Consider the following 57,070-nt stretch of genomic DNA (forward strand, 5'->3'; position numbering starts at 1 on the left):
ATTAAGATAGATCAGATCCGAACTATCGTTCAGGCTGCCGCACAATTGCGGAAAATAGGCGGCCTAGAGCCGGAAGAGAAAGAAACTAAACAAGAAGACGAGAGCGGCCAAGGTGCATTAAGAGATGTAACGCTCAAACCTATCGGGCGCTCAATTCTCTTGTCCGGTATGGATATGGATGTCGACGTTGACCTTCGGCACATCGAAGGAGCCCAGGGCATCAGCAGTTTGCAGAGCGAACTGACGCTCAACGAAAATGAGCTTAAGGCCGGGCCTTTGAAGTTTGAATATGGAGGTGCTCATTTCGACGTCAGCGGGCAGTTGGATCTTTCGAACGACGCGCATCTACTCACGTTGACCGGCAACGCGGGCGGTTGGCAGCTGGATGATATTCTTCACAACCTGAACTTCAAAAAGGGTGCGAGCGGTACGATCTATGCAGATTTTTCGGTGACCGGCGGAACCGATTCACCGAAGCATTTTGCAAACAGCATGAACGGCAATGCTACTGTTTCAATGCGTGATGGCTCGATCGAGACGCAGCTTTTGGATCTGGCAGGGCTAGGGGTGCTACCTTGGGTGTTTACCAAAGAGAAGCAAAAGGTTGCTCCAATCGTATGTTTGCGTGCGCCGATTAGTATCTCAAATGGAAGTATTTCGACGAAACAAACCACATTGGAGACAGACCATGTCCAAGTTGTCGTCTTTGGCGGTGTTGATGTGGCGGGCAAGGTTTTGGACCTAAATCTGCAGCCCCGTAAGATTGGCGAACCTCTCTCGAAGAGCCCCTGGCCCGTGACCTTGAAGGGCCCACTAGCAAAGCCGAAGATCAAGGTTAAAGACGGTCCAAAACGACTGAAACGATCGGATGGTGCGGACAAAATGCCAGCAAAAAGAAAACTTTGCGTTCCGGACATTTTACAACTGCAATAGTGGCAGAGGCAGTCGAAAAAAGAACAGTATTAATGTTCAAAAAGAATGACATCGCTTTGTGGAAGCGATTTTTGCCTTGGATTTTCTCTCGATACATTCCGCACTTTAGACGAATGGCAACTCTCGTGGAGTTCAGCCGACACGATGGAAGACCTGTGTGACCCAAATGGAAAAACGTGTGCATTATTGAAATGGCAGTTAAAGCGAAATCAATGGCTTAGTTATGCGTGGGTGGCAAAATCATTTATCGCCCAACATTCCTGTTGAACGTCACACGAACCTGACCAACCGTCATAGTTGGACCATATAGCGAAGCCGCCTGTTCCTGGGGATCTGCCACATGGCGAATGCGGAAGGGGGGCAAGGCAATGGTATTCGACAGGGGGGTGGCGCGCAGGCACAGCCGAGGACACGGCCCTGTCCAATAAGGTTGTCCGAGGGGGAAGGCAGCGCCTTCGCCCTGACGGCCAGTGGTGATTGGCTTTTCCAACTGCCGCCGGCTCACAAATGGGTCGATGGCCGATAGCCTCACCACATCCAGTAAGTACAGCCCAAAACCGCCATTCTGTCACGCCGCCGCTCACAGCCGCATCGAGATCTTAGTGACGAATGCTGCAAGACTTACAAACGGCAGGTTCGATTTGACATGCAACAATATTGTTGCATAAAGAAGCATGAGCGTCCAATTCGACCCCCAACTAAGTATTCTCTTCAGCGCCCTTGGTGACACAACGCGATTGTTAATCCTCGATGAGCTGAGAAAGCGTGACGACCAGACGCTTTTCGAGCTCTGCGCAAGGTTATTCGAAGAGCATTCAATCACAATATCCCGACAAGGCATCACTAGGCATCTGATTACGCTAGAGCAGGCCGGTTTAATCACCACTGCTTGGCGGGGCCGCACCAAGATCCACTCCCTGGCGGCAGCGCCAATTGTGAATGCGATCAATCCCTGGGTGGAACTATTTTCTCAAGGAGACATGAAATGAAAATGTACATGAAGAGCATAGCAGTTGACGATCAGTCTAAGGCTCTCGATTTTTATACCAGTAAACTCGGGTTCGTTGTGAAGCACGATATCCCTTTGGGCGAACATCGTTGGCTGACCTTGGTTTCGAAGGAGGAAACCGAAGGCGTGGAATTGGGGTTAGAGCCCAACGCACATCCAGCAACGCGCGCCTATCAGGAAGCACTCATGGCCGATGGTATTCCTGTTTCGGCATTCAGAGTCGATGATATTGAGACTGAGGTTGCCAAACTTGAAGCAGTAGGCGTTGAATTCACACAACCTCCTGTTAAAGCCGGTGGCGCGACGATGGCCGTTTTTGACGACACCTGTGGAAATCTCATTCAGCTGGTCCAGTTGCATGTTTGATCGCCGAAACAGAAGTTTTGCCAAATTCATAAGGCCTGGATTCATAGAGACGAATAATTGGCTGCTAACTTCGCAAGGCCGCAATTGCTAAGTCTAGGTGTGAATGGCTGGTTCGGGCTGCGGCCCGCCGCTGACGCGATTTGTAATGAATGCCGCCACCGAACCCCAATTCAGACACGCGAACTCGAGCTAACTTTCGGGCAAATAGCGAAGTAAGGGACACCAAGGATTCGTTGAGAGTTGACCGGATTACCTATGTGCGCCTGCGCTTCTAAGTCTCAAGCAAGCCGCGGACAACATTGGCGATTTCTTTGGCTATAGGCTTTAGCGCCTCGGGGTCGAAATGTATGCCATCAATCGCTCCTGGACCGACTACCTGATTGATGTCAAAGCACTCCGCACCGAACGCGTTAGCAACTGTCGGATAGGTCTCGCGAATTCGTTTAAGGGCAGCTCGGCTGTGAACCGGGTCAAACATAGGTTCCAACCACGTGCCACCAGCCTCGCCCATTTCTGGCGGTATGAGGACAAGAGTAGATGGGGCTTTGCCATTGGGGCTAAAACTCGATTTAGAAACAACTTCCAAAAGGCGGCTCAGACCACGTGCGATCTCGTCGCCATTGACGTTAAAGCGGGTCTTGGCGTCATTCGATCCCAGGAGGATTATGACAAGATCAAGCGGCATGTTTGATTTGAGCGCTACAGGCAGTTGAGCCAGGCCACTCATGTCGCCTAAAACAGGGTCGTCGAATACTGTTGTTCGCCCATTCAATCCGTTTTCGACAACGTGGTACGATGAACCAAGCTCAGCTTGCAGTTGCCGGGTCCATCGCTCTGCGAATCCGTAACGGATCAGGTTTGCACCGCCACGCGGATCGAACCCCCAGGTCAAAGAGTCCCCGAAACACAAAACCGTCTTCGGGTCGGTTGTAGGCTGACCCTGCGTCTCCTTTAATACCATCATTCGCCCCAGATTGGATTGAACAACTATAGCCGATAGGACGATGAGGCCTCAATCATTGCAAAAAGCGTAGGTGGGCACGGAGCACTTTCGCTTCGGGGCACATTTCGGACCCACCCTTCAAAATCACACAATACTTTGTGTCCTCTACTCTGGGTATCTGAAATCCATGCGTGAACGTCCGCTTCGGGCAATGCGGCCAGCATTGCCAGTTAGGGTACGGCAGAATCTTGAACGCAAAACAACCCATTTGCAGGCTGACGAATTTTTAGCACGTTCGTTAGCTAGGAACGTGTGCTGGCGCCGAGATCGTCATTCCTACTCGACCCGCTACTGCCATGATCGCCGGAATATCGGGCGTGCCGTCAGGCATCGCTTGAGGATGGAACCGTAAAAATGCGTGGCGCAAGAAGAGTGGCGGCTTTTTTGGAAGCACTTGCACCAGTTCATCCATTGATGGAGCCGCAGGAAATAGACGACCTGGCGAAGCGGTTGTCCATGACGACCGGCATGGAGCAACTTATTATACTTGAAAATATTTTGCGCGTGAACGAAGCGGCTGGCTACCAACTTCAGGAAGGGTTGGTCGATGCTCTGTTGGATCGGTACTTGCCAAAAAACTGAAGCAGAATTCAGATGCCGGCCTTTTCCTTAAACTGCTGGCAAAAAGGATCCAGCTTAACGTCCGCTTTGGGCTGCGATCAGCTATTTGTGTAAGACGCAACCAGCAGAGTCACGGCGTGCAAAACTACATTCTACCACTGAGTAAATCCGACACCGACTGACTGTCATTGGTCATCCATAAATCTGACAACCATCCTGTTGCTCTTTTCGTTGTGCATTTCCCAATAACTCTTGGTGATCTGGCCGGGCGATCCGGAACCAATTTTTTGGCCATCGATGACTTGGCCACTTCGTCTCCGGGATTAACTCGCTTTCGAAACCTCTAAACCTCCCCCTCTCACAAGCAGATCCACAATTGCGTCGACCCCGCTTCTGTGACGAAGTGACGAGAACAAGAAGGGTCGTCCTTTGCGCATTTTTTTCGCATCACGTTCCATAACCTCCAACGAAGCGCCAACATGCGGCGCAAGGTCGGTCTTGTTGATTACAAGGATGTCCGATTTCGTAATCGCGGGCCCGCCTTTCCTTGGGATTTCTTCGCCTGCGGCGACATCGATCACATAGATGGTCAGATCCGCCAATTCCGGGCTGAATGTGGCCGATAGATTGTCGCCACCGCTTTCAATCAATACCACGTCGAGGTCAGGATGACGTTTTTGCATTTCGGCGACAGCCGCCAAATTGATTGAGGCGTCTTCGCGAATTGCTGTATGCGGGCAACCACCGGTTTCGACGCCAATGATCCTGTCACGCGGCAGGATCTGCATGCGCATGAGCGCCTCGGCATCCTCCTGCGTATAGATGTCATTGGTAATAACACCCACTGAGCAGACATCGCGCAGCGCTTCGGACAAAGCAGCGGTCAAAGTGGTTTTTCCGGCTCCTACAGGGCCTCCGATGCCCACGCGAAGCGGGCCGTTCATACTCGTCATGTGCGGAAAATCCTCGAATATTGAGTTTCGTGCTTCATCGATGCGATGTCCGACAGAAACGCCGTTGAACTTAGCTGATCCAAATCAGCCTCTTGGGCACTTTGTGCAATCCGCTCGCACAGTGGCGTTAGAGTACGGATCAGCCTTTGCGCGTCAGTCTGGCCCAAGGGTACAAGGCGCGTTGCGCAGGCAACAAGATTACTGGCAAACGCCTGCAGAAACATTTTAGTCGTCAACAAAATGGGAAGGTTCTGCAAGCTGGCTGCTTGGCCTATGCTGACAGGGTAGGAGAATTGGCTCAGATCCAATTCCCAGACATCTCCCGTGACGGTTCCAAAGGCCTGACCCAGCAACTTGGTTTCCATGAGCCTTTCGGATGACGCACAAAAAGCCCGAGCGATAACATCGACGTTGGTCAGTTCATCTTTACCCTGCGCACTGTATGCCGCCACAACGAACACAGCATCATTCCATCCGGATCCGTGTTCCAGCACGTCCGAAATCCATGCTTCGGTGTCTTGTGAACTTGTGACAGCTCCCTCGTCAATTGCAGCCTCCAACCCGTGAGAATAGGCGAACCCCCCTACAGGATATGCAGGGGACAACCATTGGGTCAGCGTCAGGATATCGGCGTCAGTGGGTATGGCCATGGGTCCTGCCGTGGCCATAGGCTCCGCCTTCTGGGGTGAACGGTTCGCGCACCTCTCGCACCGTGGCGCCAATCTTGAGCAGCATGTCTCGGATAACGTGATCGACTTGGATCAACAGGCGATCCTTTTCGATCTGACAAGGCGTATGGCGATTGCCGATATGCCATGCAATGCGCGTCAGGTCTGGGGCGGTGACCTCCAGCAACGCCTCGGGTGCAGCTTGTATTTCCACTTCGCGACCATCGTCCAAAACCAAGGCGCCGCCGTGGTTCAACGAAGTCGTTTGCGCCAGATCGATGAGAATCTGTTCGCCACTTTCGCAGGTCAGAACCTTGCGACGCAAAAAACGGTCATCATAGGTTAGCGACAGGCAGTCTGCCGGATCGCTGTGTGTGTGATCCGAGTACTTACGTGCAGTACAGAGCAGGGCGGTCATACCGTCACCTCCTCTGCAGCGGGAATGGTCAGAGCCAGATTGAGTCCGAAAATACCCGATGCACGATCCGTTCGCGTGTCAGGCCGCGCTTTTTCAACTCTTCGTCGCTGAGCGATTGCAGGAATTCGACTTGCCGGACGCGTGATTGAGCTTCGGCCACGCTGATCAGGGCCGAGTAAACTGATGACCCGATTGATGCGATCAAACCGGACAACGAAAAGCGTGCGTGTGTTTGTGCTGTTGAGTGTGCCATTTGGACCCTCGTAAATGTTGGTCCTCCCATTGGATTTAATATTTGTCATAGTGGCCTCACTTAGAAGAGCGTGTTTGGTCATTCCTGCCTTGCACGAGTCGCAACGCAGCACATTTTTTGATCAGAACAAAAAGTATCGTTGCGCCATTGGCAGCGTTTCGGCAGGTTGGCAGCTTAGCAGTTCGCCATCTGCCCGAACCTCGTAGGTTTCCGGGTCAACCTCGACTTGCGGCGTCGCGTTGTTCAGCAGAAGATCCTGCTTGCCGATCTCTCGCGTGTTCTGGACGGCGACGGTCTGTTTTGCCAATCCCAGTGTATCACCGATCCCATCCGCATAGGCGGCCTGCGAGACAAATGTGATCGCCGAGTTTTCCACCGACCGTCCGTAAGCGCCAAACATGGGGCGACTGTAAACGGGTTGCGGTGTAGGGATCGAAGCGTTGGGGTCGCCCATCTGTGCACAAGCAATCGTACCGCCCAGCAACACCATCTCGGGCTTCACTCCGAAAAAGGCTGGGTTCCACAAGACTAAGTCGGCGCGCTTACCTTCTTCGATGCTACCGATTTCATGGCTGAGGCCGTGGGCAATGGCTGGGTTAATGGTGTATTTCGCGATGTAGCGGCGGACGCGGAAGTTGTCGTTCTCACCGGTTTCCTCGGGCAGGCGACCGCGTTGTGTTTTCATTTTGTCAGCGGTTTGCCAGGCGCGGATCAGAACTTCTCCTACGCGCCCCATGGCCTGGCTGTCAGACGCGATGATGCTGAAGGCGCCCATGTCATGCAAGATGTCCTCGGCTGCGATGGTCTCGCGCCGGATGCGGCTTTCGGCAAAGGCCACATCCTCGGGGATGGACTTGTCGAGGTGATGACAGACCATCAGCATGTCCAGATGCTCTTCGACCGTGTTCACAGTGAAAGGCCGCGTCGGGTTGGTCGAGGACGGCAATACATGGTTCTCGCCGCAGATCTTGATGATATCTGGGGCGTGGCCACCACCTGCACCCTCGGTGTGGAAGGCGTGGATTGTACGGCCTTTCATGGCCGCCACAGTGTTTTCGACAAAGCCGGATTCGTTCAGCGTGTCCGTGTGAATCATCACCTGCACATCCATCGCGTCGGCCACCGACAGGCAGCAATCGATGGCGGCAGGAGTTGTGCCCCAATCCTCGTGCAGCTTCAGCGCGCAGGCACCGGCTTTGACCTGCTCTTCGAGCGCGGCAGGCAGCGAAGCGTTGCCCTTACCCGCAAAGGCCAGATTCATCGGGAAAGCATCCGCCGCCTGCAACATCCGCCCGATATGCCACGGACCGGGGGTGCAAGTGGTCGCCAGAGTGCCATGTGCCGGCCCGGTGCCACCGCCAAGCATGGTCGTAAGGCCAGAATGCAGCGCATCTTCAATCTGTTGCGGGCAGATGAAATGAATATGACTGTCGAACCCACCTGCCGTCAGGATACGACCCTCGCCAGCAATGGCCTCGGTTCCGGGTCCGATGATGATGTCGACACCGGGTTGTGTATCGGGGTTTCCCGCCTTGCCGATCTTTGCGATCCGCCCGTCTTTCAGGCCAACGTCAGCCTTGTAGATGCCCGAGTGATCAACGATCAGAGCATTGGTGATGACCGTATCCACAGCGCCTTCGGCACGCGTGGTCTGAGATTGCCCCATCCCGTCGCGGATTACCTTTCCACCACCAAACTTGACCTCTTCGCCATAACTGGTCAGATCACGTTCGACCTCGATCACAAGATCGGTATCGGCCAACCGCAGCTTATCCCCGGTGGTAGGGCCGAACATCGCCGCATAGTCTGAGCGCTTGATTGTTGCTGGCATCAGAGTGACCCCATGACCTTTTGATTGAAGCCGTAGACCCTGCGCGCACCGCTGATCGGGATCAGCGAAACTTCGCGGGCCTGCCCTGGTTCGAACCGCACAGCGGTGCCTGGCGCAATGTCCAGACGCAGGCCATGCGCAGCAGCGCGGTCGAAGTCGAGCGCGGGGTTGGTTTCGGCGAAATGGTAGTGTGAGCCGACCTGAACCGGGCGGTCGCCGGTATTGGCGACCATCAAAGTGATCGCATCAGTGTCGGGGTTCAGGGTAATTTCACCATCAGCCGGGAACAGTTCTCCGGGGATCATCTGTTCAGCTTTGTGATCAGCACGACAGCAGCCAGCGCAACAACTGCCAGCCCAACGCCCATCGCCGCGTAATCGGTACCGTGCGCGTGGATATGCGTTCCGTTGTGGGCGGCTGCCGGGCCAGCGAAAATCAGGGCGGGGAAAAGCATGCGTGTCATATTGGTTTCCTTTTCAGCGAATGGGGTTATGGACAGTCACCAGCTTGGTGCCATCTGGAAAGGTGGCTTCGACCTGAACCTCGTGGATCATTTCGGGCACACCCTCCATACATTGGTCGCGGGTGATCACTTCAGCCCCGGCTTGCATCATGTCAGCTACTGAACGTCCATCGCGCGCACCCTCGACCACGGCGTCGGTGATCAGGGCGATCGCCTCGGGGTGGTTCAGTTTGACGCCGCGCGACAGTCGCTTTCGGGCGACCTCGGCGGCCATGGCGACCAGCAGTTTGTCTTTTTCGCGAGGGGTCAGGTTCATGTCAAAGCATCCAGCATCGAGGTAGCGTGTCTTTGTTCAACCGACGCAAGATCGGCATCAATGTGCGACGGAGTGCAAAGCTATTTTCGGCAAGAACACGAGCAACCAACAGGTTATTGCGGATCATAGTCGCACCTGCGGTGTCGGGCAGCATCTGTCGAATGGCATTCAGATGACCTTCGGCTGACTCCGATACAAAGACGATCAACGCCATCGCACCCGCGCCGTTTGCAATATGCGGTTTGGACAGATGTTTGTGCCAATCACCCGAGAACTGGATCGCGTCAAGGAACACTTTTTTCCCTTGGAACCGTATCTCGATCCGATCGTTTAGGCGGATATCGGTCAGCGTCTCGCCCATCGCAATGCGGCCGAAGACCAGCGGCTCTACCATCAGCATCTCGGCATCTGGCGCCATCTCGATTTTCAGGCGTCGCTCCAGAGCGCTACCATTGAACAGAATGGTCTCTTGCGGCAACCAGTTCAGCCGGGCTTCAGTCTCAACAGTCAGATGATTGGTAACCTGGCCACATTCTTGCGGCTTGGCCTTGTAGGCACGCTCGCAGGCTTGTGTTGTCAAAGTCAGCGCGGTTCCTTTCGCCGCCTTGCCGGAAAATCGAAATGAATCGCCCCCGGTTATGCCGCCGGCCGTGTTTAGGAGAACCGCGTCAAGATCAGGTATATTGGTTCTGGGGAACAGGCACTTAAAAGACCCGGACTGGCGAAACTTGTTCAGCACCGTCCTGGCGCCCAATTGCTTGGTGCTCAAGCTGACGGCACCTGCAGCACGCGGTGGAACAGCACTGTGCGTGTGCAATATGGCTGTAACTTGGGTAATAAGGCACCTTTAGAGCTTGGTTCGGTGGCACCTGTTTCTCTGTTGAAGGGACGGAACACTAATCTACAGTGTCGAAATCTGCTTATTTCAACATCGCGCGTCTAAATTTTAGACAGCGACCCCGGTCTTGGATGAAAAAATAGGCGCATCTCGCCGATTTCCCAAATTGGGTTAAAGGTAAGTTGCCAAGCTTGCTGCGATGCAGAAACCGTATGGGTGCCACCGCGGAAACGACCCGGGGGGTGTGTGACGGCTGCGCGAATTGGACCTCGAACACAACCGCCACACGGAACGCAACAACAGTTGCGGGGATCAGGTAGAAGAAGAGTGTGCCTTTGCGCAAGCCCTCTCTCCCGGCCCCGCCAGGAGGATTACATGAAATCGCTCAATTCCACGCTCGCCGGATCACTTGTATTTGCTGCCATGGCCACCGCCGCACTGTCGGCTGAAGACACGATCAAGGTTGGCGTGCTGCATTCGCTGTCCGGCACGATGGCGATCTCGGAAACCACGCTGAAAGACACGATGCTGATGCTGATCGATCAGCAAAACGCGAAGGGCGGCCTGCTGGGCAAGCAGCTTGAGGCGGTTGTGGTCGACCCCGCATCCGACTGGCCGCTATTTGCTGAAAAAGCGCGCGAGCTGCTGACCGTCCATGAGGTGGATGTGATCTTTGGCAACTGGACTTCGGTCAGCCGCAAATCGGTTCTGCCGGTCATCGAAGAACTGAACGGTCTTCTGTTCTACCCGGTTCAGTATGAGGGTGAGGAAAGTTCGAAGAACGTGTTCTACACCGGCGCCGCTCCGAACCAGCAGGCAATCCCTGCGACAGACTATTTTCTGGAGGAACTGGGGGTCGAGAAATTTGCTCTGCTCGGCACGGACTATGTCTACCCCAGAACCACCAACAACATTCTGGAAAGCTATCTGAAGCAGAACGGCATCGCGGATGACGATATCTTCGTCAATTACACGCCTTTCGGCCACTCCGACTGGTCCAAGATCGTGGCTGACGTAGTCGCGCTGGGCGCGGATGGCAAGAAAGTCGGTGTGATCTCGACCATTAACGGTGACGCCAATATCGGTTTCTACAAGGAACTGGCCGCCGCTGGCGTTTCGGCGGACGATATTCCAGTCGTAGCCTTCTCGGTCGGCGAGGAAGAACTGTCCGGTTTGGATACTACCAACCTCGTTGGTCACCTTGCCGCTTGGAACTACTTCCAGTCGGCGGATACCGAAGCCAACGCGGAATTCGTGGACACCTGGAAAGCCACCATGGGCGACGAGCGCGTGACCAATGACCCGATGGAGGCGCATTACATCGGCTTCAATATGTGGGTGAACGCCGCGACCGAGGCCGGTTCGACCGAAGTCGATGCCGTGCGCGCCGCGATGTACGGGCAGGAGTTCCCGAACCTGACCGGTGGCACCGCTGTCATGCTGCCGAACCACCACTTGGCGAAACCGGTTCTGATCGGTGAGATTCAGGAAGACGGTCAGTTCGACATCATCAGTGAGACTGATGTCGTGCCGGGTGATGCATGGACCGACTTCCTGCCGGAATCGGCGGTGCTGGTCTCGGATTGGAAAGAGCTAGGTTGCGGTATGTACAACACCGAGACCAAGACCTGCGTTCAGACGCTTTCGAACTACTAAACGGCTTGCAAGGCGGGTGTGATCGCCCGCCTTGCTCTCAAGACACCTCGGGTTTCACCATATGTTACGACTTTTCCTTGCGGGCCTCGCAATCCTGTGCGCCTGCCTGACTGCCAACGCTCAAGAGGTCGGTCTGCAACCGATCTTGCAAGAGCATCAGGAGATCATCGCAAAAAGTTCGCGTAAGACGATCAAACCGGCGATTGATGCTATTGCGACAAGCGGTTTGCCTCAGGCGCAAGTAATGCTTGAGACCTGGGCCGCCAAAAACATGTGGATGCGCAAGTCTGACGGTCTGTTCTTCGCTGGTCAGAAAGGTGAGGGGCGGTCGTATGAACTGACCGATTTCGATACAGGTGAGATCGTCGGCACCTTCGAGAAGTCCGAGCTTAAGCAGTTGAAGCCCAACAGCGGTATCCGCGCGATGATTGGGACAGCGTTGGTGCAGTTCCAACTGACCGATACCAACCGCGCGAAGCGGCTGGCGGCCCTGCAATCCATTCAGCGTGATCCCGAAAGTGCACTCTTAGAGCCACTTCGCGCTTCGATAGACGATGAACCGGACACGGAATTGAAAGCGCAAAAACAGCGGCTTGAACGATTGCTGACGATTGGATTTGACGAAGATACCGCAGCCCGCGTGGCCGCGATCGAAGAAATGTCCGGCGATCTAGGCGTAGATGTTCGTGCCGCTTTGAACCCTTTGGTCGTTACCTCTCGGCACGCCGCTATCGAATTGCCCACGGACCTGAACGTCGCAGTTGTTCTTGAAGCGGGCTCAGACGCCTTAACGTCTGACGAAGCATATGACTTGCTCGTTGCGGGAAACCTCGCCCCACCACGTGTTTCATCGGAAGATATCAGAGCGGCACTATCGGCTAATATTGTCGGGGGTCGCGTAAGTGACATTCCAGTCGCTCAACTGAATTCAGACGCAACGCGCGAGCGTGCGTATGCCGCCCTGGCAGAGGCCGGGCTTGTGCCAGCCTTATTCACGGACGAAGACATCAACGCTGCAGTTGGCACGCATATATTCTTCGAAACGTACAGCGAGCCGTCTGCCGAGGTTACCAAAGCAGCCGAGAAAGCCCTGGAACAGATCGAACTGAAGGTCAGCCTGAACCAAACACTCGACCTGACGCTGGACGCGATCTCACTGGCGTCGATCTATTTCCTTGCCGCCATTGGTCTGGCTATCACCTTCGGCGTGATGGGCGTGATCAACATGGCCCATGGCGAGTTCATCATGATGGGCGCCTACACCGGCTACGTGGTGCAACAGTTCATCCCCGACCATACGCTGTCGATCATCGTCGCCATCCCGATGGCTTTTGCGGTCACCTTCGCCATGGGCGTCGCGATGGAGCGGCTAGTGATCCGTTGGCTCTATGCCCGGCCGCTTGAGACGCTGCTTGCGACGTTTGGCATCTCAATTGCCCTGCAGCAACTGGCCAAGAACATTTTTGGTACGCAGGCTCGTCCACTGACCGCTCCAGGTTGGCTGGACGGGGCGTGGGTGCTGAACGACGTGGTCGCGATCAGCTATATCCGCATCGCAATCTTTGTGCTGGCGATGATCTTTCTGGGGCTGTTCCTTTACATCATGAAGCGCACTCGGCTGGGGCTTGAGATGCGCGCGGTGACGCAGAACCCGCGCATGGCGGGGTCGATGGGGATCAATCCGGGGCGGGTGAACATGCTGACCTTCGGGCTGGGCTCGGGCATCGCCGGGATCGCGGGTGTCGCCATCGGCCTCTTTGCCAAGGTCACCTCGGACCTGGGCAACGATTACATCGTACAAAGCTTCATGACAGTGGTGGTCGGCGGTGTCGGCAACATCTGGGGCGCGCTGGCGGGTGCCGGAATGATCGGCTTCCTGCAGAAAGGGATCGAGTGGATGAACCCATCGAACACCCTCGCGGCGCAAACCTACATGATCATCTTCATCATCATTTTCATCCAGTTCCGGCCAAGGGGCATCATCGCCCTCAAGGGCCGCGCGGCAGGGGATTGAGCCATGGAACGCAGCTTTATCTCCAAGAACCCATCCGTGCTGGTCTTTCTTGCCATCCTGTCCCTTTTCACCCTGAGCGTGACCATCCTGTCCGAGGGATTCGGGGTCGGTGTGATCTCGACCAGCTTCGTCAAAACGCTAGGCAAAACCCTGTGCCTGTGCCTGATCGCAGTGGCGATGGATCTGGTCTGGGGCTTCACTGGCATCCTGTCGTTGGGCCACTTCGCCTTCTTCGGGCTAGGGGGCTACATGATCGGCATGTGGCTGATGTACGAACGCACCCGTCTGATCGTGGTCGACTCGCTGGCACAGGCCGAAATTCCACCGACTTCAGCCGAGGTAGTGGACGCCATCGCAACACAAGTCTTTGGCGTTGTCGGATCGTCGGAATTTCCGTTGATCTGGGCGTTTTCCCACAGCCTGACCCTGCAGCTTGTTCTGGTTGTGTTGGTCCCCGGTTTGCTGGCGCTGATCTTCGGATGGTTGGCTTTCCGGAGCCGTGTAACCGGTGTGTATCTGTCGATCCTGACCCAGGCTATGACTCTGGCGCTGGCCCTGTACCTGTTCCAGAACGACAGTGGCTTGCGTGGCAATAACGGGCTGTCCGGCTTGCAGAACCTGCCAGGTGTCACCACCTCACAGGACGTCGTGTCGATCTGGTTCCTATGGGCTTCGGCACTGGCGCTGGGTCTGGGCTATATGCTGGCCGCATGGATTGTTTCAGGCAAGTTCGGCTCGGTCATCCGCGGCATTCGCGATAACGAGGCACGAGTGCGCTTCCTTGGCTACTCGGTCGAGGTCTACAAGCTTGCCGTCTTCACCCTGACTGCTTGCATCGCGGCCATTGCTGGCGCGCTTTACTATCCGCAAGCCGGCATCATCAACCCCGAGGAGATGGCTCCAATCGCTTCGATTTATTTGGCCGTCTGGGTCGCAATCGGTGGACGAGGTCGCTTGTACGGCGCGGTAATTGGCGCAGCTTTTGTCAGCCTTCTGAGCACGTGGTTCACGGGCGGGCAGGCCCCGGATATTTCGCTTGGGTTTTACACGATCAAATGGGTCGACTGGTGGCAGGTGCTACTGGGCGTAACTTTCGTGTTGGTTACGCTGTTCGCCCCGCAGGGCATCGGAGGATTGTTCGACTTGTGGACCGACCGCCGCCACCCGGACAGGCATGGGGCAAATCTGGGACCAGATGACGGCGCCCTGCGAGAGAAGGAGGCCATGGAATGAACACGTTGCTTGAGGTTAGCGGTGTTTCGGTCACTTTCGACGGTTTCCGAGCTATCAACAACTTATCGTTCCAGATCGGCGAGGTCGAACTTCGTGCAGTGATCGGCCCGAACGGGGCAGGGAAAACCACGTTCATGGACATCATCACAGGTAAAACCCGGCCCGATGAAGGGCGTGTCATCTGGGGAGAGAAATCCCTATCTTTGTTGGGACTTTCCGAAGCAAAAATTGCGCAGGCTGGGATCGGGCGGAAGTTTCAGAAACCAACGGTTTTCGAAGACCAGACCGTGCACGAAAATCTGCTGATGGCACTTCAGAACAAACGTGGCTGGCTTCACGTGCTTTTCTATCGAACCTCCACTGACGATTTGCAGAAAGTTGAAGAACTGGCCGTCGAAATCGGTCTGCATCAAGACCTAAGCCGCAAGGCTGGTGAACTGAGCCACGGTCAAAAACAATGGCTGGAAATTGGCATGCTGCTGGCCCAGGAACCACGACTCTTGCTGGTGGACGAACCTGCCGCCGGCATGACACCGCAGGAGCGCGAACACACCACCGACTTGCTGTTACAAGCCGCCAGAACCCGCGCCGTTGTCGTGGTGGAACACGATATGGAATTTGTTCGGCGCCTGAATTGCAAAGTCACGGTTTTACACGAAGGGTCCGTCTTGGCTGAAGGGAGCCTTGATCACGTGACATCTAACCAGGACGTCATCGACGTATACTTAGGGCGCTAAACAATGCTGAAGCTGACTGATCTGACTCTACATTATGGGCATTCGCAAATCCTCAACGGGATTTCCATGGAAGCCAGACAAGGCGAAGTGACTTGCGTCATGGGGACCAATGGTGTCGGGAAAACCAGCCTGATGAAGGCAATATCAGGTACGCATCCGCGTTCGGCTGGCAATCTGGAACTGGACGGGGAATCTTTGGGTGTCTTGCCTGCTCATCAAATGGCGTGGAAAGGCGTGGCTTATGTTCCACAAGGTCGTGAAATATTTCCTTTGCTCACAGTTCGCGAAAACCTTGAAACGGGGAACGCCTGTCTGCCAGCCAGCGAGCATTTCATTCCAAATGAAATTTTTGACATGTTCCCGGTTCTCAAGCAGATGCAAAACCGTCGCGGAGGTGACCTCTCAGGCGGTCAGCAGCAACAGTTGGCGATCGCGCGGGCACTGATAACGCGACCACGCCTTCTTCTGTTGGACGAGCCGACCGAAGGTATTCAGCCCAACATCATCCAACAGATAGGCGAAGTCATCCGGCACCTTAGAGCCACGAGCGGAATGGCAATCATCTTAGTGGAGCAATACTTTGACTTTGCCTATGATCTTGCCGACAGATTTATCGCGTTGCGACGTGGCGAAGTCTTAATCAACGGCACCAGGGAAGACGTGACACGCGATAAGTTATTACAGGCCGTAACAGTCTAGCGCTGATACTTGAAATTGGTTTTGGGATTGAAGAATGAGGCGCAAAATTTGGCTTAATTTAAGCTAGGGCATGGTTTGAACCTCTGAACATGTTCAATTGAAACCGTAATTTTTTCTGAAATCTCATCGTTCGGCGTCCCCTGCCTTGAAGGGCAAGTACTTTTGATCAGGTGAAGGACTTCATTTCGCGCTGAAGTTCGACATGGAAGCCGTCCCAACTTGCACCGCAATTCGAGTAATATCGGCTTTCTAGACGTATGCATGTTGTGGAAGGCTTTTGAGGCACAAATGGCAAAACCTGTGCACCGAAGACTTTCCGCATGATTGAAAATCAATGCTTTAAGTGTCTTTAAATGGTAACTCTATGTAACGCCTGACATTCCTTGAAGGACGACACACAGTTCCGCACCCAGCGACAGAACCTTACCATTTTCGCCTCACTTCCTTCGTCCAGCACCTAGACTGACCTCATTGCCCCCGATGTCATATTGGCAAAATCAGGGCTGATTTGCAGACCAGACGGAGAAGCTGTCTGTTCCTGCGGAACTGTCACGTAGTGAGCGCGGATGGGGTCGAGGCAACGCTATTCGACAGGGGTGGCGCGGCCTGCAGGCGCAGCCGAGGACACGGTATCGTCTAATCGACTCGCCCGAGGGTGAGCGCAGCGTCTTACCCCTGAAGGCCAGGTGCGATTGGCTTGCCCAAATCCCGCTGTCCCCAAAACAAGCGCGGCGGTGCAGGCTACGCGATTACTCTTTGCACCAGAACACGTTGTTTTCCTAGAAAAAGGGCTGAGAGCGGACGTTCGCGGCTGTTTCTAGCGAATATCAGATTCGAAGCTACGGCAGAAGACAATCATACCGCTGCGAAGTCATTGAATGTAGAATGAAAATTTGCGCTGCCTGGAGAAGGTTAAATTTTCGATGCGCCGAAGATGGCAATTGTTGTTCAAGTGTATATGGCGGTAGAGTTCTGCCCATACCGCCTAATGCCCGTCAATGACCTCAGTCCACCGCAAGCTCCGTTATTTCCCGGCGGAAGGGTAAATCGTCACCGATATCCTTGCCATCAAGTTCACGCGCATAACGGTGGCCGGCATAAGTGGCCCAGGCGATCGGGCCGGGCGCGTTGGCGTCGCCGATCAGTTTAACCGACTTGATGCCAGCATCCGCCCATTCGGCTTCGCGCGTTTTCAGGTCGTTGAATACGGCGTTGTTTTCCAGGCGTGACGCTACCATCACAACCGCGTCCGCGTCGATCTTCCAGGTCCGGTCCGTGTAGACGCAGTTCGAAACCACATGATCCGGATGGATTTCGGCAATGCCTTGGTTCAGGACGATCTCGACACCAGCCTCGACCAAACGTGGGTGGATAGCGATCTGTTCAAGCGTGTTATTCGTCCAGTCGCTGACATAAGCCGATGGTGTGACCAGCGTCACCTGCGCATCGTTCCTGCTTAACAATTCGGCCAGCACACCCCCCATATAGTAGTGGTCGTCGTCATAGACCACGACGCGTCCCGAGGGGATGGTTCCATTCATCAGATCGTCGGGGGTATAGACCCTGGCCCCCTCTGCGATCGGCATCGGCACGACGTGCTGACGGGAAACGCCGTCGCGACGCCAGGTTGCACCGGTGGCGATACAGACGTTTTCGAACCCGAATTCCAGAATGCTCTCGGCATCCAGCTCGCTTTCACGGTATATTTCTACGTTCGGACGCTGGCTTAGTTGATAGTCACGGTAATCAACCACGCGACCCCAGGCCGACAGGCCAGGCAGCAAGCGTTCACGGGCCACGCGACCGCCGATCACGTCGCGGGCCTCGGCTACAGCTACGTCATAGCCCCGGCGGCACAATGCCCATGCAGCCTCAAGTCCCGCCGGGCCCGAGCCGACGATTAACACGTTGTCGCTGTCGCCTTTGTCGTTCATCTTTTCGGGATGCCAGCCCTTGCGCCATTCCTCCATGAATGTTGGGTTCTGAGTGCAGCGGCTGATCGACATGGTCATGTCGCCAGTGATGCAGATATTGCAGCCGATACATTCGCGGATGTCCTCGATCCGGCCTTCCTCGATTTTTTTTGGCAGGAAAGGGTCGGCAATCGATGGGCGGGCGCAGCCTATGAAATCCAGCGTGCCGGACTTGACCATTTTGGCCATCACATCCGGTGACGTGAATCGTCCGACGCCGACGATGGGTCTATCGGTTAATTCATGAATGCCACGCACCAGCTCTTCCTGCGCGGCCTCTTCTTTGAACCGTGAGGGGCCGGAGCAATCTTCCCATGTCCCCTGCGCCAGATCCCACAGGTCGGGCAGGTCTTTGTTCATCTCGATATAGTCACGCACCTCGGCGTTCGAGAAACCGAGTTCTCCGATGGTTTCATCCAGGGAGACCCGCAGCGTAATCGCCATCGTGTCCCCCACCGCGTCGCGCATGTCGGCGATGACCTCCTGGCTGAATCGGGCGCGATTTTCCAAGGATCCACCGTATTCGTCGCTGCGCTGGTTAGTAGCGCGGCTGAGGAAGTGCTGGAAGATGCCGAACCCATGCGCGCCATACAGGCAGATCAGGTCAAAACCTGCATTTTTCGAACGTTTTGCAGCGTTCACGAACCATCGGCGTAGATCTTTGATGTCCTGCTTGTCCAGCGCGCGGGCCTGTACCGGGTCATTGGTAAAGGTGCGGATGGGCAGGGCCGAGGGGGCCAGTGGCACCTCTTTGGTATACAAATTCGGCCCGTTGATCCCGGAATAGGCCAGCTGGATACCCGCCAGTGCACCATGCGTCTTCATCCGCTCGGACATCTTGCGCAGTTGCGGGATATCCTTGTCCTCCCACAGGCGCAGTTCGATGAAGGGGGTGATTTCCGAGGTGTGGTGCATCTCGCACTGTTCAGTGAAAATCACACCCCAGCCGCCTTCAGCCTTGATCCCACGCATCGCTGCAGCAGCAGAAGGATCGCGGTATCCGCCGCCGTTACAATGGGGCACCTGATAGAAGCGGTTCTTTGCGGTCAAAGGGCCGATCTGCATCGGCTCAAACAGAATGTCATAGCGTGGGTCGCGCATAACTGGCTCCTTCAGGCTGGCTGATATGTTTGGGTCCCTCGGACCCCGGGTAGTGCGGTGTTTACAAACCGGCGGCGACTTCGGTGATGGCGTCGCGCAGGATATCTTCGATGCGGTCGATCATGGGCTCGTCCATAATCAGGGTTGGGGACAGGATCAGCACATTGCCCAGGGGCCGCGCGATCAGGCCGCGTTTTTGACAGGCGCGGGCCACCTTCAACCCAACTTGGGCATCTTCCGGATAGCTTTCTTTGGTGTCGCGGTCTTTGACAAACTCGATCCCGATCATGAAGTGGCTGCCGCGCACCTCGCCGACAAGCCCGATGTCGGTCAGGCCGCGCAGGTTGTTTTCAAACCGCTTGCCGGTTGTGCGAACCCTCTCGGGAATGCCCTCACGCTCCATGATGGCAATGTTGGTCAGGCCCGCAGCCGCGGCGGCAGGGTGGCCCGAATAGGTCATGCCATGTAAGAACATGCTGTCCGGCCCCGAGATCACGTCGTGAATATCGTCCGAGACAATGGTCGCCGACAGTGGCTGATAGCCAGATGTCAGACCCTTGGCGGTAGTGATGATGTCGGGCACCATGCCAAATACGTCTTCCGAGGCAAAGAAATGTCCAAGTCGGCCAAAGGCGGTGACGACTTCATCGGCGACGTATTTGATATCGTTTGCTTTGCAGACCTCCCATGCGCGTTTGTGGTATCCTTCGGGCGCCGTGACCACGCCGCCTGCGCCCTGAATGGGCTCGGCGATAAAGGCGCAGATGTTTTCCGCGCCGATCCGTTCGATGCTTTCGATCAAATCGTCGATCAGGGCTTCAAGGAACTCGGCCTCGGTTAACTCATCTCCCTCGCGCCAGAAATGCGGCGAGCGCAGGTGTCGCACCAGATCGTTGGCTGCGTGCCAGCCTTCGGAATAGCCGGGTGTCGTCATCGCCATGGCAAGGTGGGTCGAGCCGTGATAGGCCCCGTGCCGCGACAAAACCATTTTCTTTTCAGGTTTGCCTTTGCGGATATTGTAGTGGTGTAGCATTCGAATGGCACTGTCATTGGCGACTGAGCCGGAATTGGCAAAATACACGGCGTTCAGATGCCCCGGTGCCAGCTGCGCGACCTTCTCAGCCAGGGCTGCTGCGGAGGGATGGGTAAAGTTGTAAAAGGTCGAGTAGTAGTCCAGCGTTTTCAGCTGATCGGTGATCGCGTTTATCATCTCGGCATTGCCGTGGCCGATATTGACGCACCACAGACCCCCGATCCCGTCGATCAATTCGGCTCCGTCACTGTCATAGACATAAGCACCCTTCGCGCGTGAAATCACGGTGCGCGCGCCTTGCTGCTTCAACGCGTTCAGATCGGCGAACGACTGAATCAAGTGATCGTCCTGCGCAAGAATGTCGAGCGTATCTTTGGCCATGCTCAATCCCTCTGGTTTTCGATGTAAACTCGCGATTTCGGCATGGCTCGACGGGGGTGAAATCGCAAAGGCATACCACTTAATTTCAACAAAAATACTACTTTGCTCACTTTAGGGGGTATATACCCCCAAAGGGGTACCTGAAGATGTCACCAATTCCAGCACCAGACTTGTTGTCGGATGCCATTCTGGCCACCGGATCGGAACGTTTCAGCGATGCGCTGCACCAATGGCTGAATGCGACATGTTCTTTCGACAATTTCGCGATCATCGCCTTTTTTCAGAATGGCAACCCGCAGGTTCTGGCGACTCGTGCCCGAGACAGTCGCGTTTTCGAACGTATAGATAGCCACTATGTCAAAGGGGCTTATCTGCTGGACCCTTTTTTTAGTCTGCATCAAAAAGGCGCGGCGGATGGACTGTATCGTTTGACCGACGTGGCCCCTGACCAGTTCCAGCGCAACGAATACTTCAAATCCTATTACGCCAATACAACCCTGACGGATGAGCTTGCTTTCTTTTCAGGCCTCGCGCAGGGCGCTTCGATCACGGTCTGTATCGGCAGGGATGCCACCACCGCTTCGCGATTCTCGATTAGGGATCACAACGTGGCCACACAGGTTGCCCCGGTGGTCAATGCGCTGGTCAGGCAGAACTGGTCCGGCATCAGACCGCCACACGAGGATGAGCCGGGCGATGTCGTCGATCAATTGCGCCATCGCGTGTCCGCCGAACAAGACATCAACCTTAGCCCAAGACAGGCCGAGGTGGCGTTGTTGATCCTGCAAGGGCATTCGTCGATTTCCATCGGCCTTACGCTTGGCATCAGCTCCCAGACCGTCAAGGTCCTGCGCAAGCAGCTCTACCGAAAATGCGGGATCTCATCCCAAGGCGAATTGTACTACCTGCTTGCGCCATACCTGTCGGAAAGCAGGCAAATGGCCGGAAAAACGAGATAATTTCCGTCAGGTTAGCCAAAGCCTAATTAAGAGATAGCCAGACAATAATTTCGCCCCTGTCGAACTTGTGAAACCTTGTCGATGAAACGCGCAAAAATTGCTTGAACAGTGCAGAACGTCAGGTCGTTCGGGTGGCTCTGGTCCTCTCAGATGTCCGCATCTGGAACGGAAAAGACAGTCGGTAACTGCGGCACTGGAGCCAGCAGGGTAAGCGCGATTGCAACGACCCGCTCTGGTCAATGAAAGATGCAAAAATAGGGAACCGACACATGTCCATCGAGAAAACGGATACACTGGTTGTTGGCGGCGGACAGGCAGGCATCGCGCTGAGCGAGCACCTGGGCAACAACGATGTCCCGCACATAATCCTGGAAAAGAACCGTACCGCCGAGGCCTGGCGCACCGGCCGTTGGGATGCTTTGGTCGCCAATGGCCCGGCTTGGCATGACCGGTTTCCCAGCCTGCTGTTCAAGGGCGACGATCCTGACGCGTTCGTGCCCAAGGATCGGGTTGCCGATTATCTGGTTGAATACGCCGAAATGGTCAAAGCCCCGATCCGCGAAGGGGTTGAGGCACTCAAGGCTGAGCGTCTGCCAGGTGAAGGCGGGTTCAAGGTCGAAACCTCAGCCGGTGAGATTCATGCCAAACGTATCGTGGCCGCGACTGGAGCATTCCAGCATCCGGTGATTCCGCCGATCGTGCCGGAAATGGCTGACGTCAAGCAGCTGCATTCCTTCTATTACAAGAACCCCGAACAACTGCCCGAAGGGGCCGTTATGGTTGTGGGCGCGGGCTCGTCCGGCGCGCAGATCGCAGATGAGCTGAACCGGGCGGGCCGCAAGGTCTTTCTGTCGGTTGGCCCGCATGACCGGCCTCCGCGCCGCTATCGCAGCCGTGACAATGTCTGGTGGCTGGGCGTGTTGGGTCTGTGGGACATGGCCGCGCAGAAACCTGGCACCGAACATGTCACTATCTCGGTCAGCGGGGCTCACGGCGGCCACACAATGGATTTCCGGCGTCTTGGGAATGAGGGCGTGACGCTTACCGGTATGACCAAAAGCTTCGAAAACGGCGTGCTGAGTTTCGCCGATGATTTGCAAGCAAACGTAGCCGCGGGCGACGCCAATTACCTTGAGATGCTGGACATGGCCGACGCATATGTGGAACGCACGGGCATCGACTTGCCGGAAGAGCCGGAGGCGCGTGAACCCTTTGCTGACCCTGAAAGCCTGACCAATCCGCTCACATTGGTGGATTTCGCCAAGGAAGGCATCAACACGATCATCTGGGCGACGGGTTTCCGGCAGGATTTCAGCTGGATCAAGGCCGACGCTTTTGACGCCAAAGGCGCGCCGATCCATCAGCGTGGCGTGTCCATCGCGCCTGATATCTATTTCCTTGGTCTGCCCTGGCAATCGCGCCGCGGATCGACCTTTATCTGGGGCGTCTGGCATGACGCGAAATACATCGCCGATCAGATCGCGATCCAACGCGCCTATGCCAACTATGAAGGCGAGGCGGCCATCATCGCCCCCGCAGCTGCGGAATAAAACAACAGGATAACGAAATGGCGCATACTCGCATTCGCAAATTCAACACCAAAGAAACCTATCCCGAACAGAACCTCGACAACGATCTGTGTCAGGCCGTAGTCACGCAGGGCGGTAAGACCGTCTACCTGCGCGGCCAGTGCCCGCAAAATCTGGACGATGCGGCCAATATCGACAGTCACGATCCGGTCGAGCAGACCCACAAGGTGATGCAGAACATCAAACAGTTGATCGAAGAGGCAGGCGGTTCGATGGAGCATCTGGTCAAGGTAGTCGTCTATATCACCGATGTGCGTCACCGCGAGGCCGTGTATCGGACCATGGGTTCGTATATCAAAGGTGTTCATCCCGTTTCGACAGGTCTGGTCGTTCAGGCGCTGGCGCGCCCGGAATGGCTGGTCGAAATCGACGGCACAGCTGTCATTCCCGATTGATCAATCGACAGAGCCGGATCGCGCTTCCTTTTCTTCCCCTTCAAGGCGCGATCCGGATCTTGTTTTACAGGAGGTCCGAATGACTTTTTCACTGGTTGCCCGCTGCGCTGAAACCGGAATGTTCGGCTTGGCGATTTCGTCGTCCTCACCTGCTGTGGCCGCCCGCTGTTCCTTTGCGCGCGCGGGGGTTGGGGCCGTTGCCTCTCAAAACGTGACAGACCCCAATCTTGGCCCGCTGACACTGGATCTGATGGAACAGGGAAAAACCGCACCCGAGGCCATTGCTGAAATGACTACCCGCGCGAAATTTATCGAATACCGGCAGGTTCTGGCCGTGGACAGCGCCGGACGCACTGCGATCCATTCCGGCCCCAACAGTCTTGGTATCTGGACGCAGGCGCAGGCCGAAAACGTTGCCTCGGGTGGCAACCTTCTGGCCAATGACCGAATCCCGCAGGCCATTGTTGATGACTTCCTGTCAACCAAAGGCCACATCGGGGACCGCCTGATCGCCGCCATGCGCGCCGGACTGGCCGCGGGGGGCGAGGCCGGCCCTGTGCGTTCCGCGGGCATGAAGATCGTCGACACCGTCAGCTGGCCTGTGGCTGATCTGCGGTGCGACTGGACAGAGGATTGCCCGATCGAAGCGATCGCAACTGCCTGGGACGTCTATAAACCGCAGCTCGACGCCTATATCCAGCGCGCGCTCGATCCGCGCGAGGCGCCGTCCTACGGCGTGCCTGGCGACGAATAATCACGGAGATACAGGATGTTGGACTATACACACGACGACTGGAAAAGCCGCGCCGCCGGTCTGTCCTTTCGCGGACAGGCGTTCATTGATGGCAAATTTGTTGATGCCGCCTCGGGCAAGACTTTTGACAGCATCAACCCTGCCTCCGGAGCAGTGCTGGCCCCGGTTGCCGAATGCGACGAAGTGGATGTGAACCGCGCTGTTACCGCCGCCCGCGCCGCGTTCGAGGATGGTCGCTGGTCACGCATGGCACCGGGCGACCGCAAGGCGGTGATGTTGAAACTGGCCGATCTGATCCGCAACAATCTCGAAGAAATGGCGCTGCTGGACAGTCTGGATATGGGCAAGCTAGTGACAGACGCCGCCACCATAGACGCGCCAGGGTCAGCGCATTTCTTCCAGTGGTACGCCGAGGCGATCGACAAAATTTATGACGAGGTCGCCCCAACCGGTCCCGGCGATCTGGCGTTGGTGAGCCGTGTGCCACTGGGCGTAGTTGGTGCGGTGACGCCGTGGAACTTCCCACTGGACATGGCCACCTGGAAAGCCGCGGCTGCGCTGGCGGCGGGCAACTCGGTGGTGCTGAAACCGGCTGAACAATCGCCCCTGTCGGCGCTGCGCTTGGCCGAATTGGCGGCCGAGGCCGGTGTTCCCGATGGTGTCTTCAACGTGGTTCCCGGTTTTGGCGCAACTGCGGGTCAGGCGCTGGGCATGCATATGGATGTGGATTGTCTGGCCTTCACCGGCTCGACTGCCACAGGCAAGATGTTCATGCAGTATTCGGGCCAGTCGAATTTGAAACAGGTCTGGCCGGAAACCGGGGGCAAAAGCCCCAATCTTATCTTTGCCGATTGCGAGGATCTGGACACCGCAGCCGACATGGCGGCCTTTGGTATCTTCTTCAATCAGGGCGAGGTCTGCTCGGCCAATTCGCGGCTCTATGTTGAGCGTTCGATCAAGGACGATTTTGTCGAAAAACTGATCGTCCGCGCGCAAGCGATGCAACCCGGCGATCCACTGGACCCGGCCTCAAAAATGGGCGCCATCGTGGACGAAAAACAAACGCAGGGCATCATGCGTTTCGTCGAAGATGGTAAAAAGACTGCCAATCTGGTGACGGGCGGCGATCGAGTGACTGTCGACGGCAAGGGTTGTTTTGTCCAGCCGACCATCTTTGATGACGTGGCCCACGACAATCCGCTGGCGCGGGACGAGATTTTCGGCCCTGTTCTGTCGGTTATTCCGTTTGATACCGAGGATCAGGCTGTGACTATGGCCAATGACTCCGTCTATGGGCTGGCGGCGTCGGTCTGGACCGACAACCTTTCCCGCGCCTGCCGGGTGTCTGACAAGCTGATGGCAGGGACCGTTTCGGTGAATACAATGGATGCGCTGTCGGCAATGACACCATTTGGCGGAATGAAACAGTCAGGCTTTGGACGCGATTTGTCATTGCACTCGCTTGAAAAATATACTGCCTTGAAAACAACGTGGATCAAGTACAAGGCTTGATCTGCGATACCGCGGGGATGCGCCTTTGCCTTTCAGATACACGCTGCGACAGCTTGAATATTTTGTAGCCGTCGGGAAGGCAGGCAGCATCGCCGCCGCCAGCGACAAACTAAACGTCTCGTCGCCGTCGATCTCGGCGGCGATTACCCAGCTTGAGGTCGAATTCGGCGTCACCCTCTTCGTGCGCGAACATGCGCGCGGCCTGTCGCTGACCAAGGCCGGACACAAATTCATGGAGCGCACCGAATTTGTTCTGCGCGAGGCTGAATTGCTGGCCACATTGGCCGGAGAGATCACCGGCAAGGTACAGGGTATTCTGTCGGTCGGTTGTCTGGTGACGTTCGCGCAGATCATCCTGCCGGGATTGCGGCGGGAATTTGAGACCACGTATCCGGACGTCCGGATCGAGCAACGTGAATTGAACCAGGCCGATATCTTCAGCCAGTTACGCCGCGCCGAGCTGGACATCGCTCTGACCTATGATCTGGACATTCCCGCTGATCTGGAATTCCAGCCCCTGCACGATCTGCCACCCTATGTCGTATTGGGCGAAGGGCACCCCTTGGCCAATCGCGCCGAACTGACGATTAAAGACCTGCAGGACAGCCCCATGGTTCTTTTGGATCTGCCATTCAGTGGCGAATATTTCCTGTCCTTCTTCCGGGACGCCAATATCAAACCCAATATCGCGGAACGCACCGCCGATATGTCGGTCATGCGCTCCCTGGTCGCCAATGGGTTCGGTTTCTCGATTGCCAATATCCGCCCGATGAATGCTCTGTCACCGGACGGCAAGACCCTGATCTTTGTCCCTTTGGCCGGAGAGCTGCGCCCTATGCGACTGGGCTTGCTGCGTGCGCGTGCCGAGAATGAGACGAACACGTCAAAAGCGTTTATCGAACACTGCGCTCAGGCCGTCCGGTCCGGTACGCTGCCGGGGCTCTGCGTGCGCGGGCAAGAATGACCTGGGGTCTTAGAAATCGCCTAACCCCTGCTTCGCCATTCCCGGATTTATGTTTCTTGCGGTTGGTATAGGTTTGAATTGAACGCCCCCTAGCAGCCAGAACTGCGCTGGCCGTCAAAGCGAAAGCAGACCAAAACCGATGATCTCGACACTGGATATTCTCGACCGGCTTGTTGGCTTTGATACGGTCAGCAAGAACTCGAACCTCGATCTAGCCGCCTATGTAGAAGAATTCCTTGAAGTGCGCGGATTTGCCGTGCATCGCATCACTGATCCCGGCGGCGACAAGACCGGGCTGTACGCCGAGAAAGGCCCGGAAGGCGACGGCGTGTTGCTGTCGGCGCACACGGATGTCGTGCCAGTCGAAGGTCAAAGCTGGACAAAAGACCCGTTTCGCCTGACCCGGGAAGGCAATCGGGTCTATGGGCGTGGCACTACGGACATGAAGGGTTATGTGGCTTCGGTCATGGCGCTGGCGGATCGTACGGCCGGGACAGACCTGCGTGAGCCGCTCAAGATCGCGCTGTCTTATGATGAGGAGGTGGGCTGTGTCGGTATCCAGCACATGTTGGACCGTCTTGCCCCGATGCTGGGCCAGCCCCGAGCCTGTTTCGTAGGCGAACCGACGGAAATGCAGGTGGCCGTGGGGCACAAGGGCAAGGCAGCGTTACGTGCAGTGTGCCACGGTCAAAGCGGCCATTCGGCGTTGGCACCGAAGTTTGTCAACGCGCTGCACCTGGCCACGGATTTTGTCGGAGAGTTGCGCGCCCTACAGGAAACCTATGGCAAAAGCGGCTATAGCGACCCGGCCTATTCGGTGCCCTATACCACCTTTCACGTGGGCATGATGTCCGGTGGCAGGGCGCTGAATATCGTGCCGGATCGCGCGGAACTAACCTTTGAATATCGCCATCTGGCCGCAGATTTGGGCAAGGATATCCTAGCCCAGATTCAGGACGCCGCCCTCAGGGTTGGCGCGCGATACCAGTCCCTTTGCCCCGAGGCACGGATCGAGGTTGAACAGTATAACGCCTATCCTGGATTAGACGTCGCCGAGACCGAAGGTATTATCGCCTACGCCCAGAAACTGGCGCAAAGCAATGCCACAACCAAGGTCGCCTTTGGCACCGAGGCCGGGTTTTTCAGCGAGCTGGGTATTCCTACCGTCGTTTGCGGCCCCGGATCGATGGAACGTCAGGGGCACAAACCGGATGAGTATCTAGAGATCGACCAGTTAAGCGCCTGCGACGCGATGATGGATCGCATTCTGGAAGATATCAGCCGGTAACTTATCCAGCCTTTACCATAGGCAAAAAGCCCCCGGACGGAACCGGGGGCTTTCGTGTCGAATAATTGACCCGAGTTACTTCTTCAGGTTGGTCCAGATTTGGTCATAGACCGCCTGAGTTTCCTCGTCACAGACTTCGATAAATACGCCCGGACCTGCATTGGAATGGGGGTTCTTCTCGGGTTGTTCCGCAAGGGCCGGATCGAGGAAGTCGCCCACACCGTTCACGCCGGCATTGTACTGGGCAAAGTTGGAAACGGCTGCGATGTTTTCAGGCTCCAACAGGAAGTCCATGAATTTCAATGCGTTTTCGCGGTTGGGGGCATCTTTCAGCAGAACGACGTTGTCCATCCAAGCGATATACCCTTGCGTCGGGAAGGCATATTCCACATTGGCGCCTTCCTCGCGCGCCTTGGCCGAGAACCCGTCATAGATCTGACCCACGGCGGCGTCGCCCGAAACCAGAACCTCCTTCGCGGTGTCCGAGTTGAACGACGCCCAGTGCGCCTTAGCCTCTTGCAGCATGGCGTTTAGCGCCTTCAGTTGCTCGCGGTCGGTTGAACATTGCGGGATACCCATATGCAGTGCTGCCATGGCCATCACTTCGCCCTGACTGTCCAGCATGTTGATGCGGCCCTGCAACTCTGCGGGCGGGTTGAACAGGATATCAGTGGTTTGAATATCACCGTCATAGGCATCGCGGCTGACCGCAAAACTGGTCGAACCCCACTGATACGGGATCGAGGATTGGCGACCGGGATCAAAGCCGGGATCGGCCCACTCCGGCGCGATGTTGCCTTTGTTCTTCAACTCACCATCGGCGATGGTGTCCAGCATGCCTTCACTTGCCATGATGGACACCATGTAGTCACCCGGCACCGACACGTCGTAGGTGCCAATTCCACCGGCCTTGAGCGAGGCCAGCATCGACTCGTTGCTGTCGTAAGTGTCCATGGTAACGGTGATGTTGGTTTCTTCGGTGAATTTGTCCAGAAGCTCCTGCGGGATGTATTCGAACCAGTGGTACAGAACCAACTCGCCCTCGGCCGCAGCTGCATTTGCACCCAAAGTCAAAGCAAGGGCAGCGACGCCGCTTTTCATCATATGTTTCATGTGTCTCTCCATCTGTTGGTTATTTTGTGTTGTCAGACTTGCTGACGAAATAACTGATCGTGACCATGATGATGGACACACTCAGCAACATGGTCGAAATCGCCATGATATTCGGTTTGATCCCTTGCTTGACCGAGCCGAAGATTGCCGTTGGCAGGGTTTCGACACCCGCACCTTTGACAAAGTTGGTGATGATGAAGTCATCCAGGCTGACGATAAAAGCCAAAAGAAAGCCCGAGATGATGCCCGGCATCATCAGCGGAAGCAGGATCTTGGTAAAGGCCTGTCGCTTGGTGGCATAGAGGTCCAGCGCGGCCTGTTCATAGCTGTCTTCGATCCCCTGCATCCGGGCGGAGATCGGCAGATAGGCAAAGGGAATACAGAATGCGATATGGGCAAGCAGGATGGTGAGCAGCCCGCGCTCAAACCCGATCGAATTGAAGAAGATCAGCGTCGCAACGGCCAGAACAATTTCGGGCACCATCAGCGGTAGGCTGATCAGTCCAAATGACACAGTCCGAAAGCGAAACTTGCCGCCACGCACCATGCCCGTTGCCGCCAGCGTCGCAATGGTTGTCGCTGTGGTCGCGGCGATGATTGCAATGATAAAGCTGTTTTTTGCTGCCGTCTTGAACTTGGCACTTTCCGGTCCGGTGAACACATCCACGTACCAGCGCAGCGATATGCCTTCCCAGTTGGTCAGCGATTGTGAGGCGTTGAAGCTGTAGATCGTAACCACGACCAGTGGGGCATAGAGGATGACCAGACACAGCAGTGTGATCCCCTTAAAGCCGGTATAGGACTTGATGTCGAATTGCTTGCTTGCCATCGGTCAGCCCCCCACCTTGTCCGCCTTGGCCTGTTGCCGGGCCGAGAACATCAGGATGATGAGAACCATGGTCAGCAGGATCATCGAAGCCGCCGCACCAAACGGCCAGTTGCCGGCATTGCCCTTGAACTGTTCTTCAATCAGCGAACCGATCATGAAATTCTTGGCGCCGCCCAACAGGTCGGGCGCAAGGAACGAGCCCATCGATGGCACAAAGACCAGAATACAACCCGCAAAAACGCCCGGTTTCACTGCCGGAAGCAGAACCCGCCGCAGCGTGGTCCATTTCGACGCATAAAGGTCCGCTGCCGCCTCGGAGAGGGCGAAGTTATAACGCTCCACCGCCGCATAGATCGGCAGGACCATGAAGGGCAGGTAGGAATAGAAGAGCCCCAACTGAACCGCAAAGTTTGTGTTAACGATATGCAGAGGGCTGTCGATCAGGCCGATACTCATCAGAAAATCGTTCAGCGGCCCCTGATCGCGCAGCAGGAACTTCATCGACACGGTCCGGATCAGCAAGTTCACCCAATAAGGGATGGTGATCAGGAACACCCAAACCGGGCGCATATTCTCGGACCGGGTTGCGATGAAATAGGCGGTTGGGAACCCGATCACCAGGCTCAGCAGCGTCGCTGCTCCCGCCTGCCAGATCGAACGCCAGAAGATCGTGACATAGGTCCATTCGATCTTCGGAGGGTCATCCCCGAACAACCCGCGATCAAAGAAGAACTGGTCATAGGCCGCCAGAGAGAACTCCCAGATCACGCCGCCGCGGAACTCTTTCGTCAGGAAAGAGTAGATCAGCATCATGATTACCGGGGCCAGCACCAGGATTGCCAGCGTCACCCATGCGGGTAGCAACAGCCATGTACGGGCCTCTTTATAGGTGTCTGTGGTTGCGCTGCCGCCGCTTGCTGCACCCGCCGCCATCAGTCCACCAGGAGGCGCCCGGCCCCCAACTCCATGTTGACATACATCTCGCTGCCCGGCTCGAATATGCGCTTGTTTCCGCGATCCGAGTTCGACGTGCGCACGATGAAATCAGGGCCATCCTGCAAATCGACGATGGTGGTGATGTCGGTGCCGACAAAGATGTTTTCCTTGATCCGCCCCTTCAGGCTTTCGGATTCCGCGGGCGTGTCGGACATATAAAGCCGCTCCGGGCGGATCGACATGTGAACCCGAGAGCCGACATCAATCCCGTCAACCGAGTTGCAGGTCAACTCATGCCCGCCGCCGAGATGGCAGGTTGCGCGGCCATTTGCGACGCCGTCGACGGAAACCTCTAAAAGGTTGGTCTCTCCGATAAAATCCGCCACGAACATGTTGTGCGGACGCTCATAGATATCCGTCGGTGCACCCAATTGCTGCAGTTCACCCGCCGACATGACCGCGATGCGGTCGGACATAGTCAGTGCTTCTTCCTGATCGTGGGTCACGAAGATGAAGGTGATCCCAGTTTCACGCTGCAGATGTTTCAGTTCTAACTGCATCGCCTTACGTAGCTTCAGGTCCAATGCTGACAGGGGTTCGTCCAACAACAGAACCTTGGGTTGCGGAGCTAACGCGCGGGCCAGCGCAACACGCTGTTGTTGACCGCCAGACAACTGGCTGGGTTTGCGCGCCGAGAACTGGCTAAGCTGCACCAGTTCAAGCATCTCACCCGCTTTCTTGCGGGCCTCGGATTTCGAGGCGCCGCGCATTTCCAGCCCGAAGGCCACATTGTCAAGAATGGTCAAATGCGGAAACAGCGCATAATTCTGGAAAACCGTGTTTACCGGGCGTTTGTTGGGCGGCAGGTCCTCGATCTCATCGCCGTAAAGGTAAATGGCACCTTCGGTCACGGCCTCGAATCCGGCTATCATCCGAAGCAGAGTGGTTTTGCCACAGCCTGACGGGCCGAGAAGAGTGAAAAACTCGTTGTCCATGATCGACAGCGAGATCTTCTTGAGCGCGGTAAAATCGCCATAGCGCTTCACCGCGTCCCGCACGTCAATCGCGATTTTTCCTGTGTCAGACAATTGCGCCTCCCTGAGCATCGCGAGTTTGCACTCGGGTATATACGGGGTGCGCGATCCGCCTAAGAATTGACTTCCTCACTAAACATTAGGATTAGCCTAATCATTTCGATTTTTAATTAAATATCAGTATATTATCGAGACTCTGAAGGTTTTTCGTAAAATGGAAAAGCCCAGAGTGCACACTGGAAGTGCAACCTTCCAGCGTATGGTGGTCGCAATGGAGCAGAGATCATTCAAGACTTACGGCAAGGGTTTCAGTTGGAGCGTGCAAACCCTGAGCTTTTGTTCTCGGCCGTCTGACCTGCATAAGGGGATCGCGATAAGCTCATCAGGGTGGTTTGACGGTGAGGTCGGACGAAGAGCGGGCACTTTAGTGCGGTTCATCCTCGCTGTCCGTGCCTCGAACAGGCGCAAACCCGCATCCATATTCCATTGCCCGGCAGGGCATTACATTAGCGATGCCACGAGGTTATCCGACCGCACTCACCGCAGTGTAAAGCCGGCGAAACAGCGCCAATCTGCCGTGCAGCGCGTTGGGATCGACGGGTTCGAACCTATCGGTTGTTTCGGGCTGAATCGCCAGATCGGCAACATCAAAATCACCTACGCCGCAGGCCGCCAGCCGGGCCGCGCCATATGCTGGGCCAGAATCCGATCCTTCTGAGCGCACTACTGGTTTCCCTATAACCGACGCTATCAGGCCCAATAAGAGGTCGGATTGGCTGCCACCTCCAATGGCCGCCAGTTCCGGCAAATCGTCGATCGTGTCTCCGAAACTCTGCGTAGCATCGGCAAAGCAAAAAGCGATTGCCTCCACCACGGAGCGGCAGATGTCCGCGCGTGTTGTTGAATCCTCAAGACCAAAGAAACAGGCCCGAATATGTGGGTCGCCGAGGGGGCTGCGCTCGCCGGTCAAATACGGCAGGAAAACCGGCACGCGATCACCGTTAACCGTTTCCGCAAGCGCAACAACTTCAGCAGCGGATAGCCCCAGTTGACCACCTATCCATGAAATCGGCCTTGCACCGTTCAGCATCGCCGCCATTTGATACCATCGGTCGGGAAGAGTGTGCGCGAAAGCATGCACATAGCGTTCCGGATTGGGCTTGTACCTGCGATCTGCCACAAACAGCTGACCGGATGTGCCTAGGGAAATGAAACCGCGCCCCGGTTCTGTGGCACCCAATGACACCGCCCCGGTTGCCGCATCTCCTCCGCCCGCCACGACAGGAACACCTTGTTTCAACCCGGTTGCTTCAGCAGCCTGCGTTGTCACCGTCCCAACAACACTTTGGCCATCAAAAATCTTTGGCAACCAGCTAGGCGCCACTTCAGTGGCTTTGGCAATACCGTTATGCCAGCTGCGTGAAGCCTGATCGAGCCACATCGTACCTGCGGCATCTGATGTGTCGGTTGCCAGCTCTCCATGCAGACATAGGCCGATGTAGTCTTTGGGCAGCAGGATGTGGGCAAGTCGGGCATAAACTGCCGGTTCGTGTTTCTTGAGCCATGAAATCTTGGGCGCTGTAAAACCCGGTAACGGTAGGACGCCCGCGATCTGTCCGATCTGCGGCTGGGCGATGCGCAATTCATCACACTCTTGTACCGATCTGCTGTCGTTCCATAGGATTGCCGGGCGGATCGGGCGCAGATCGTGATCCAGCAACACGGCCCCATGCATTTGGCCCGACAACCCAACGGCCTTGACTTCCGAAAGCGTGATTTGCCGAGCAAGCTGGTTCAGTGCATCGCGTGTTGCCTGCCACCACAAATCCGGGTGCTGCTCTGACCAACCGGGCCGTGGCGAAGACGTCTTGATCCCTACCGAAGAAGTCGCGAAAATTCGATCGGCATCCGCACAAACAAGTTTGACGGCGGACGTTCCGATATCGATCCCGAGATACATTCAAACCCCTTGCTTGCAAAAACGTCCGGAACTTGTCTGGCTATTGATTTTTTAGCGCGCGCAAAGAATATGTAAAAGTAAGATAAGATCAAGGCGGCTAAGTTCCGCAGGCAGACTGGCATGACCAAAATAAAGAATATGGAAGAGTTCGCAGCCCTCAGCGGGATCTCGCGGCCCACGGTGTCAAAGTACTTTCACGACCCTGACAGTGTTCGCCCGACGACAAGGGCTCGCATAGAAGAGGCGTTAGAACGATTTGACTACCGCCCGAACATCTATGCTGTGAATCAGAACCGAAAGTTGACCAAGAATATCGGTATTGTCGTACCCTATTTGGCTGACCCATTCTTTGCCGAGATCGCACGGTATCTCGAGCAAAGCTGTATCGCAGCCGGTTATCGGCCTTCGTTGTTCAGTTCGCATGGCGAGCAAAAGCTGGAAAACGAAATTCTGGACGGGCTGCAATCCATGAAGCCGGCCGGAGTTTTGTTGGCTCCGTTGGGGCGTGTTTCAGATCGGTCGGCGATTGAAAAATTTTGCGCAGCTGTACCAACGGTTTTATTCGACAGTAACCTTGACGGTCTGGGCGCCGCGTTTATCGGATCAGACAATTTCAGCTTCGTGTCACAAACCGTGGAATATATGATCCGGACGGGCGAACCCCCATCTTTTTTCGAAATGCGTACGCCTGCGAACCCGAACGCGAACAAACGCCGAAAAGCCTATGTTGAAGTCATGGAGCGTCTCGGATTCGAGCCTCATATCATCAAAGTTGACGGCAAAGGATGGGCGTTTGAAGAGATCGGTCACAAGGGTGCTCTGAAAATTCTGGCGGAAAACGGACTGCGAACAGACTCGGTCCTTTGCAGTAATGACCGGCTTGCAATCGGATTTCTTGCAGCCTGCTACGAGCAGGGGATTCGGGTTGGTCGCCGGGATGATTGCGCGCTGCGTCTGGCCTCAAACGACGATCATCCATTCGCAAAGTTCACGTGCCCCTCTTTGACTACAGCCGCCCATGATTATGACAATGTGGCTGCACGCAGTGTGGAGACGCTGTTTGAACTTATTGAAAATGGGGGGAAATTTGATACCCGGACCGAAACGCTTTTCCCTGCTCGGCTTATTTTAAGAGACTCCGCATAGCTAATAAATTTTAACGCGCGTAAAGTTTTTATTGACGCCGCGACAATTTAGAAACTACTCTCCTTGCATGGCATCCAAGCTCAGGGAGGACAGGGATGTATTTGAAGAACGCACTTCGTGCGGCGACTGCGTTGACTTTCGTCGCTACGGCAGCAGCCCATGCACAATCCATCACCATCGCAACCGTGAACAACGGCGATATGATCCGGATGCAGGGCTATACCGACAAATTCACCGAGGCGACCGGCATTGACGTTGAGTGGGTGACGCTGGAGGAAAACGTGCTGCGCCAGCGCGTAACCACCGACATCACCACCAAGGGCGGTACGTTCGACATCATGACGATCGGCATGTACGAAACGCCGATCTGGGGCGCGAATGGCTGGCTGGTGCCACTGGATGGTCTGTCCGAAGAATACGACGTAGGTGACATTCTGCCCGCGATGGCAGGTGGCTTGAGCCATGACGGAACGCTATTCGCAGCGCCGTTCTATGGTGAAAGCTCGATGATCATGTACCGCACCGACCTTATGGAAAAGGCGGGCATGGAAATGCCTGAGGCCCCGTCTTGGCAATTCATTAAAGAGGCCGCCGCTGCGATGACTGACCGCGACGCCGACATCAACGGCATTTGCCTTCGCGGCAAAGCTGGTTGGGGTGAAGGCGGGGCGTTCATAACGGCGATGTCGAATTCATTCGGCGCCCGCTGGTTCGATGAAGAATGGAAGCCCCAGTTCGATCAGCCCGAGTGGGCAGATACGCTGAATTTCTATGTTGAAATGATGACCGAATCTGGTCCTGCCGGCTACGCCACCAATGGGTTCAACGAAAACCTGTCGCTGTTCCAGCAAGGCAAATGTGGAATGTGGATCGACGCCACTGTTGCAGCTTCGTTCGTCACTAACCCGGACGACTCCACGGTCGCAGATCACGTAGGGTTTGCGCTTGCACCTGACACTGGATTGGGCAAACGGTCCAACTGGCTTTGGGCGTGGGCACTGGCTATTCCTGCCGGTACACAGCAAGAAGACGCAGCCAAGCAATTCATCGAATGGGCGACTTCAAAGGACTACATTGAGCTGGTCGCAGAAAGCGAAGGATGGGCAAACGTACCTCCGGGCGCACGTACGTCTCTGTACGAGAATCCAGAATACCAAAAGGTTCCGTTCGCCAAGATGACGCTGGATTCGATCCTGTCAGCTGATCCTAACAACCCGACGGTGAAACCGGTCCCTTATGTTGGCATCCAGTTTGCAGCAATTCCGGAATTTGCAGGCATTGCCACGCAGGTAAGCCAGGAATTCTCCGCGGTCTATGCCGGACAGCAAACGGTTGAGGAAGCGTTAGAGAAAGCGCAGGCCCTCACAGCCGAAGAAATGGAAGCCGCAGGGTACTGACGCCTTCCTACCACGGGCGGGCAGTGATCTGCCCCCCGTTCACCCTTCCACAATTCGCGTTTTTCTCGCAGGCTGGCTTGTGCCTGAACAGAGAGGGTTTGCGTCATGGCAACTCAACATTCCCGATCCGTCGCGCGCCTGATGATGGCACCCGCAGTGGTCCTGCTACTTGGCTGGATGCTCGTGCCGCTGACGATGACGCTGTATTTTTCCTTCAAAAAATATCTTCCGCTACGCGGCGGTGATCTGGGCTGGGTCGGGTTCGACAACTACGTCCGATTTGTTTCGTCAAGTTCGTTCTGGCCAGCTGTTCAGGCAACCCTGATGATCGTGGGTGGCGTGTTGGTCATCACGGTAGTGTTGGGAATTCTGTTGGCGATGCTGCTGGACCAACCGATGTGGGGGCAAGGCGTTGTTCGTATCCTTGTGATCGCGCCGTTCTTTGTCATGCCTACCGTGTCAGCGCTGGTCTGGAAGAACATGTTCATGGACCCGGTCAATGGCTTGCTTGCCCATCTGTGGCGCTTTTTCGGGGCCGAGCCGATCTCGTGGCTGTCAGAGGCGTCCATGACATCGATTATCATGATCGTCTCTTGGCAGTGGCTTCCGTTCGCGACGTTGATCCTGCTAACCGCAATCCAGTCTCTGGACAGTGAACAGTTGGAGGCTGCTGAAATGGACGGCGCGCCGGTGCTGAAACGTTTCTATCACATCGTCCTGCCGCATCTGAGCCGCGCGATCACCATTGTGATCCTCATCCAGACGATCTTTCTGCTGTCGATCTTCGCCGAAATCTTCGTGACCACCGGCGGCGCATTCGGCACCCGCACACTCACCTACCTGATTTTCCAGCGCGTGTTGGAAAGCCAAAACGTCGGCCTTGGATCGGCCGGAGGTGTCTACGCCATCATCCTTGCCAATATCGTTGCGATCTTCCTGATGCGCATCGTTGGCAAAAATCTGGACGCGTGAGGAGGTAAGAATATGGCCCGCACCGTCACAACCCGCCGCAAATCACTCAATACTGTCCTGGCATGGGCCGTTGGTTTGTTGATCTTTTTCCCGATCCTCTGGACGATCCTGACCAGTTTCAAGACTGAAGCGCAGGCAATCGCCAGCCCACCTTTGTTTCTGAACTTCAATTGGACGCTTGAGAATTATGCCATCGTGCAGGAACGCTCGGACTACATGCGGTTCTTGTGGAACTCGGTCATCATCGCGGGCGGTTCGACCATTCTGGGTGTGATCATCGCAGTGCCCGCCGCTTGGGCGATGGCGTTTGTGCCATCCAAACGCACCAAGGACATCCTGCTTTGGATGCTGTCCACTAAGATGCTGCCAGCGGTTGGTGTTCTCTATCCGATCTACCTGCTGTTCATCCGTCTGGGCCTGCTGGATACGCGTGGAGGGCTGGTCGTCGTGCTGATGCTGATCAACCTGCCGATCATAGTCTGGATGCTTTACACCTATTTTCGCGAAATCCCCGGGGAAATCCTGGAAGCCGCACGTATGGATGGCGCAACGCTCAAAGAGGAAATCCTCTATGTCCTGACCCCAATGGCCATCCCTGGGATTGCTTCGACTGTGCTGCTGAACTTCATCCTGGCGTGGAACGAGGCGTTCTGGACCCTCAACTTAACCGCCGTCGACGCCGCTCCTCTCACGGCCTTCATCGCCAGCTACTCCAGCCCCGAGGGCCTGTTCTTTGCCAAGCTCAGCGCAGCCTCGACCATGGCAATCGCACCAATCCTGATCCTTGGCTGGTTCAGCCAGAAACAACTTGTCCGCGGCCTGACCTTCGGCGCTGTGAAATAAGGAACACGACACATGGGACGTATACAACTCAAGTCCGTGACCAAAAGCTTCGGCGACGTTGAGGTCATTCCCCCGCTGGACCTGACCATCGAGGATGGTGAGTTCACCGTTTTCGTCGGCCCCTCGGGTTGCGGTAAATCCACCCTTCTGCGTCTGATTGCGGGGTTGGAAGACATCACCTCGGGCCACATAGAAATTGACGGAACGGACGCGACCGACGTGCCACCCGCCAAACGTGGGTTGGCGATGGTATTCCAGTCATACGCGCTGTACCCGCACATGACCGTACGCAAGAACATCGCTTTTCCTCTGCGTATGGCGAAACTGGATCAGGCCGAGATCGACAAGCGTGTCGAAGGGGCGGCAAGTGTGCTAAACCTGACCGACTACCTGGATCGACGTCCGGGTCAGTTGTCCGGCGGGCAGCGTCAGCGAGTTGCCATTGGCCGGGCGATCGTCCGCGAACCCGCTGCATTCCTTTTTGATGAACCTCTTTCGAATCTGGATGCGGCGTTGCGCGTTGGCATGCGGCTGGAAATCAGCGAATTACACGAACGTTTGGCGACCACGATGATTTATGTCACCCACGATCAGGTCGAAGCCATGACCATGGCAGACAAGATCGTGGTGCTTCAGGCAGGCGTAATCGAGCAGGTCGGCAGTCCGCTGGAGCTGTACCGAACGCCCCGCAACTTGTTTGTCGCGGGGTTCATCGGCTCACCCAAGATGAACTTCATCGAAGGACCCGAGGCCGCGAAACACGGTGCCCAAACCATCGGAATCCGACCTGAACACATTGCGGTTTCGGAAACCGAAGGTGAGTGGTCCGGGGTTGTCAGTGTCTCGGAACACCTCGGCTCGGACACCTTTTTCCATGTTCATGAAACGGGTCTGGCTGAAACAATCACCGTTCGTGCAGACGGCGAGGTTGGCTTCCGCCACGGTGACCGAATCCATCTGACACCACGCCAGGATGTCATCCATCGGTTTGACGCGAAAGGCTTGAGGATCGAATGACACGCCTGGCAGGCAAAACCGCCCTGATCACCGGGGCCGCGAGAGGCATCGGACTGGCTTTTGCGAAAGCTTACGTGGCAGAGGGTGCGCGTGTCGCCATCGCCGACATCGACATCCAACGCGCACAGGATGCAGCGGCCGAGATTGGCGAGGCAGCACTCGCCGTCAAGATGGATGTCACCAACCAGCAGAGTATAGATGATGCCGTCGCGAAAACAGCTGCGCGTCTCGGCCCCATCGACATTCTGATCAACAACGCTGCCATCTTCACTGCAGCACCAATTGTTGAGATCGAGCGCGCGGACTTCAACCGAGTATTTGACATCAACGTTGCCGGCGCACTGTTCACGATGCAAGCCGTAGCGAGCCACATGATTGAAAACGGAATCAAGGGCCGGATCATAAACATGGCGTCGCAGGCCGGGCGCAGGGGCGAACCTCTGGTCGCCGTGTACTGTGCCAGCAAGGCCGCAATCATATCCCTGACGCAATCGGCGGGGCTGAATTTGATCTCATACGGGATCAACGTGAACGCAATTGCTCCGGGCGTTGTTGACGGCGAGCACTGGGATGGGGTTGATGCGTTCTTTGCAAAGCATGAAGGCAAACCGCTGGGCCAGAAGAAACGCGAAGTGGCTGCAGCCGTGCCCTACGGCCGGATGGGCAGCGCCGAAGATTTGACCGGAATGGCAGTATTCCTCGCTTCTGACGATGCCAAATACATCGTCGCACAAACTTACAATGTCGACGGCGGAAACTGGATGAGCTGATGGACCCTGTGGCGAATGCAAAACTTCCGATGCGGTTGACTGAAGATAGCCTTTCAGAGCTGCCAGAGACCGTGAAGATCCCGGTGTATGATCGATCGAAACTGACGCCGGGCATAGTTCATATTGGCTTGGGCAATTTTCATCGCGCACATCAGGCCTGGTATCTTCATCAACTGATGCAGCGGGGTCAGGCCAATGACTGGGCGATCATCGGGGCCGGTGTACGAAGCTATGACGCTGACATGCGAGAACGTTTGCTGGCGCAGGATTGCCTTACAACGCTGATTGAGCTGGACCCAAAAGGAATGTCCGCCAAGGTGATTGGTCCGATGATTGATTATCTGCCGATCGAGGAAGACAATTCTGCTCTTATCAAGGCGATGGCCGATCCTGCTATTCGCATTGTGTCTCTGACTGTAACTGAAGGTGGATACTATCTTGATGCCAACACCGGCGCATTCAACGCGGATCACGTGGATATTCGGCACGATGCCGAAAACCCGAACTGGCCGCGCACAGCTTTCGGTGCATTGGTGGCGGCATTAAAACAACGGCGCCAGAATGGTTTGAAACCCTTTACCGCGCTAAGCTGCGATAATCTTCAGGGTAACGGTGCAATTCTGAAAACCTGCATTGTTGGACTGGCGCACTTGTCCGATCCGGAGCTGGCGGACTGGATTGATCAAAACGGCGCATTCCCGAACTCGATGGTGGATTGCATTGTGCCCGCAACGACCGAGCAGGTCATATCGCAATGCCGAGAACTTGGTATCGATGATCGCGCGCCGGTCTCGCACGAAAATTTCCGCCAATGGGTGATCGAGGATGACTTCTGCGCAGGCCGGCCGCCACTCGAAAAGGTCGGGGCTACGCTAACGCACGATGTTCACAGTTATGAAGCGATGAAACTGCGCATTTTGAATGGAGGCCACCAACTTCTGGCAAATGCCGGGGAAATTCTGAACGTGCCAACAATCGCAGACTGCATGCAAGACCCGGACATCGTGGCGTTCTTCAGAAAAGTTCAGACAGAAGAAATTTTGCCTCATGTCGAAGCTGTCCCCGGCACCACGGCATCTGAATATCTTGAAATGGTTGAGAGGCGCTTTGCGAACACCACTATCCGCGACACAACACGACGCGTAGCCTTTGACGGATCTTCACGACATCCGGGTTTCTTGCTGCCGTCGCTGCGCGATGCGCTTGCATCGGGATCTTCGCTGACTGGGTTGGCTCTGGCCGAGGCGTTCTGGTGCCGGATGTGCGCAGGCGTTCGTGAAGACGGCTCAGAAATTGCTCCAAACGACCCCCATTGGGCGAACTTGCAAAAAACCGCTCTGGCTTCCAGGGGCGACCCAAGTTTGTGGATCGAACAAAGCCAGTATTTTGGTGACACATGTCGCGATCCGCGGTTCGCAAAAGCGTTTACTGCCTGGTTGAGCGCGATTTGGCAACGTGGGTGCCGGGTAGCGATAGCCGACTATCTCGCCCTGGAGCCAAAACCATTCTAGTGTCGCTGAGCCAAGCTCAATAGAATGCAGAAAAAACTTAGGTTTTGCCAGCGCCAAAACTAGCGAATCCCACCAAAAGTCTTGAAATTCGCAAGCAATGCAATTTGTGCAAAAGCGCCTTTCCACGTCCTATGAATTCGTGGTTCCAGATACGTAAAATAGTGCGTGGGCGGCTGGCATTTGCGCCGTGCGGTAGCGCCGAGATTAATACGGGACCGACGGTTTTTCGTGCGCGCCTGCGCGCACCGAAAAGCTCTGGGCCTCCCGGAATTCCCATTGATGGTCTCTTGCGGGTTGCATCTGTTTGGGCGGTGACTGGCATCGGACCTCAGAGGTCCGCTTAGGTTTGCGTAAGCCGGTTCAGAAACTGAAAAAAACGCTGCAAATTACTTCGTTGCGCCAAGTAACTCACTTGCTTTTTCGCCTATCATGATCGCCGGAGCATTGGTGTTGCCGCTGACGATTTCCGGCATGATTGAACAATCGGCGACACGAAGACCCTCGATACCCCGGACCTTTAAGTTTGGATCGACAACAGAGCTTTCCGACGTGCCCATCGCGCAGGTTCCTGTCGGGTGATAGATTGACACGGAATTTGAGCGCGCCCAGTCCAGAGTGCCATTGTAGTCATCGCGAGATAGATCGGCGGTTGGCCGGAACTCTTCCGAGATCTTTGACGCCAAAGGATTATGCCGGGCAATGTCGCGCGCGATGTTCACGCCGTCTACAATCGTTCGGCAATCTGTTTCAGTGGACAGGTAGTTGGGAATGATTTTGACGTAACTGGCGGGATCAGGGCCGTCCAGACGCAGCTCACCTCGGCTTTCCGGCCGCAGCTGACAGACTGACATTGTGAAGGCAGAAAACGGGTGTACGCCCTCACCGGGACTATCGGCAGACCAAGGCTGAACGTGAAATTGAATGTCAGGTGTTTGAACCTCGGGTCGGGTTTTTAGAAACCCGGTGGCCAGGCTGGCCGCCATGGTCATCGGCCCTGCACGAAACAGTGCATATTTCAGCGCGATTCGCGCCTGATTGAAGAGGCTGCGCACTTCGTCATTCAATGTCGGTTCGTTGCACTTGAAGACAAGGCGTGCCTGCAAGTGATCTTGAAGCCCTTTGCCGACGCCGGGCAATGAGTGAACGGGTTCAACCCCGTTGGCCTTCAGATGATCCGGGTCTCCGATCCCTGACAACATCATAATCTGAGGTGAGTTGATGGCGCCTCCGGACAAGATGATCTCGCGCCGCACCTTTATGGACTTAACCTCACCGGAACGGTCGCGATAAAGAAGTCCGGTTGCCTTTTTGCCGTCAAGTTCAACCTTGGTCACCAACGCATGGGTGATGATGTTCAGGTTCGGCCTGTTTTTGACTGGCTTTAGATAAGCAACGGCGGCGCTGCAGCGACGCCCGTTCCGAGTGGTTAACTGGAAATAGCCGACGCCTTCCTGATCGGCCCCATTGTAATCCGGATTAAACGGGTAACCCGCCTCTTGGGCGGCGGCGACCCAGGCATCGCAGATTGGTCGTTGAATGCGCATGTTGGATACTGACAGCGGGCCGCCTGTACCGTGAAACGCGTCCTCGCCGCGCTCCTGATCCTCGCTCCGCTTAAAAAGGGGTAAGACGTCGTCCCATCCCCAGCCAACGTTGCCCATCTGACGCCAGCGGTCGTAGTCCTCTTTCTGACCTCGAACATACAGAAGCCCGTTCAGCGAGGATGATCCCCCAAGAACCTTTCCGCGCGGCCAGTCAATCGAGCGCCCGTTCAAACCTGGATCTGGTTCTGTGCGGTAACACCAATCCAACGACGGGTTGTGCATAGTTTTGAAGTATCCAACCGGTATGTGAATCCACGGGTTGGTATCGGGTCCGCCAGCTTCCAACAATGCAACGGTCGTGCCTGGGTCAGCGCTCAGGCGGTTGGCAATGACACAGCCCGAAGATCCTGCCCCGACAACTGCATAATCCACCTCCATGACGGTCTCCTCCCAAGGTCACTGAAAAAAAGTCTATGCAAATTGCCGGAACTATACTAGCATTTTTTGATACAAAACGTCTCAATAATTGCGATCAGGGAGGTAAGCAATGGAGATCGGTAAGAAACTAAGTGGCATTTCACGGCGGGATTTTTTCCGTGTAGCCGGGCGTTATGGCATGAGTTCAACGCTGCTGGCGGCAGGTGGATTTGGCGGTGCGATGAGTTTAGCCAATTTGGCCCAAGCGGCTGAATCAACTTATGAAAAACGGTTTTCGAAAGAACCCAAACATACGCTGAAATTCGGTGCTTCGGGTTTCAACACGCGCAACCTGCTGATCGAACGGGCAGGGGCCATCGAGTTCGCGAGAGATCTGGAAGAACGTACAGATGGTGAGATTCGGATCGAGTTCATCGGCGATAACCAGATCTGCGGACAGTTAAGTTGCGTCGAGAAGACTCAGCAGGGGATCGTCGACATCTATGCGGCGTCGACACAGAACTCTGCGGGCGGCGCGCCTTATCTGAACGTGCTGGATTATGCCTATATGTTCCCCAGCCGGGCGGCGCAGTATCATTTCTTCTATAGCCCAGACAGCCAGCGCATCCTGCGTGACCCGCTTGAAAAACGTCACGGGTTGAAGTTCCTGTTCACACACTGCGAACTACGCGGCTTGCAGATGGGCTCGACTTTCGCTGACAAGCCGACAGTCACCAAGCTGGAAGAACTGTTCGGGACAAAGAACCGTGTGACGGGGACGCAGCTTGGCCGGATCGCCATGCAACTGCTGAACCTGAATCCCGTGCCGGTGGCATGGGAAGAAACACTGGACGCACTGAAGACCGGCCTGATCGACGGAGCGGAAACCTGGGCATCAGCCGTTGCCTACGCAAACATGGCTCCGGTCGTCTCGCAATCCGTCAATCTCAAATTCTTCTGCGGCACAGAACATACGTCAATGTCCGCCAAAGTGTTTGACGGTCTTGGCGGTGAACTTCAGGACGCAGTAATGGAATCGTCTTATTTCACGCAGGCCCTTATTCAGGGTGCAAACGAAGCTGCATTGCTGAACACGGTTGGTTTCTCGGAACCACAGCTGCCCAACACCATCTTTGCGGAAAACGGTGTACGTGCAGCATTCCTGCCGGACGATCAGATCAAATTGGCCGAGGAAATGTGTGCGCCGAACTTTAATCCTGAACCCTGGGCGCAGTGGCGCGAGCGGCTGAACAAATGGGCCGGTGGCATCGACACCTATCAGGAAATCTACGACATCGCGCGGCAGATCCCGGCAGACACACTGCCCGAAAACGTTGAGCCCCGCCGTTGGTGGAAAGGCGCGGCCTGATCTAACATTTCGAACCGGCCCCTCGCGGGCCGGTTTCTCTAAGCACTGACTGGGAGGACGGGGTTCATGTCACTATGGGCAGATATCGGGGCAATATTCAGCGCCTTGCTCACACGCGATTCATTCGAAATCCAATCCGCATTGGAATCTGACGCCGCCTGGGTTGTCGGCACTGTTGCCGCCGCGCTCGGCGGTTTTCTTGTAATGCTGATCTATCGCAAAGTGCCCTTTGTTGAACGCCACTTCGAACGGTCGATCATGGTCTATTCCTACCTTGCCATTGCGCTGATCATCTTTTGGGGTGTGATTGACCGCTTTGTCTTTAACGACCAGGAACCCTGGTCCACCACCATTCCTCCGCTTCTGTTCATGATAATGGCCTGGTTTGGTGCGTCCTATAATGTCCGCCTGCGCACGCATCTAAGTTTCAGCGAGTTTCGCACCGCGATGCCACGCGGCGGTCAACTGGCCTGTCTGTTTCTGGATGCCATTTTGTGGTTCGTCTTTGCAGTAATCGTCATTGTGACCACAACACGCCTCGTTGCGCTGTCAGCCTCGAACTTTCAGATCGTCCTTGGGACAGACAACATCATGCAATGGTGGTTTCTGTTGGCCGCGCCAGTGTCTTTCTTTCTGATGGTTGGCCGTGTGTTTCAAAACCTTGCTGACGACTTGCACAACTGGAAAACCGGAGAGCCGCTGATCAAGCAGGCCGTGATAGGGGCAGACTGATGACAGACGGAACTTTAGTTACACTTATTTCGCTGGGCGTGACGTTTCTGTTCATGTTGGGCGTGCCGGTGCTGTTGGTCATCGGATACTGGGTCATCGGATGCTCATTCGTTTTGGGCTTGACGCTCGACAACATGGGCGCGGAATTGCTGAACGTATTCAACAAGGGTTTTGCTCTACTGGCGATGCCGCTGTTCATCCTGACAGGTGACCTGATTAACAAGTCGGGCATCGCGCGAAGACTGAGTGATTTCGCATATTCCTGTCTGGGCTGGATACGTGGCGGTCTGGCGATGGCATCGCTTGGCGCGTGCGGTCTGTTTGCTGCGATTTCAGGATCAAACTCGGCCACCACCGCAACGATCGGTTCGATGCTGCATCCTGAAATGGTCAAAGGCGGCTATGACGAACGCTTCAGCGCGGCCACCGCGGCGGCGGGTGGTACGGTCGGGATCATCATCCCCCCATCAATCATCTTCATCGTCTACGGGTTCCTGATGAACCTTCCCATTTCCGAGCTGTTTGTCGCCGGTATCCTGCCAGGCGCGCTGATGGTCTTTGGCATGCAGTTTGCATGCTGGATCATTTGCCGGATCAACGGCTGGGGCCACCTGATCCCGCTGCAACTGAACCGGATCCTAAAAACCGCCTTTGGTGCCTGGCTTGGGTTCTTTGCCATCGGGCTTGTGCTTTGGGGCATTTATACTGGCAAATTCTCCCCCACCGAGGCTGCGGGCGTCACAGTTGGCTTCTGTGTGATCGCCGGATTGGTCAGTTATCCGATCAACCGAATAATGGGTGCGCGCGACGATGTTTCACCCACCGAAAAGAGCTTTGCTGAAATGTTCGTCGTAGAAGGATTTACGATCCCTGAGATACCCTCGATCGTGATCCGTTCGGCCCAGATCACCGGCATTCTGGCCCCTCTGATTGCGATCTCGGTTGTTATGCAACAGATCTTGTCTTTGCTTGGCGCACAACAAACGATCGGAGATTTCGTGACCTCGATGGGTGGGTATTACGCGGTTCTGTTCACATCGATGGTCATTGTCTTTTTCTCAGGCATGGTTCTGGAAAGCTTGCCGGTGACGATCATTCTTGCGCCGATCCTCGCACCGATTGCTGCGTCCGTAGGGGTCGACCCGATCCATTTTTCGGTGATTTTCCTTGTGGGTGCCTCGATTGGGTTCATCACGCCGCCATATGGTCTGAACCTCTATGTTGCGTCAGGTGTGACAGGTGTGCCGTACTTCCGGCTGCTGCGCTACACCGTTCCGTACCTTGTGGCTCTGCTCTCTGTATGGATTTTGGTTTCTCTGGTGCCTGATCTGGCCTTGATACTTCTGCCAAACAACTAGAGTTTAGCGGAATGGCAAACGCAGATACACGAGAGAAAGAAACCCAAATCCCGACGAACCTGCGTTTGCTATTTCTCCTTGAAGAGGTTGCAAGGCGTGGTGTCGCAGTCAAACCGTCAGACCTGATAGAATCATTGGGTCTGGCAAAACCAACGGTCCATCGGTTGCTTCAAACGGCCGAGGCCGAAGGGTTCCTTCAACGAGACCTCGATGGCCGATCGTATGGACCCGGACCACGGTTGCGAGAGCTTTCAGTAAACACGGTGTCATCAGAGCACCTTCGAACGGCTCGTCTCGCAATCCTCCGGGGGGTCGCCGACGAAATTGGCGAAACCTGCAACCTCGCCATTCCGGACCGGGAAGGAATGATTTACCTGGACCGGGTGGAAACGGAATGGCCCCTGAGGATTCAATTGCCGATTGGCACTCAGGTTCCGTTTCATTGCACTGCCAGCGGAAAGATGTACCTATCCACGCTTCGCCAAAACACGCTGGATGGGTTTCTTTCCGCCCGTAAGCTGAACCCGAACACCCAAAAAACAATAACTGACCCAGAAGCATTGCGCGCCGAAATCTTGGGTATCGCCCAAAAAGGATACTCAACGGACGACGAGGAATTCATGCCCGGGATGACCGCGATAGCTGTCCCTGTCCTGGATATGCACAATCGTCTTGTGGCAACACTGTCTGTTCACGCGCCAACCCAGCGCCACGAAATGCGGAGTTTGGAGCAATTCCTAGCGCTATTGCAGTTTGGGGCAACCAAACTATCGGGATTGCTTTCGTCATAGCAAAGCGTCGGGAAGTTGTCTGTCTGTCGATCCCAAGCCAAACTGAATGTTTGCAGTCTCATAGCCCAGCATCAAGACAATCCCTGAAACCGTCTCTATCGAAAGCGGTTCTTTGGTCCAGCCAATCCGCACATAGCTGACAATCTGGCGAAACTGCAAACCTTCACCCTCAAGTTTGCATTGAAACGCACGGATCCCAATATCCAACGAGCGGGCTATCGCATCAATGGATGCGTCGTTTCGATGGAATTGATGTCTGACAAGTGCGGAAACCCGCCGCCAATGGTTCGGGTCGGGTATATTTGTCTCTCGGGCACGGATGTGTTCGGATAGTTCAGCACTCTGATTTTTGTGAATGAAACTTCTTAAACATTGCATTTGAGGACAAGAAAGTCCGGCAGTCGTTCTTCAAGGCGGCGAAAGGGCGGTTCCTCTTTACGAGTTGAAACGCTACGATTGCCAGCGAGGCAACAAGCAGGATATCGCAATGCGTAGCGCAAAAATATTACCCCTGGCGGCACTCTTAATGGCCGCAATTGTAAACACGGAATCTGCAGCCGCTGCCTCGCTTGGACAGTATGAAGTTTTTGGCGTTGAAGATGGTGACATGCTGAAAATGCGTGCCGGGCCGGGAACAGGTTTTAACGTGATTGTTGGTCTTCCAAATGGAACCGCCTTACGCGTTCACACTTGCGAGCAGACCGGTGGAACCCGTTGGTGTCGCGTTTCCTTGAAACGTGCGCGTGGGCTAAAGGGATACGTCTCTTGGGCATATTTGCGAAAGAAATGATACAACGGTGGTTGGCGTCGTCGCTATTTCAACGCTTGTTAAATGCAGATGGGAAACGCTACTTCGTTTGTGTTTCCGCCATTTTGGCGAAGTTTTCGCATTCTGGCGAGCGAGCGAGGAAGAGCGTTGACCGAAGGGCAGGTGGCTCCCGCCTGACTGCGTAACAGTGTACGAAACTGCCCGTGGCAATTCAGTTATTTCCGGACCGTTCTGTCGGCAGGAAACCGAGGGCTCTGGCCATTTTGTGTGCGTGTTATGTCCACATCTTCATGCGGATTGTCGGCTTCGATTGGGTTGCCAATACCCCGGCAGTTTACAAGTCAAATTGACGAGATGGCTATCTGTGTCACTTTTTGAAAGCCGGTGCCTGAAAGCCACCGACAGTTACAAACCGACTGTAGTGGTCGGCTATACGGACGCTGTTGGATCCTCGGGCTATAATCAGGATCTGGGACAAAGGCGTGCGAGTACGGTCGCACGAGCCCTTGTCGAAGTTGGAGTTTCCGTCGATCAGATTGGAGATATCTCGAGCCGCGGCAAGGCTGACCTTCTGATAGCCGTCACGACAGCAGAGCGTCGAAATCGCCGCGTTACAGTCGGTCTGGCAGACATACTGGCGGCCTGTCGCAGTTATCGGGACGTTGCGCTGTCAGAAAGCGCCGTTGGGGACGAACTGCAGACTGATCTGACGGCTCGTTTGCAAGTCGCCGTTGCGCAATATGACCAACTGACAAATTCCGGTCGAAACGGTCCCGCATTTCAGATGGCGGGTGCCGCGCGCGAAGATTGCGGCAAAGCCATTGGTCTTGATGCAGGATCTATCCGAAAGATCGAATATGCCAAACGGTGTTTCTGTAGTTCGGCGCGGTTGGACGCGGCTTTGGCGCAGTAGTTTGGTTTTTCAAAGAAGAACTGCGCGCCCGCGTCCACCAGACGTTTGCAGGAACGGGATTTGCTCTGGTTCACCGAAAGATGTCTTCCAGCCAAGCTTCAAAACGCTGTTTGGCAGCCGCATCTGCTTTTGAGTTCTGCCCCGTAACCAAATAGTGGCTTTGTTCTATCGGTACAGCTTCACCAACAATGGCGACCTTTCTTCCGGTCTCAATGGCGGTCTTGGCAAACTTCTCGATAACGATCGCATTGCCGCCACCTGCGGCAACGATGTCCACAGCCGCAATCGTCGTGTCGACCACAAAAGTTGATGCGTATTGGGTTTGCTGAACCCCGACTGCGGAAAAATAACGTTCCCACATTTGCTGGAATCCCAGAATGTGAATTAGTGGCCGCTGCTGCAGAGTTTTGGTGGAAGGACGTTTATCCCCAGATACCTTTGGGGCAATCGGGACGATACTTTCATCGGATAACTTCCGAACAGGGAAGTCATTCCATTCGCCGCTGCCTACCCGCAATTCGACATCGACATTTTCGCGACCTGCGGATTCAGCCCAAATGTTCGAGACCAGCTTTATGGTAATATCGGGATGCACACGTAAGAACTCGGGCAGCCTGTGAGCAAGAAACAAGGTCGCCGTAGATATTGGCGCGCGCACGACCAGTTCGTTCGTCTGGTTTGATCCGAACAGACTGATCGTTGACAGATCGATATCTCTCAGGGCTTGCCGCACAGAAAAAGCATAAGCCTGTCCAACTTCGGTCAGGCTAAGGTTGCGTGCGGCGCGATAGAACAAGGGGCAGCCAAGTTGCGCTTCCAATGAGCGGACATGAAGGCTGAGCGCCGATTGAGTGATACCCAACTCGGCCGCGGCCGTCGTAAAGCTGAGATGTCGCGCGGCGCATTCAAATGATCGAAGCCAAATAGGGTTAGGAGATTGCGGCATTCTTAGCACCGAAAATTTTCGCTGATACGTTTCACTTTTATTCGTTTTACACACTGCCATCAACGTCTGTAGCTTTTTCAATGAAACTTCATTGCCGATCATCAGGCGGGAAATGAAACAGGGAGATGTGCGCATGAAAGTCGGCTTCATTGGTCTTGGAAACGTTGGGGGGAAACTCAGCGGCAGTCTGCTGCGTAACGGCATTGATCTGACGGTTCATGACCTTAACCCTGAGCTTGTGGAAGATTTCGTCTCGCGCGGGGCAACCCGTGGGGAAAGCCCGGCGCAGCTGATGCGCGATTGCGATGCCGTTATTACCTGTCTGCCATCGCCTGCCGCCTCGGACGCTGTCATGCAGCAGATGCTGCCCGAAGTGAAAGAGGGCAAGATCTGGATGGAGATGTCCACCACTGATGAGGCCGAGGTCAAACGCTTGGGTGCAATGGTGATGGACGCAGGCGGTGCAGCCGTGGATTGCCCGGTTTCGGGCGGATGCCACCGTGCGGCGACGGGCAATATCTCGATCTTTGCGGGGTGCGACCGTGCCACGTTCGACCGCATAGCGCCGTTTTTGAAAACCATGGGTCGGCGCATTCTGCACACGGGCGATCTGGGATCGGCTTCAGTTCTCAAGGTTGTGACGAACTACCTGGCGACCGCCAATCTTGTCACCTGCTGCGAAGCGCTGGTCACAGCCAAAGCAGCGGGTATGGACTTGAACACGACCTATGAAGCGATGAAAATCAGCTCTGGCACGTCATTCGTACATGAAACCGAAAGCCAAGTGATCCTGAACGGCAGCCGGGACATTTCCTTTACCATGGACTTGGTCAAAAAGGATGCCGGTCTGTTCCAGCAGGTGGCCGACCGCCACAACGTGCCACTGGAAATCTCGCCTATGCTGGTGCAGATTTTCGAGGACGGCATCGAGCGCTATGGCGAGCGCTGCTTTTCGCCCAACATCATCAAACGCTTGGAAGAGGCGACCGGCCTAGAAATTCTCGCTCCGGGTTTTCCGCCGGAAATGATGGATGATGAGCCGGAAGAACCCGGTTACGAGGTGATCCCGCAGGGGGCAGAACTCAAGGCGGCTGAATAAAACGGCGAGGCTGTTTTGAAACGGATCTACACATTTGTGGGCACCCGGCGACGCGCAACTTGACTGTGGCGGATATAAAGGCGGGCAAAAGCAAGCGTAAATTAGCGTAAACAACTGCCGTGAACCGCACCGAAACTGCCGCGGCTCAGGCCGCACGGCGGACGAAGCACTGCAATTGGTCGAGGATTTGCGTCGTCCGTAAGACGCTGGTGCTTGTGCGGTCGAATTGGAATGCGTTGCCGCCCATCTCGTAAATACCCGTACGAGCCGCCTCCGGCCTCATCCTGATCAAAAAAGGTACATTTCTTCAGGAAAGGCAACCTCGTGGCGACCGCTGATACGACCGCAAAAAAGTCGCCCATGCTGCCGAGGAACCCGGCCCCATGAGCAGCGAATGGCATTGGCACCCGGGACTTCCGGTAAAGCATGCACCCTATTGGCACTGGCCCCAAAACCTGGCGTGATAGGCAAATGGATCTGGCAGAACTAGCTGCAATTCTCGGACCGTTCGATCTTTCTTACGCTGGCATTTCTGGTGGCATTCTGGATGCAGCCTGTCGGGGCTGATCAGGCGACATTCTCGCTTGGCTGGATGTCATTCGTGTTCATTCGCAACTGGGTTTTGCTGCTGATCGTCGCTGGCGGACTGCATTTGTGCTCCTACGGCATAGGCGGGCAAGGCAAACTGCTGAAATACGATCCCCGACCTTATAGGAAGCGCAAGAATGCGCTGTATAAGTTCGGCTATCAGACCTAGTGCAACATGTATTACTCGATTGTCTTTGGTGCGCCGATCCTGTCATTGTTCGAGTGTTTCCTGCGCTGGATGTACGCGAATGACTATATCGGCACGCTCAGCTTTGCTGCGCATCCTGTGTGGTTCATTTTGCTGTTCCCGATACTGTCGCTTTGGCAGAGCTTTCACTTTTACGTCGGTCACCTGTTTCTGCATCAGCCATTCATTTACCGGCACGTCCACGCCGTGCATCACCGCAACGTCAACACCGGTCCCTGGTCGGGCATGTCGATGCATCCGGTCGAATCCTTTGGATATCTCAGCGCTATTCTGGTCGTGCTGATCTTATCCAGCCATCCCGTTCACATGATTTTCCTCAGCTATAGGTTTATGGAGGGTGCGGCTTCTTCGCCTTCGGTATATTAGGTGATTTGGGCGCGTGATCGTCAGGCCCTGCTGATCGGCGCATTATTTCATCAGCTTCATCATCGCTATTACGAATGCAATTACGGCAATGCGGAAATGCCCTGGGACAAGTGGTTCGGGACGTATCATAACGGGTCCGAAGACGCCACAAAACGTTCCCGAAACCGTGAGCGTGAAATGCATGCTCAGGGCCAGTAGCTAGAGTTCCTAAAACTGCCGTCCGTTTGCAAAGAGCCGGTCAGATTGGTTTCTCTTTCGGGAACTTCCGTCGGGAAGACGTCGCTAAAATAGGTTTGAAGAACCTGGCCCTATTCAAAGCGATAGAACCGTTTTGCGGTGCCGTGGAACACTTCGCTCTGGTTCGAGGTCGGGATCAGTTCTTGGTGCCGGCGAACGACCTCTTGGTAGGTTGAACTTAGGCTATCGACCGGAAAATTCGATCCGAACATGCAGCGTTCTGCGCCAAACTGTGACAGGCAGGTTGAGACGATTGGTGAGACGCTTTCAGCGCTCCAGTTGTGTTCAAACATTCCGAGGCCGGACAGTTTGCAATAGGCTTGGGGCTGATTTGATAACGCCTTTAACGCATCTGCCCATTTCTGCAAACCTAGTGATGTTCGATCGTGGGGGGACCCTGCGTGGCAAAGAGCGATCGGGGTTTCCGGAGCTTGAGACAGTACATCTGCGGTCATATCCATCAACTCGGGCAGTAGTTGAAGGTCGAAAGACAGGCCGCGTGTGCCCAGTTGTTTCAGTCCGGCCAAAAACTTTGGGTTATGAAGCAACGCGTTCGTGCCGGTGATCGAGTCTTCACCCGGTGCACGACCGATGATCTGACGCACGCCGCGTACAGACGGTAGCGTTTGCAGGCGGTCTAGTTGCGCGTCCAGATCGTCTGCTGTCAGATCGCAGAAGGCGACTTGCACCAAAGGCCAGTCCGGGAACTGGTCGGCCGCTGATTGAACCCATTGCGCCTCGGCCCACGGGTCGGCTGCGCCAACCTGAATGTGCACCGACGCCTTGAAACCCTGAGCTTCGGCATCTGCGCGAAATTCCGGCAGTAAATAGTTCCGCTGGATCGGGGTGGGATCACCGAAGAAGCGCGGGACGCCTTTTTCCATGAGCCATGGATAGGTCACGGCGGACAGGTCCCACAGATGGTGATGCGCATCTATCCTCATGGCGTTTCGACCTCTGTGGTTCGGGCCAGAATGTCGACACCTTGCCCATTCCAGAAGTGTAGCAAGTCGATGAAGATCCAGTTTTCCGCCAGTTTGTCACCCGCGCGGCGATAAATATCGATCACTCTGAATTCCCCGGGTTTCCCGGTGGCGGGCATTCCCATGAACCCGCCGGAAGGAGTGGCCACAAAGTTGGGCCAGCCAAAGAAGCCGCCATAGTTCCCCTCGGCCAAGCGACAGACATGACTGGTTGTTGATCGGTCTGTAAACGCGGCGCGGAACGGGCCGGAATGCTGCTTGGCATAGCGTTCAATGGTGTAGGTTGCGCCGATTCCTTCCGGTCCCCACCAGATCATGTCCTGATGCCACGTGCGGGCCAACTCATCTTCCAGCGACAAGCCGCTATCCCATTGGCCAAGATCCGAGATCATCGCGTTGATAAGCGCCTGCGTCTTTTGACCCTCTTCAGCAGGTTGCTCGTTTAGTAACAGGCCATCATGGGGCAATGGTCCGGGTTGCACCAAATGCGCGGCTGTTTGCGGAGGGAATGGGTTCTGTCCTGCCTGCACCATCAGGTGTGGTATGTCGAAGTACATCGCCGTTTCGATAATCCTGCCACCAGCGACTCTGTGGAATGCGCAGTAGCGCAAGAATGCCAGTTTGCCAGTTGGGCGAATCCCCAGCCACGGCTTGTCGAGCAACCCCATCAAATGCCCCATGGTAACGACCCAGACGTCCACCTCACCACTTAGCGAGTTTTGCCCTGCAAACAGGATATCTACACGGTTCTGCATGCATGTCAGGCTGCTCTTTAGGGGCTGCCAAAACTGCCGGGCAACCTGCTCGGCACCATTGATTTCGTTGAATGGGTGAAAGCCGCGCCACTTCAGTTCGGGGTCGCAATAGTGGCTTATTACTGCCGGTGTTTCCTGTTCTGTCGCGGAGTCCAATGCGGAATGAAACGCAGAGACAAGTTCTTTTTCTGTCTGAAAGGTCACGATATTTGCCATTGTGATCAAGGTTTTACGAGAGGCGCTGGGCCAGTTTGAGTCGGGTATTTGCAATAGTTTTGCATACGTATGCAAAAAAGTCTTGCCTGATTTAGTATATGCGAATTACAGTTTTGCAAGCGTATGCAAAATGATTCCTTGCAGGGGGCACCATGGCAGAAATTCAATTGCGGAATGTCGGCAAGCGATGGGGCTCATTCGTTGGGGTCCACAATTTCGACCTTACGATCGCGGATCGCGAGTTTCTGGTGCTGCTCGGCCCTTCAGGCTGCGGCAAGACCACCACAATGCGTATGATCGCTGGTCTTGAGGATGTGACCGAGGGTGAAATCCTGGTCGATGGCAACGTGGTCAACGATCTGGAGCCTAAGGATCGCGACGTGGCGATGGTGTTCCAGAGCTACGCGCTTTATCCCAACATGAACGTCTACGAAAACATCCGCTTTCCGTTGAAAGTACGTGGGATCGACCCGTCGACCCATGACGAGAAAGTGCGCCGCGCCAGCGCGATGGTCGAGCTGGACGACTTCCTGCACCGTAAGCCCGCTGAATTGTCGGGCGGTCAGAGACAGCGTGTGGCGCTGGCCCGTGCTATTGTACGCGAACCCAACGTGTTCCTGATGGACGAGCCTCTGTCGAACCTGGATGCCAAGCTGCGGGTTTCTACCCGGGCGCAGATTAAGAACCTGAGCCATGAGCTGGCCGTCACCACCATCTATGTGACCCATGACCAGATTGAGGCCATGACCTTGGCCGACCGCGTTGTGGTGATGAAACAGGGCGTGGTCCAGCAGGTCGGTAGTCCGACCGAGATCTATGACCGTCCTGCGAATACTTTCGTGGCCAGTTTCATCGGCTCGCCTGCAATGAATTTGATGGAAGGCGACGTTTCGGGCGGTGTCTTCCGCGCGGAATATGTCGAAATACCAGTGGATGCTCCGGACGGCCCAATGACACTGGGCTTCCGCGCAGAAGATGCCAGCCTTGCCGAAGGGCAAGGCCAGATCACCGCACCGATTTATACGCTGGAATTGCTGGGCGACGCGACCATGATCTCGGTTCGGGTCGGCGGTGCACTGGTGTCGGTCAAAGCCGATAAAGCCTTCCGCGCCGAGATTGGCGAGACGGTCTCGTTCTCGGTGCCAAAAGAAATCTGTCACCTCTTTGAAGCTGAAAGCGGTGCGCGGATTGGGGAACAACCCCACGAACAGCCCAAACGGGCTTAACACCGGTCCGGACGTCGACGACGGACCGATCCTGACAGGGAGAAACGCATGAAACTCAAGACGATCCTTATGGCAGGTGCCATGTCCATCGCCGCCACCGGCGCATGGGCGGAATGCGCCTTTGAAAACGACGTGCCACTGAAGTCGCTGTCTGCCGGGTTTGAAGCCTGGAAGGCGGTCACCGATGCAATGGCGGAATGCGGCAACTTCAGCGCTTCGCTGGACCAGGAATTCCGCGAAAAGCAACCTGAGGCATTTGCCGCTGATCCGGCGCTTTATCAGATCGGCGGTGTTTCTAACGCAACTCTGGTGCCTTTGCTCAACGCCGGTACGATCCGTCCGCTGGACGATCTGGTCGAGAAGTACGGTCAGGATTTGCTGCCCAATCAGTTGATCAAAGTCGATGGCAAGACCATGGCGATTGCGATGATGGTGAATGCGCAGCACCTGATGTATCGCGACGATGTTCTGGCCGAACTGGGCATTGAAGAACCCAAAACATATGGCGATGTTCTTTCCGCGGCTGCCAAGATCAAAGAAGCCGGCGTCATGGAATATCCCATTGGTGGCACGTTCAAGACCGGTTGGAATCTCGGCCAGGAATTCGTCAACATGTATCTTGGCGAAGGCGGCTCGTTCTTTGGTGACGGCAACATGCCTGCCATCAATAACGAGCAAGGCGTAGCGGCGCTGGAAACCCTGAAAGCCATGACAGAGTATATGGACCCAGAATATCTGGTTTCCGACTCGACATATGTTCAGCAGCAGTTCCAGCAGGGCAAGATCGCGATGGCGAACCTTTGGGCCAGCCGTGCCGCTGCGATGAACGATGAGGCCGAAAGCCAGGTCGTTGGCAAAGTGACGATGGCCGCGGCTCCAATGGGATCGGCGGTTCCGGCGACCACAATCTGGTGGGACGGTATCGTTCTGGCTTCGAACATGAGCGACGAAGAAGCGGATGCTGCCTTCCGCGTCGCACTTGAGGGCATGGACACCGATACGGTCACTGCGAACAACGATGTCGCCGTATGGCTTAGCACGGCCTATTCGGCAGGTCCTTTGGCTGCAGGTGCTGCAGCGTCCGCTGAAGGCGGTGCCAAGGCTTACCCGGCTTCCGGTCCTATG

55 protein-coding genes (2 of these 55 cut by a window edge) are annotated in these 57,070 nt (G+C 55.5%); 34 read left to right on the top strand and 21 right to left on the bottom strand.

The features are described from left to right. The 3 genes from ACR0AK_RS01465 to ACR0AK_RS01475 form a co-directional block, all read left to right on the top strand. Window positions 1-933, top strand: partial view of an AsmA family protein gene (locus tag ACR0AK_RS01465; protein ID WP_480792128.1) — the final stretch only. Its footprint begins 1,665 nt before the window's first position; 933 of the gene's 2,598 nt are visible here — the last part of the coding sequence; its start codon lies off the left edge, out of view; the stop codon is at window positions 931-933. A 674-nt stretch (window positions 934-1,607) separates the two neighbouring features. Continuing rightward, complete coding sequence (locus ACR0AK_RS01470; RefSeq protein WP_480792129.1) at window positions 1,608-1,922, top strand: ArsR/SmtB family transcription factor; 315 nt, start codon at window positions 1,608-1,610, stop codon at window positions 1,920-1,922. Next, complete coding sequence (locus ACR0AK_RS01475) at window positions 1,919-2,308, top strand: VOC family protein (protein ID WP_480792130.1); 390 nt, start codon at window positions 1,919-1,921, stop codon at window positions 2,306-2,308. Before ACR0AK_RS01470 ends, ACR0AK_RS01475 begins: the two co-directional genes overlap by 4 nt. Before the next feature lie 271 nt (window positions 2,309-2,579). Here the strand turns inward: ACR0AK_RS01475 and ACR0AK_RS01480 are convergent, their stop codons facing one another. Then, window positions 2,580-3,269 carry a GDSL-type esterase/lipase family protein gene (locus tag ACR0AK_RS01480; protein WP_480792131.1) on the bottom strand — a complete coding sequence of 230 codons (690 nt, stop codon included), beginning with the start codon at window positions 3,267-3,269 and terminating at the stop codon, window positions 2,580-2,582. 396 nt (window positions 3,270-3,665) lie between these two features. Between ACR0AK_RS01480 and ACR0AK_RS01485 the strand changes: the two genes are divergently transcribed. Beyond that, on the top strand, window positions 3,666-3,893 hold the full coding sequence (locus ACR0AK_RS01485) for a hypothetical protein (protein WP_480792132.1): 228 nt from the start codon (window positions 3,666-3,668) through the stop codon (window positions 3,891-3,893). A 302-nt stretch (window positions 3,894-4,195) separates the two neighbouring features. On the opposite strand, the gene ureG is transcribed toward ACR0AK_RS01485, so the two are convergent. The 9 genes from ureG to ACR0AK_RS01530 all read right to left on the bottom strand — a co-directional run bounded on the left by ureG (window position 4,196) and on the right by ACR0AK_RS01530 (window position 9,513). After that, window positions 4,196-4,825, bottom strand: coding sequence for an urease accessory protein UreG (ureG, locus tag ACR0AK_RS01490; protein ID WP_480792133.1), 630 nt, complete (start codon window positions 4,823-4,825; stop codon window positions 4,196-4,198). Then, window positions 4,822-5,475 carry an urease accessory protein UreF gene (locus ACR0AK_RS01495; RefSeq protein ID WP_480792134.1) on the bottom strand — a complete coding sequence of 218 codons (654 nt, stop codon included), beginning with the start codon at window positions 5,473-5,475 and terminating at the stop codon, window positions 4,822-4,824. The genes ureG and ACR0AK_RS01495 overlap by 4 nt, the downstream gene beginning before the upstream one ends. Further along, window positions 5,459-5,911 (bottom strand): urease accessory protein UreE, encoded by a 453-nt coding sequence (gene ureE / locus ACR0AK_RS01500; protein WP_170561371.1) that lies wholly within the window; start codon window positions 5,909-5,911, stop codon window positions 5,459-5,461. Before ureE ends, ACR0AK_RS01495 begins: the two co-directional genes overlap by 17 nt. A gap of 28 nt (window positions 5,912-5,939) precedes the next feature. Beyond that, window positions 5,940-6,164 (bottom strand): DUF1127 domain-containing protein, encoded by a 225-nt coding sequence (locus ACR0AK_RS01505; protein WP_170561370.1) that lies wholly within the window; start codon window positions 6,162-6,164, stop codon window positions 5,940-5,942. 121 nt (window positions 6,165-6,285) lie between these two features. Beyond that, complete coding sequence (ureC, locus tag ACR0AK_RS01510) at window positions 6,286-7,995, bottom strand: urease subunit alpha (protein ID WP_170561369.1); 1,710 nt, start codon at window positions 7,993-7,995, stop codon at window positions 6,286-6,288. Beyond that, complete coding sequence (locus ACR0AK_RS01515; protein ID WP_170332117.1) at window positions 7,995-8,300, bottom strand: urease subunit beta; 306 nt, start codon at window positions 8,298-8,300, stop codon at window positions 7,995-7,997. Before ACR0AK_RS01515 ends, ureC begins: the two co-directional genes overlap by 1 nt. Next, entirely contained in the window at window positions 8,297-8,458 is a 162-nt protein-coding gene (locus tag ACR0AK_RS01520; RefSeq protein ID WP_480792135.1) for a peptidase M23, read from the bottom strand. The genes ACR0AK_RS01515 and ACR0AK_RS01520 overlap by 4 nt, the downstream gene beginning before the upstream one ends. 13 nt (window positions 8,459-8,471) lie before the next feature. After that, on the bottom strand, window positions 8,472-8,774 hold the full coding sequence (locus tag ACR0AK_RS01525) for an urease subunit gamma (protein ID WP_170561366.1): 303 nt from the start codon (window positions 8,772-8,774) through the stop codon (window positions 8,472-8,474). Window position 8,775: 1 nt separating this feature from the next. Further along, window positions 8,776-9,513, bottom strand: coding sequence for an urease accessory protein UreD (locus ACR0AK_RS01530; RefSeq protein WP_480793625.1), 738 nt, complete (start codon window positions 9,511-9,513; stop codon window positions 8,776-8,778). A 474-nt stretch (window positions 9,514-9,987) separates the two neighbouring features. Here ACR0AK_RS01530 and urtA point away from each other — a divergent pair, with 474 nt between their 5' ends. The 5 genes from urtA to urtE all read left to right on the top strand — a co-directional run bounded on the left by urtA (window position 9,988) and on the right by urtE (window position 15,951). Continuing rightward, a complete protein-coding gene (urtA, locus tag ACR0AK_RS01535; RefSeq protein WP_480792136.1) occupies window positions 9,988-11,268 on the top strand; it encodes an urea ABC transporter substrate-binding protein in 1,281 nt (426 codons plus the stop codon). Between the two features lie 61 nt (window positions 11,269-11,329). Next, window positions 11,330-13,282 carry an urea ABC transporter permease subunit UrtB gene (urtB, locus tag ACR0AK_RS01540; protein ID WP_480792137.1) on the top strand — a complete coding sequence of 651 codons (1,953 nt, stop codon included), beginning with the start codon at window positions 11,330-11,332 and terminating at the stop codon, window positions 13,280-13,282. A gap of 3 nt (window positions 13,283-13,285) precedes the next feature. Next, a complete protein-coding gene (gene urtC / locus ACR0AK_RS01545) occupies window positions 13,286-14,515 on the top strand; it encodes an urea ABC transporter permease subunit UrtC (RefSeq protein WP_170561362.1) in 1,230 nt (409 codons plus the stop codon). Then, a complete protein-coding gene (gene urtD, locus ACR0AK_RS01550; protein ID WP_170561361.1) occupies window positions 14,512-15,252 on the top strand; it encodes an urea ABC transporter ATP-binding protein UrtD in 741 nt (246 codons plus the stop codon). Before urtC ends, urtD begins: the two co-directional genes overlap by 4 nt. A 3-nt stretch (window positions 15,253-15,255) precedes the next feature. After that, on the top strand, window positions 15,256-15,951 hold the full coding sequence (urtE, locus tag ACR0AK_RS01555; RefSeq protein ID WP_480792138.1) for an urea ABC transporter ATP-binding subunit UrtE: 696 nt from the start codon (window positions 15,256-15,258) through the stop codon (window positions 15,949-15,951). Between the two features lie 1,004 nt (window positions 15,952-16,955). Here urtE and ACR0AK_RS01560 read toward each other — a convergent pair. Beyond that, the gene (locus ACR0AK_RS01560) at window positions 16,956-19,025 is read right to left on the bottom strand and encodes an oxidoreductase (RefSeq protein WP_480792139.1); all 2,070 of its coding nucleotides are present in this window, start codon (window positions 19,023-19,025) and stop codon (window positions 16,956-16,958) included. A gap of 61 nt (window positions 19,026-19,086) precedes the next feature. Continuing rightward, on the bottom strand, window positions 19,087-20,439 hold the full coding sequence (locus ACR0AK_RS01565) for an aminotransferase class III-fold pyridoxal phosphate-dependent enzyme (RefSeq protein ID WP_480792140.1): 1,353 nt from the start codon (window positions 20,437-20,439) through the stop codon (window positions 19,087-19,089). Window positions 20,440-20,585: 146 nt separating this feature from the next. On the opposite strand from ACR0AK_RS01565, the gene ACR0AK_RS01570 reads away from it, so the two are divergent. The 7 genes from ACR0AK_RS01570 (at window position 20,586) to argE (ending at window position 27,900) form a co-directional block, all read left to right on the top strand. Further along, window positions 20,586-21,398 (top strand): helix-turn-helix transcriptional regulator, encoded by an 813-nt coding sequence (locus ACR0AK_RS01570; RefSeq protein WP_170561357.1) that lies wholly within the window; start codon window positions 20,586-20,588, stop codon window positions 21,396-21,398. 269 nt (window positions 21,399-21,667) lie between these two features. Continuing rightward, window positions 21,668-22,948, top strand: coding sequence for a flavin-containing monooxygenase (locus ACR0AK_RS01575; RefSeq protein ID WP_480792141.1), 1,281 nt, complete (start codon window positions 21,668-21,670; stop codon window positions 22,946-22,948). A 17-nt stretch (window positions 22,949-22,965) separates the two neighbouring features. After that, window positions 22,966-23,382: a RidA family protein gene (locus ACR0AK_RS01580; protein ID WP_170561355.1), complete on the top strand. Its 417-nt coding sequence runs from the start codon at window positions 22,966-22,968 to the stop codon at window positions 23,380-23,382. A 79-nt stretch (window positions 23,383-23,461) separates the two neighbouring features. Then, the gene (locus ACR0AK_RS01585) at window positions 23,462-24,136 is read left to right on the top strand and encodes a DUF1028 domain-containing protein (RefSeq protein ID WP_480792142.1); all 675 of its coding nucleotides are present in this window, start codon (window positions 23,462-23,464) and stop codon (window positions 24,134-24,136) included. A 15-nt stretch (window positions 24,137-24,151) separates the two neighbouring features. Beyond that, window positions 24,152-25,648, top strand: a complete 1,497-nt coding sequence (locus ACR0AK_RS01590; RefSeq protein ID WP_480792143.1) for an aldehyde dehydrogenase — start codon at window positions 24,152-24,154, stop codon at window positions 25,646-25,648. A gap of 25 nt (window positions 25,649-25,673) precedes the next feature. Further along, window positions 25,674-26,612, top strand: coding sequence for a LysR substrate-binding domain-containing protein (locus ACR0AK_RS01595; protein WP_170561352.1), 939 nt, complete (start codon window positions 25,674-25,676; stop codon window positions 26,610-26,612). Window positions 26,613-26,751: 139 nt separating this feature from the next. Continuing rightward, the gene (gene argE / locus ACR0AK_RS01600) at window positions 26,752-27,900 is read left to right on the top strand and encodes an acetylornithine deacetylase (RefSeq protein ID WP_480792144.1); all 1,149 of its coding nucleotides are present in this window, start codon (window positions 26,752-26,754) and stop codon (window positions 27,898-27,900) included. A gap of 75 nt (window positions 27,901-27,975) precedes the next feature. On the opposite strand, the gene ACR0AK_RS01605 is transcribed toward argE, so the two are convergent. The 5 genes from ACR0AK_RS01605 to xylB form a co-directional block, all read right to left on the bottom strand. Continuing rightward, a complete protein-coding gene (locus ACR0AK_RS01605; RefSeq protein ID WP_480792145.1) occupies window positions 27,976-29,013 on the bottom strand; it encodes an extracellular solute-binding protein in 1,038 nt (345 codons plus the stop codon). A 19-nt stretch (window positions 29,014-29,032) separates the two neighbouring features. After that, window positions 29,033-29,842, bottom strand: coding sequence for an ABC transporter permease (locus ACR0AK_RS01610; protein ID WP_170561349.1), 810 nt, complete (start codon window positions 29,840-29,842; stop codon window positions 29,033-29,035). Window positions 29,843-29,845: 3 nt separating this feature from the next. Beyond that, window positions 29,846-30,775 carry an ABC transporter permease gene (locus ACR0AK_RS01615; RefSeq protein WP_480792146.1) on the bottom strand — a complete coding sequence of 310 codons (930 nt, stop codon included), beginning with the start codon at window positions 30,773-30,775 and terminating at the stop codon, window positions 29,846-29,848. Next, complete coding sequence (locus ACR0AK_RS01620; RefSeq protein ID WP_480792147.1) at window positions 30,775-31,884, bottom strand: ABC transporter ATP-binding protein; 1,110 nt, start codon at window positions 31,882-31,884, stop codon at window positions 30,775-30,777. The genes ACR0AK_RS01615 and ACR0AK_RS01620 overlap by 1 nt, the downstream gene beginning before the upstream one ends. A gap of 451 nt (window positions 31,885-32,335) precedes the next feature. Further along, window positions 32,336-33,772 (bottom strand): xylulokinase, encoded by a 1,437-nt coding sequence (xylB, locus tag ACR0AK_RS01625; RefSeq protein WP_480792148.1) that lies wholly within the window; start codon window positions 33,770-33,772, stop codon window positions 32,336-32,338. 120 nt (window positions 33,773-33,892) lie between these two features. Between xylB and ACR0AK_RS01630 the strand changes: the two genes are divergently transcribed. From ACR0AK_RS01630 to ACR0AK_RS01660, 7 genes are all read left to right on the top strand, one after another. After that, window positions 33,893-34,918 (top strand): LacI family DNA-binding transcriptional regulator, encoded by a 1,026-nt coding sequence (locus ACR0AK_RS01630; protein WP_480792149.1) that lies wholly within the window; start codon window positions 33,893-33,895, stop codon window positions 34,916-34,918. Window positions 34,919-35,013: 95 nt separating this feature from the next. Beyond that, window positions 35,014-36,315, top strand: coding sequence for an ABC transporter substrate-binding protein (locus ACR0AK_RS01635; protein ID WP_170561344.1), 1,302 nt, complete (start codon window positions 35,014-35,016; stop codon window positions 36,313-36,315). Window positions 36,316-36,420: 105 nt separating this feature from the next. Then, window positions 36,421-37,287, top strand: a complete 867-nt coding sequence (locus ACR0AK_RS01640; RefSeq protein ID WP_170435930.1) for a carbohydrate ABC transporter permease — start codon at window positions 36,421-36,423, stop codon at window positions 37,285-37,287. Between the two features lie 12 nt (window positions 37,288-37,299). Next, on the top strand, window positions 37,300-38,130 hold the full coding sequence (locus ACR0AK_RS01645; RefSeq protein ID WP_170561343.1) for a carbohydrate ABC transporter permease: 831 nt from the start codon (window positions 37,300-37,302) through the stop codon (window positions 38,128-38,130). Between the two features lie 12 nt (window positions 38,131-38,142). Further along, on the top strand, window positions 38,143-39,147 hold the full coding sequence (locus tag ACR0AK_RS01650) for an ABC transporter ATP-binding protein (RefSeq protein WP_170561342.1): 1,005 nt from the start codon (window positions 38,143-38,145) through the stop codon (window positions 39,145-39,147). Continuing rightward, window positions 39,144-39,917 carry an L-iditol 2-dehydrogenase gene (locus ACR0AK_RS01655; protein ID WP_480792150.1) on the top strand — a complete coding sequence of 258 codons (774 nt, stop codon included), beginning with the start codon at window positions 39,144-39,146 and terminating at the stop codon, window positions 39,915-39,917. Before ACR0AK_RS01650 ends, ACR0AK_RS01655 begins: the two co-directional genes overlap by 4 nt. Then, the gene (locus ACR0AK_RS01660) at window positions 39,917-41,428 is read left to right on the top strand and encodes a mannitol dehydrogenase family protein (protein ID WP_480792151.1); all 1,512 of its coding nucleotides are present in this window, start codon (window positions 39,917-39,919) and stop codon (window positions 41,426-41,428) included. The genes ACR0AK_RS01655 and ACR0AK_RS01660 overlap by 1 nt, the downstream gene beginning before the upstream one ends. A 386-nt stretch (window positions 41,429-41,814) precedes the next feature. On the opposite strand, the gene ACR0AK_RS01665 is transcribed toward ACR0AK_RS01660, so the two are convergent. Then, window positions 41,815-43,410, bottom strand: coding sequence for a GMC family oxidoreductase (locus tag ACR0AK_RS01665; RefSeq protein ID WP_480792152.1), 1,596 nt, complete (start codon window positions 43,408-43,410; stop codon window positions 41,815-41,817). Between the two features lie 109 nt (window positions 43,411-43,519). Between ACR0AK_RS01665 and ACR0AK_RS01670 the strand changes: the two genes are divergently transcribed. The 6 genes from ACR0AK_RS01670 to ACR0AK_RS01695 all read left to right on the top strand — a co-directional run bounded on the left by ACR0AK_RS01670 (window position 43,520) and on the right by ACR0AK_RS01695 (window position 49,321). Beyond that, window positions 43,520-44,758, top strand: coding sequence for a TRAP transporter substrate-binding protein (locus tag ACR0AK_RS01670; protein WP_480792153.1), 1,239 nt, complete (start codon window positions 43,520-43,522; stop codon window positions 44,756-44,758). 66 nt (window positions 44,759-44,824) lie between these two features. After that, window positions 44,825-45,490 (top strand): TRAP transporter small permease, encoded by a 666-nt coding sequence (locus ACR0AK_RS01675; RefSeq protein WP_170561337.1) that lies wholly within the window; start codon window positions 44,825-44,827, stop codon window positions 45,488-45,490. Then, window positions 45,490-46,848, top strand: coding sequence for a TRAP transporter large permease (locus tag ACR0AK_RS01680; protein ID WP_170561336.1), 1,359 nt, complete (start codon window positions 45,490-45,492; stop codon window positions 46,846-46,848). The genes ACR0AK_RS01675 and ACR0AK_RS01680 overlap by 1 nt, the downstream gene beginning before the upstream one ends. Before the next feature lie 11 nt (window positions 46,849-46,859). After that, the gene (locus ACR0AK_RS01685; protein WP_480792154.1) at window positions 46,860-47,639 is read left to right on the top strand and encodes an IclR family transcriptional regulator; all 780 of its coding nucleotides are present in this window, start codon (window positions 46,860-46,862) and stop codon (window positions 47,637-47,639) included. 487 nt (window positions 47,640-48,126) lie between these two features. Beyond that, a complete protein-coding gene (locus ACR0AK_RS01690; RefSeq protein ID WP_480792155.1) occupies window positions 48,127-48,429 on the top strand; it encodes an SH3 domain-containing protein in 303 nt (100 codons plus the stop codon). Window positions 48,430-48,772: 343 nt separating this feature from the next. Next, window positions 48,773-49,321, top strand: a complete 549-nt coding sequence (locus ACR0AK_RS01695; protein WP_480792156.1) for an OmpA family protein — start codon at window positions 48,773-48,775, stop codon at window positions 49,319-49,321. Window positions 49,322-49,391: 70 nt separating this feature from the next. On the opposite strand, the gene ACR0AK_RS01700 is transcribed toward ACR0AK_RS01695, so the two are convergent. Continuing rightward, window positions 49,392-50,369 (bottom strand): LysR family transcriptional regulator, encoded by a 978-nt coding sequence (locus ACR0AK_RS01700; RefSeq protein ID WP_480792157.1) that lies wholly within the window; start codon window positions 50,367-50,369, stop codon window positions 49,392-49,394. 31 nt (window positions 50,370-50,400) lie between these two features. Between ACR0AK_RS01700 and ACR0AK_RS01705 the strand changes: the two genes are divergently transcribed. The 3 genes from ACR0AK_RS01705 (at window position 50,401) to ACR0AK_RS01715 (ending at window position 52,528) form a co-directional block, all read left to right on the top strand. After that, a complete protein-coding gene (locus tag ACR0AK_RS01705) occupies window positions 50,401-51,366 on the top strand; it encodes an NAD(P)-dependent oxidoreductase (protein WP_480792158.1) in 966 nt (321 codons plus the stop codon). Window positions 51,367-51,901: 535 nt separating this feature from the next. Continuing rightward, window positions 51,902-52,123, top strand: coding sequence for a hypothetical protein (locus ACR0AK_RS01710; protein ID WP_480792159.1), 222 nt, complete (start codon window positions 51,902-51,904; stop codon window positions 52,121-52,123). A gap of 6 nt (window positions 52,124-52,129) precedes the next feature. Then, on the top strand, window positions 52,130-52,528 hold the full coding sequence (locus tag ACR0AK_RS01715; protein ID WP_480792160.1) for a sterol desaturase family protein: 399 nt from the start codon (window positions 52,130-52,132) through the stop codon (window positions 52,526-52,528). A 308-nt stretch (window positions 52,529-52,836) separates the two neighbouring features. On the opposite strand, the gene ACR0AK_RS01720 is transcribed toward ACR0AK_RS01715, so the two are convergent. Further along, the gene (locus ACR0AK_RS01720; protein WP_480792161.1) at window positions 52,837-53,709 is read right to left on the bottom strand and encodes an amidohydrolase family protein; all 873 of its coding nucleotides are present in this window, start codon (window positions 53,707-53,709) and stop codon (window positions 52,837-52,839) included. Further along, on the bottom strand, window positions 53,706-54,710 hold the full coding sequence (locus ACR0AK_RS01725) for a nuclear transport factor 2 family protein (RefSeq protein WP_480793626.1): 1,005 nt from the start codon (window positions 54,708-54,710) through the stop codon (window positions 53,706-53,708). Before ACR0AK_RS01725 ends, ACR0AK_RS01720 begins: the two co-directional genes overlap by 4 nt. A gap of 161 nt (window positions 54,711-54,871) precedes the next feature. Between ACR0AK_RS01725 and ACR0AK_RS01730 the strand changes: the two genes are divergently transcribed. Together ACR0AK_RS01730 and ACR0AK_RS01735 are read left to right on the top strand one after the other, a co-directional pair. Beyond that, entirely contained in the window at window positions 54,872-55,945 is a 1,074-nt protein-coding gene (locus ACR0AK_RS01730; RefSeq protein WP_170561325.1) for an ABC transporter ATP-binding protein, read from the top strand. A gap of 48 nt (window positions 55,946-55,993) precedes the next feature. After that, window positions 55,994-57,070, top strand: partial view of an ABC transporter substrate-binding protein gene (locus ACR0AK_RS01735; protein WP_170561324.1) — the 5' portion only. The gene runs 135 nt beyond the window's last position; 1,077 of the gene's 1,212 nt are visible here — the first part of the coding sequence; it begins with the start codon at window positions 55,994-55,996; its stop codon lies off the right edge, out of view.

Source organism: Ruegeria sp. BI12 (assembly GCF_056537985.1).

Coding starts and splice junctions, on each gene's coding strand:
- ACR0AK_RS01470 (WP_480792129.1), top strand. CDS start 1,608: ATGAGCGTCCAATTCGACCCCCAACTAAGTATTCTCTTCAGCGCCCTT.
- ACR0AK_RS01475 (WP_480792130.1), top strand. CDS start 1,919: ATGAAAATGTACATGAAGAGCATAGCAGTTGACGATCAGTCTAAGGCT.
- ACR0AK_RS01480 (WP_480792131.1), bottom strand. CDS start 3,269: ATGGTATTAAAGGAGACGCAGGGTCAGCCTACAACCGACCCGAAGACG.
- ACR0AK_RS01485 (WP_480792132.1), top strand. CDS start 3,666: ATGCGTGGCGCAAGAAGAGTGGCGGCTTTTTTGGAAGCACTTGCACCA.
- ureG (WP_480792133.1), bottom strand. CDS start 4,825: ATGACGAGTATGAACGGCCCGCTTCGCGTGGGCATCGGAGGCCCTGTA.
- ACR0AK_RS01495 (WP_480792134.1), bottom strand. CDS start 5,475: ATGGCCATACCCACTGACGCCGATATCCTGACGCTGACCCAATGGTTG.
- ureE (WP_170561371.1), bottom strand. CDS start 5,911: ATGACCGCCCTGCTCTGTACTGCACGTAAGTACTCGGATCACACACAC.
- ACR0AK_RS01505 (WP_170561370.1), bottom strand. CDS start 6,164: ATGGCACACTCAACAGCACAAACACACGCACGCTTTTCGTTGTCCGGT.
- ureC (WP_170561369.1), bottom strand. CDS start 7,995: ATGCCAGCAACAATCAAGCGCTCAGACTATGCGGCGATGTTCGGCCCT.
- ACR0AK_RS01515 (WP_170332117.1), bottom strand. CDS start 8,300: ATGATCCCCGGAGAACTGTTCCCGGCTGATGGTGAAATTACCCTGAAC.
- ACR0AK_RS01520 (WP_480792135.1), bottom strand. CDS start 8,458: ATGACACGCATGCTTTTCCCCGCCCTGATTTTCGCTGGCCCGGCAGCC.
- ACR0AK_RS01525 (WP_170561366.1), bottom strand. CDS start 8,774: ATGAACCTGACCCCTCGCGAAAAAGACAAACTGCTGGTCGCCATGGCC.
- urtA (WP_480792136.1), top strand. CDS start 9,988: ATGAAATCGCTCAATTCCACGCTCGCCGGATCACTTGTATTTGCTGCC.
- urtB (WP_480792137.1), top strand. CDS start 11,330: ATGTTACGACTTTTCCTTGCGGGCCTCGCAATCCTGTGCGCCTGCCTG.
- urtC (WP_170561362.1), top strand. CDS start 13,286: ATGGAACGCAGCTTTATCTCCAAGAACCCATCCGTGCTGGTCTTTCTT.
- urtD (WP_170561361.1), top strand. CDS start 14,512: ATGAACACGTTGCTTGAGGTTAGCGGTGTTTCGGTCACTTTCGACGGT.
- urtE (WP_480792138.1), top strand. CDS start 15,256: ATGCTGAAGCTGACTGATCTGACTCTACATTATGGGCATTCGCAAATC.
- ACR0AK_RS01560 (WP_480792139.1), bottom strand. CDS start 19,025: ATGCGCGACCCACGCTATGACATTCTGTTTGAGCCGATGCAGATCGGC.
- ACR0AK_RS01565 (WP_480792140.1), bottom strand. CDS start 20,439: ATGGCCAAAGATACGCTCGACATTCTTGCGCAGGACGATCACTTGATT.
- ACR0AK_RS01570 (WP_170561357.1), top strand. CDS start 20,586: ATGTCACCAATTCCAGCACCAGACTTGTTGTCGGATGCCATTCTGGCC.
- ACR0AK_RS01575 (WP_480792141.1), top strand. CDS start 21,668: ATGTCCATCGAGAAAACGGATACACTGGTTGTTGGCGGCGGACAGGCA.
- ACR0AK_RS01580 (WP_170561355.1), top strand. CDS start 22,966: ATGGCGCATACTCGCATTCGCAAATTCAACACCAAAGAAACCTATCCC.
- ACR0AK_RS01585 (WP_480792142.1), top strand. CDS start 23,462: ATGACTTTTTCACTGGTTGCCCGCTGCGCTGAAACCGGAATGTTCGGC.
- ACR0AK_RS01590 (WP_480792143.1), top strand. CDS start 24,152: ATGTTGGACTATACACACGACGACTGGAAAAGCCGCGCCGCCGGTCTG.
- argE (WP_480792144.1), top strand. CDS start 26,752: ATGATCTCGACACTGGATATTCTCGACCGGCTTGTTGGCTTTGATACG.
- ACR0AK_RS01605 (WP_480792145.1), bottom strand. CDS start 29,013: ATGAAACATATGATGAAAAGCGGCGTCGCTGCCCTTGCTTTGACTTTG.
- ACR0AK_RS01610 (WP_170561349.1), bottom strand. CDS start 29,842: ATGGCAAGCAAGCAATTCGACATCAAGTCCTATACCGGCTTTAAGGGG.
- ACR0AK_RS01615 (WP_480792146.1), bottom strand. CDS start 30,775: ATGGCGGCGGGTGCAGCAAGCGGCGGCAGCGCAACCACAGACACCTAT.
- ACR0AK_RS01620 (WP_480792147.1), bottom strand. CDS start 31,884: ATGCTCAGGGAGGCGCAATTGTCTGACACAGGAAAAATCGCGATTGAC.
- xylB (WP_480792148.1), bottom strand. CDS start 33,772: ATGTATCTCGGGATCGATATCGGAACGTCCGCCGTCAAACTTGTTTGT.
- ACR0AK_RS01630 (WP_480792149.1), top strand. CDS start 33,893: ATGACCAAAATAAAGAATATGGAAGAGTTCGCAGCCCTCAGCGGGATC.
- ACR0AK_RS01635 (WP_170561344.1), top strand. CDS start 35,014: ATGTATTTGAAGAACGCACTTCGTGCGGCGACTGCGTTGACTTTCGTC.
- ACR0AK_RS01640 (WP_170435930.1), top strand. CDS start 36,421: ATGGCAACTCAACATTCCCGATCCGTCGCGCGCCTGATGATGGCACCC.
- ACR0AK_RS01645 (WP_170561343.1), top strand. CDS start 37,300: ATGGCCCGCACCGTCACAACCCGCCGCAAATCACTCAATACTGTCCTG.
- ACR0AK_RS01650 (WP_170561342.1), top strand. CDS start 38,143: ATGGGACGTATACAACTCAAGTCCGTGACCAAAAGCTTCGGCGACGTT.
- ACR0AK_RS01655 (WP_480792150.1), top strand. CDS start 39,144: ATGACACGCCTGGCAGGCAAAACCGCCCTGATCACCGGGGCCGCGAGA.
- ACR0AK_RS01660 (WP_480792151.1), top strand. CDS start 39,917: ATGGACCCTGTGGCGAATGCAAAACTTCCGATGCGGTTGACTGAAGAT.
- ACR0AK_RS01665 (WP_480792152.1), bottom strand. CDS start 43,410: ATGGAGGTGGATTATGCAGTTGTCGGGGCAGGATCTTCGGGCTGTGTC.
- ACR0AK_RS01670 (WP_480792153.1), top strand. CDS start 43,520: ATGGAGATCGGTAAGAAACTAAGTGGCATTTCACGGCGGGATTTTTTC.
- ACR0AK_RS01675 (WP_170561337.1), top strand. CDS start 44,825: ATGTCACTATGGGCAGATATCGGGGCAATATTCAGCGCCTTGCTCACA.
- ACR0AK_RS01680 (WP_170561336.1), top strand. CDS start 45,490: ATGACAGACGGAACTTTAGTTACACTTATTTCGCTGGGCGTGACGTTT.
- ACR0AK_RS01685 (WP_480792154.1), top strand. CDS start 46,860: ATGGCAAACGCAGATACACGAGAGAAAGAAACCCAAATCCCGACGAAC.
- ACR0AK_RS01690 (WP_480792155.1), top strand. CDS start 48,127: ATGCGTAGCGCAAAAATATTACCCCTGGCGGCACTCTTAATGGCCGCA.
- ACR0AK_RS01700 (WP_480792157.1), bottom strand. CDS start 50,369: ATGATCGGCAATGAAGTTTCATTGAAAAAGCTACAGACGTTGATGGCA.
- ACR0AK_RS01705 (WP_480792158.1), top strand. CDS start 50,401: ATGAAAGTCGGCTTCATTGGTCTTGGAAACGTTGGGGGGAAACTCAGC.
- ACR0AK_RS01715 (WP_480792160.1), top strand. CDS start 52,130: ATGTATTACTCGATTGTCTTTGGTGCGCCGATCCTGTCATTGTTCGAG.
- ACR0AK_RS01720 (WP_480792161.1), bottom strand. CDS start 53,709: ATGAGGATAGATGCGCATCACCATCTGTGGGACCTGTCCGCCGTGACC.
- ACR0AK_RS01730 (WP_170561325.1), top strand. CDS start 54,872: ATGGCAGAAATTCAATTGCGGAATGTCGGCAAGCGATGGGGCTCATTC.